The organism is Dickeya sp. NCPPB 3274, assembly GCF_000406205.1.
Taxonomy (GTDB): Bacteria; Pseudomonadota; Gammaproteobacteria; order Enterobacterales; family Enterobacteriaceae; genus Dickeya; species Dickeya fangzhongdai.
On the sequence record NZ_CM001979.1, the window covers coordinates 4,459,798 to 4,513,063 of the forward strand.

At 54.3% G+C, this 53,266-nt stretch carries 73 protein-coding genes (1 of these 73 cut by a window edge); 17 read left to right on the forward strand and 56 right to left on the reverse strand.

The annotated features are described in order from the left end of the window. Positions 1-566: 566 nt before the first annotated feature. Entirely contained in the window at positions 567-1,112 is a 546-nt protein-coding gene (locus DXX3274_RS19835; protein WP_042861301.1) for a gamma carbonic anhydrase family protein, read from the forward strand. Positions 1,113-1,130: 18 nt separating this feature from the next. Here DXX3274_RS19835 and DXX3274_RS19840 read toward each other — a convergent pair whose 3' ends face one another. From DXX3274_RS19840 to dprA, 6 genes are read right to left on the reverse strand one after another with little or no spacing between them, the layout of a single operon-like run. Further along, positions 1,131-1,400, reverse strand: coding sequence for a DUF1488 domain-containing protein (locus DXX3274_RS19840; protein ID WP_042861302.1), 270 nt, complete (start codon positions 1,398-1,400; stop codon positions 1,131-1,133). Beyond that, positions 1,397-2,224, reverse strand: coding sequence for a shikimate dehydrogenase (aroE, locus tag DXX3274_RS19845; RefSeq protein ID WP_042862239.1), 828 nt, complete (start codon positions 2,222-2,224; stop codon positions 1,397-1,399). The genes DXX3274_RS19840 and aroE overlap by 4 nt, the downstream gene beginning before the upstream one ends. Before the next feature lie 18 nt (positions 2,225-2,242). After that, positions 2,243-2,812, reverse strand: a complete 570-nt coding sequence (gene tsaC, locus DXX3274_RS19850; RefSeq protein WP_071603993.1) for an L-threonylcarbamoyladenylate synthase type 1 TsaC — start codon at positions 2,810-2,812, stop codon at positions 2,243-2,245. Continuing rightward, positions 2,805-3,365 carry a type I DNA topoisomerase gene (locus DXX3274_RS23130; protein WP_071603994.1) on the reverse strand — a complete coding sequence of 187 codons (561 nt, stop codon included), beginning with the start codon at positions 3,363-3,365 and terminating at the stop codon, positions 2,805-2,807. The genes tsaC and DXX3274_RS23130 overlap by 8 nt, the downstream gene beginning before the upstream one ends. A gap of 19 nt (positions 3,366-3,384) precedes the next feature. Beyond that, positions 3,385-3,858 carry a DUF494 family protein gene (locus tag DXX3274_RS19860; protein ID WP_033570841.1) on the reverse strand — a complete coding sequence of 158 codons (474 nt, stop codon included), beginning with the start codon at positions 3,856-3,858 and terminating at the stop codon, positions 3,385-3,387. After that, the gene (gene dprA, locus DXX3274_RS19865; protein ID WP_042862244.1) at positions 3,830-4,963 is read right to left on the reverse strand and encodes a DNA-protecting protein DprA; all 1,134 of its coding nucleotides are present in this window, start codon (positions 4,961-4,963) and stop codon (positions 3,830-3,832) included. The genes DXX3274_RS19860 and dprA overlap by 29 nt, the downstream gene beginning before the upstream one ends. A 112-nt stretch (positions 4,964-5,075) precedes the next feature. Here dprA and def point away from each other — a divergent pair, with 112 nt between their 5' ends. From def to mscL, 5 genes are all read left to right on the forward strand, one after another. After that, positions 5,076-5,585: a peptide deformylase gene (gene def, locus DXX3274_RS19870; RefSeq protein ID WP_042861303.1), complete on the forward strand. Its 510-nt coding sequence runs from the start codon at positions 5,076-5,078 to the stop codon at positions 5,583-5,585. A gap of 36 nt (positions 5,586-5,621) precedes the next feature. Then, on the forward strand, positions 5,622-6,563 hold the full coding sequence (fmt, locus tag DXX3274_RS19875; protein WP_042861304.1) for a methionyl-tRNA formyltransferase: 942 nt from the start codon (positions 5,622-5,624) through the stop codon (positions 6,561-6,563). Positions 6,564-6,623: 60 nt separating this feature from the next. After that, positions 6,624-7,919, forward strand: coding sequence for a 16S rRNA (cytosine(967)-C(5))-methyltransferase RsmB (gene rsmB / locus DXX3274_RS19880; RefSeq protein WP_042861305.1), 1,296 nt, complete (start codon positions 6,624-6,626; stop codon positions 7,917-7,919). A 50-nt stretch (positions 7,920-7,969) separates the two neighbouring features. After that, positions 7,970-9,346 carry a Trk system potassium transporter TrkA gene (gene trkA / locus DXX3274_RS19885; protein ID WP_038665103.1) on the forward strand — a complete coding sequence of 459 codons (1,377 nt, stop codon included), beginning with the start codon at positions 7,970-7,972 and terminating at the stop codon, positions 9,344-9,346. A 104-nt stretch (positions 9,347-9,450) separates the two neighbouring features. Next, positions 9,451-9,876, forward strand: coding sequence for a large-conductance mechanosensitive channel protein MscL (gene mscL / locus DXX3274_RS19890; protein ID WP_042861306.1), 426 nt, complete (start codon positions 9,451-9,453; stop codon positions 9,874-9,876). Here the strand turns inward: mscL and DXX3274_RS23135 are convergent. From DXX3274_RS23135 to DXX3274_RS20085, 40 genes are all read right to left on the reverse strand, one after another. Next, entirely contained in the window at positions 9,839-10,105 is a 267-nt protein-coding gene (locus tag DXX3274_RS23135; protein WP_071603995.1) for an alternative ribosome-rescue factor A, read from the reverse strand. The two genes, mscL and DXX3274_RS23135, sit on opposite strands and share 38 nt — an antisense overlap. 60 nt (positions 10,106-10,165) lie before the next feature. Next, positions 10,166-10,552, reverse strand: coding sequence for a DUF1992 domain-containing protein (locus DXX3274_RS19895; protein ID WP_042861307.1), 387 nt, complete (start codon positions 10,550-10,552; stop codon positions 10,166-10,168). A gap of 128 nt (positions 10,553-10,680) precedes the next feature. Next, a complete protein-coding gene (rplQ, locus tag DXX3274_RS19900) occupies positions 10,681-11,073 on the reverse strand; it encodes a 50S ribosomal protein L17 (protein WP_012768122.1) in 393 nt (130 codons plus the stop codon). A 40-nt stretch (positions 11,074-11,113) separates the two neighbouring features. Beyond that, entirely contained in the window at positions 11,114-12,103 is a 990-nt protein-coding gene (gene rpoA, locus DXX3274_RS19905) for a DNA-directed RNA polymerase subunit alpha (RefSeq protein WP_012768121.1), read from the reverse strand. Between the two features lie 25 nt (positions 12,104-12,128). After that, entirely contained in the window at positions 12,129-12,749 is a 621-nt protein-coding gene (rpsD, locus tag DXX3274_RS19910; RefSeq protein WP_013319692.1) for a 30S ribosomal protein S4, read from the reverse strand. A gap of 30 nt (positions 12,750-12,779) precedes the next feature. After that, on the reverse strand, positions 12,780-13,169 hold the full coding sequence (gene rpsK, locus DXX3274_RS19915) for a 30S ribosomal protein S11 (RefSeq protein ID WP_002919257.1): 390 nt from the start codon (positions 13,167-13,169) through the stop codon (positions 12,780-12,782). A gap of 16 nt (positions 13,170-13,185) precedes the next feature. Next, positions 13,186-13,542 carry a 30S ribosomal protein S13 gene (gene rpsM, locus DXX3274_RS19920; protein WP_022635102.1) on the reverse strand — a complete coding sequence of 119 codons (357 nt, stop codon included), beginning with the start codon at positions 13,540-13,542 and terminating at the stop codon, positions 13,186-13,188. 147 nt (positions 13,543-13,689) lie between these two features. Then, the gene (gene rpmJ, locus DXX3274_RS23140) at positions 13,690-13,806 is read right to left on the reverse strand and encodes a 50S ribosomal protein L36 (RefSeq protein WP_012768118.1); all 117 of its coding nucleotides are present in this window, start codon (positions 13,804-13,806) and stop codon (positions 13,690-13,692) included. A 34-nt stretch (positions 13,807-13,840) separates the two neighbouring features. Beyond that, positions 13,841-15,172, reverse strand: coding sequence for a preprotein translocase subunit SecY (gene secY, locus DXX3274_RS19930; protein WP_042861310.1), 1,332 nt, complete (start codon positions 15,170-15,172; stop codon positions 13,841-13,843). 7 nt (positions 15,173-15,179) lie between these two features. Beyond that, positions 15,180-15,614, reverse strand: coding sequence for a 50S ribosomal protein L15 (gene rplO / locus DXX3274_RS19935; protein ID WP_022635104.1), 435 nt, complete (start codon positions 15,612-15,614; stop codon positions 15,180-15,182). A gap of 3 nt (positions 15,615-15,617) precedes the next feature. Then, positions 15,618-15,797 (reverse strand): 50S ribosomal protein L30, encoded by a 180-nt coding sequence (gene rpmD, locus DXX3274_RS19940; RefSeq protein WP_004846568.1) that lies wholly within the window; start codon positions 15,795-15,797, stop codon positions 15,618-15,620. 6 nt (positions 15,798-15,803) lie between these two features. After that, positions 15,804-16,304: a 30S ribosomal protein S5 gene (gene rpsE / locus DXX3274_RS19945; RefSeq protein ID WP_042861311.1), complete on the reverse strand. Its 501-nt coding sequence runs from the start codon at positions 16,302-16,304 to the stop codon at positions 15,804-15,806. Between the two features lie 14 nt (positions 16,305-16,318). Beyond that, the gene (rplR, locus tag DXX3274_RS19950) at positions 16,319-16,672 is read right to left on the reverse strand and encodes a 50S ribosomal protein L18 (protein WP_012768114.1); all 354 of its coding nucleotides are present in this window, start codon (positions 16,670-16,672) and stop codon (positions 16,319-16,321) included. 9 nt (positions 16,673-16,681) lie between these two features. After that, positions 16,682-17,215 (reverse strand): 50S ribosomal protein L6, encoded by a 534-nt coding sequence (gene rplF / locus DXX3274_RS19955; protein ID WP_012886342.1) that lies wholly within the window; start codon positions 17,213-17,215, stop codon positions 16,682-16,684. Positions 17,216-17,228: 13 nt separating this feature from the next. Then, entirely contained in the window at positions 17,229-17,621 is a 393-nt protein-coding gene (gene rpsH, locus DXX3274_RS19960; RefSeq protein WP_012768112.1) for a 30S ribosomal protein S8, read from the reverse strand. Positions 17,622-17,654: 33 nt separating this feature from the next. Continuing rightward, on the reverse strand, positions 17,655-17,960 hold the full coding sequence (gene rpsN, locus DXX3274_RS19965) for a 30S ribosomal protein S14 (RefSeq protein ID WP_012768111.1): 306 nt from the start codon (positions 17,958-17,960) through the stop codon (positions 17,655-17,657). Between the two features lie 13 nt (positions 17,961-17,973). Continuing rightward, complete coding sequence (rplE, locus tag DXX3274_RS19970; RefSeq protein WP_042861312.1) at positions 17,974-18,513, reverse strand: 50S ribosomal protein L5; 540 nt, start codon at positions 18,511-18,513, stop codon at positions 17,974-17,976. Positions 18,514-18,527: 14 nt separating this feature from the next. Beyond that, positions 18,528-18,842, reverse strand: coding sequence for a 50S ribosomal protein L24 (gene rplX, locus DXX3274_RS19975; RefSeq protein ID WP_038665079.1), 315 nt, complete (start codon positions 18,840-18,842; stop codon positions 18,528-18,530). 10 nt (positions 18,843-18,852) lie between these two features. After that, positions 18,853-19,224, reverse strand: coding sequence for a 50S ribosomal protein L14 (gene rplN / locus DXX3274_RS19980; RefSeq protein ID WP_012768108.1), 372 nt, complete (start codon positions 19,222-19,224; stop codon positions 18,853-18,855). Positions 19,225-19,389: 165 nt separating this feature from the next. Beyond that, complete coding sequence (gene rpsQ, locus DXX3274_RS19985; RefSeq protein WP_012768107.1) at positions 19,390-19,644, reverse strand: 30S ribosomal protein S17; 255 nt, start codon at positions 19,642-19,644, stop codon at positions 19,390-19,392. After that, positions 19,644-19,835, reverse strand: a complete 192-nt coding sequence (gene rpmC / locus DXX3274_RS19990; protein ID WP_012764048.1) for a 50S ribosomal protein L29 — start codon at positions 19,833-19,835, stop codon at positions 19,644-19,646. The genes rpsQ and rpmC overlap by 1 nt, the downstream gene beginning before the upstream one ends. Beyond that, complete coding sequence (gene rplP / locus DXX3274_RS19995) at positions 19,835-20,245, reverse strand: 50S ribosomal protein L16 (protein ID WP_012768106.1); 411 nt, start codon at positions 20,243-20,245, stop codon at positions 19,835-19,837. The genes rpmC and rplP overlap by 1 nt, the downstream gene beginning before the upstream one ends. Positions 20,246-20,258: 13 nt before the next feature. Further along, positions 20,259-20,960 (reverse strand): 30S ribosomal protein S3, encoded by a 702-nt coding sequence (rpsC, locus tag DXX3274_RS20000; RefSeq protein ID WP_012768105.1) that lies wholly within the window; start codon positions 20,958-20,960, stop codon positions 20,259-20,261. A gap of 17 nt (positions 20,961-20,977) precedes the next feature. After that, the gene (gene rplV, locus DXX3274_RS20005) at positions 20,978-21,310 is read right to left on the reverse strand and encodes a 50S ribosomal protein L22 (protein WP_033570830.1); all 333 of its coding nucleotides are present in this window, start codon (positions 21,308-21,310) and stop codon (positions 20,978-20,980) included. Positions 21,311-21,324: 14 nt separating this feature from the next. Then, a complete protein-coding gene (gene rpsS / locus DXX3274_RS20010) occupies positions 21,325-21,603 on the reverse strand; it encodes a 30S ribosomal protein S19 (protein ID WP_012764044.1) in 279 nt (92 codons plus the stop codon). 16 nt (positions 21,604-21,619) lie between these two features. Beyond that, entirely contained in the window at positions 21,620-22,441 is an 822-nt protein-coding gene (gene rplB / locus DXX3274_RS20015) for a 50S ribosomal protein L2 (RefSeq protein WP_042861314.1), read from the reverse strand. A gap of 18 nt (positions 22,442-22,459) precedes the next feature. Next, entirely contained in the window at positions 22,460-22,762 is a 303-nt protein-coding gene (gene rplW, locus DXX3274_RS20020) for a 50S ribosomal protein L23 (protein ID WP_009111205.1), read from the reverse strand. Continuing rightward, positions 22,759-23,364 carry a 50S ribosomal protein L4 gene (gene rplD / locus DXX3274_RS20025; protein WP_013319702.1) on the reverse strand — a complete coding sequence of 202 codons (606 nt, stop codon included), beginning with the start codon at positions 23,362-23,364 and terminating at the stop codon, positions 22,759-22,761. The genes rplW and rplD overlap by 4 nt, the downstream gene beginning before the upstream one ends. 10 nt (positions 23,365-23,374) lie before the next feature. After that, entirely contained in the window at positions 23,375-24,004 is a 630-nt protein-coding gene (gene rplC / locus DXX3274_RS20030; RefSeq protein ID WP_042861316.1) for a 50S ribosomal protein L3, read from the reverse strand. A 32-nt stretch (positions 24,005-24,036) separates the two neighbouring features. Then, positions 24,037-24,348 (reverse strand): 30S ribosomal protein S10, encoded by a 312-nt coding sequence (gene rpsJ, locus DXX3274_RS20035; protein ID WP_001181005.1) that lies wholly within the window; start codon positions 24,346-24,348, stop codon positions 24,037-24,039. A gap of 290 nt (positions 24,349-24,638) precedes the next feature. Beyond that, positions 24,639-25,112 (reverse strand): bacterioferritin, encoded by a 474-nt coding sequence (gene bfr, locus DXX3274_RS20040; protein WP_042861317.1) that lies wholly within the window; start codon positions 25,110-25,112, stop codon positions 24,639-24,641. 74 nt (positions 25,113-25,186) lie between these two features. After that, positions 25,187-25,381, reverse strand: coding sequence for a bacterioferritin-associated ferredoxin (gene bfd / locus DXX3274_RS20045; protein ID WP_013319705.1), 195 nt, complete (start codon positions 25,379-25,381; stop codon positions 25,187-25,189). A gap of 128 nt (positions 25,382-25,509) precedes the next feature. Further along, a complete protein-coding gene (gene tuf / locus DXX3274_RS20050; RefSeq protein ID WP_012882957.1) occupies positions 25,510-26,694 on the reverse strand; it encodes an elongation factor Tu in 1,185 nt (394 codons plus the stop codon). 71 nt (positions 26,695-26,765) lie between these two features. Then, complete coding sequence (gene fusA, locus DXX3274_RS20055; RefSeq protein ID WP_042861318.1) at positions 26,766-28,880, reverse strand: elongation factor G; 2,115 nt, start codon at positions 28,878-28,880, stop codon at positions 26,766-26,768. Between the two features lie 92 nt (positions 28,881-28,972). Continuing rightward, complete coding sequence (gene rpsG, locus DXX3274_RS20060) at positions 28,973-29,443, reverse strand: 30S ribosomal protein S7 (RefSeq protein ID WP_013319707.1); 471 nt, start codon at positions 29,441-29,443, stop codon at positions 28,973-28,975. Between the two features lie 96 nt (positions 29,444-29,539). Beyond that, positions 29,540-29,914: a 30S ribosomal protein S12 gene (gene rpsL, locus DXX3274_RS20065; protein WP_012768095.1), complete on the reverse strand. Its 375-nt coding sequence runs from the start codon at positions 29,912-29,914 to the stop codon at positions 29,540-29,542. A gap of 132 nt (positions 29,915-30,046) precedes the next feature. Then, entirely contained in the window at positions 30,047-30,334 is a 288-nt protein-coding gene (gene tusB, locus DXX3274_RS20070; protein ID WP_038665050.1) for a sulfurtransferase complex subunit TusB, read from the reverse strand. A gap of 11 nt (positions 30,335-30,345) precedes the next feature. Beyond that, on the reverse strand, positions 30,346-30,705 hold the full coding sequence (gene tusC / locus DXX3274_RS20075; RefSeq protein WP_042861319.1) for a sulfurtransferase complex subunit TusC: 360 nt from the start codon (positions 30,703-30,705) through the stop codon (positions 30,346-30,348). 15 nt (positions 30,706-30,720) lie between these two features. Further along, positions 30,721-31,110, reverse strand: coding sequence for a sulfurtransferase complex subunit TusD (tusD, locus tag DXX3274_RS20080; protein ID WP_038665046.1), 390 nt, complete (start codon positions 31,108-31,110; stop codon positions 30,721-30,723). Further along, a complete protein-coding gene (locus DXX3274_RS20085; RefSeq protein WP_013319711.1) occupies positions 31,110-31,832 on the reverse strand; it encodes a transcriptional regulator in 723 nt (240 codons plus the stop codon). The genes tusD and DXX3274_RS20085 overlap by 1 nt, the downstream gene beginning before the upstream one ends. Before the next feature lie 182 nt (positions 31,833-32,014). Here DXX3274_RS20085 and eptA point away from each other — a divergent pair, with 182 nt between their 5' ends. From eptA to pmrB, 3 genes are read left to right on the forward strand one after another with little or no spacing between them, the layout of a single operon-like run. Next, positions 32,015-33,658: a phosphoethanolamine transferase EptA gene (gene eptA / locus DXX3274_RS20090; protein ID WP_042861320.1), complete on the forward strand. Its 1,644-nt coding sequence runs from the start codon at positions 32,015-32,017 to the stop codon at positions 33,656-33,658. Further along, entirely contained in the window at positions 33,655-34,323 is a 669-nt protein-coding gene (gene pmrA / locus DXX3274_RS20095) for a two-component system response regulator PmrA (protein WP_013319713.1), read from the forward strand. Before eptA ends, pmrA begins: the two co-directional genes overlap by 4 nt. Then, positions 34,320-35,447: a two-component system sensor histidine kinase PmrB gene (gene pmrB, locus DXX3274_RS20100; RefSeq protein ID WP_042861322.1), complete on the forward strand. Its 1,128-nt coding sequence runs from the start codon at positions 34,320-34,322 to the stop codon at positions 35,445-35,447. The genes pmrA and pmrB overlap by 4 nt, the downstream gene beginning before the upstream one ends. A gap of 160 nt (positions 35,448-35,607) precedes the next feature. Here pmrB and fkpA read toward each other — a convergent pair whose 3' ends face one another. After that, positions 35,608-36,468: an FKBP-type peptidyl-prolyl cis-trans isomerase gene (fkpA, locus tag DXX3274_RS20105; RefSeq protein ID WP_042861323.1), complete on the reverse strand. Its 861-nt coding sequence runs from the start codon at positions 36,466-36,468 to the stop codon at positions 35,608-35,610. 213 nt (positions 36,469-36,681) lie between these two features. Between fkpA and DXX3274_RS20110 the strand changes: the two genes are divergently transcribed. Further along, the gene (locus DXX3274_RS20110; protein WP_038665031.1) at positions 36,682-36,900 is read left to right on the forward strand and encodes a protein SlyX; all 219 of its coding nucleotides are present in this window, start codon (positions 36,682-36,684) and stop codon (positions 36,898-36,900) included. A gap of 82 nt (positions 36,901-36,982) precedes the next feature. On the opposite strand, the gene DXX3274_RS20115 is transcribed toward DXX3274_RS20110, so the two are convergent. Both DXX3274_RS20115 and DXX3274_RS20120 read right to left on the reverse strand, forming a co-directional pair. Further along, a complete protein-coding gene (locus tag DXX3274_RS20115) occupies positions 36,983-38,026 on the reverse strand; it encodes an AraC family transcriptional regulator (RefSeq protein WP_042861324.1) in 1,044 nt (347 codons plus the stop codon). Positions 38,027-38,178: 152 nt separating this feature from the next. After that, a complete protein-coding gene (locus DXX3274_RS20120) occupies positions 38,179-39,195 on the reverse strand; it encodes a phosphotransferase enzyme family protein (RefSeq protein WP_042861325.1) in 1,017 nt (338 codons plus the stop codon). A gap of 368 nt (positions 39,196-39,563) precedes the next feature. On the opposite strand from DXX3274_RS20120, the gene eat reads away from it, so the two are divergent. Both eat and DXX3274_RS20130 read left to right on the forward strand, forming a co-directional pair. Then, positions 39,564-40,931: an ethanolamine permease gene (eat, locus tag DXX3274_RS20125; RefSeq protein ID WP_039692912.1), complete on the forward strand. Its 1,368-nt coding sequence runs from the start codon at positions 39,564-39,566 to the stop codon at positions 40,929-40,931. A gap of 490 nt (positions 40,932-41,421) precedes the next feature. Beyond that, positions 41,422-42,639, forward strand: coding sequence for an oxalate decarboxylase family bicupin (locus tag DXX3274_RS20130; RefSeq protein ID WP_042861326.1), 1,218 nt, complete (start codon positions 41,422-41,424; stop codon positions 42,637-42,639). Positions 42,640-42,699: 60 nt separating this feature from the next. Here the strand turns inward: DXX3274_RS20130 and slyD are convergent, their stop codons facing one another. From slyD to kefG, 4 genes are all read right to left on the reverse strand, one after another. Next, positions 42,700-43,278 carry a peptidylprolyl isomerase gene (gene slyD, locus DXX3274_RS20135; protein WP_042861327.1) on the reverse strand — a complete coding sequence of 193 codons (579 nt, stop codon included), beginning with the start codon at positions 43,276-43,278 and terminating at the stop codon, positions 42,700-42,702. 143 nt (positions 43,279-43,421) lie between these two features. Next, the gene (locus DXX3274_RS20140) at positions 43,422-43,616 is read right to left on the reverse strand and encodes a YheV family putative zinc ribbon protein (RefSeq protein WP_038920410.1); all 195 of its coding nucleotides are present in this window, start codon (positions 43,614-43,616) and stop codon (positions 43,422-43,424) included. A 68-nt stretch (positions 43,617-43,684) separates the two neighbouring features. Next, on the reverse strand, positions 43,685-45,490 hold the full coding sequence (gene kefB, locus DXX3274_RS20145) for a glutathione-regulated potassium-efflux system protein KefB (protein ID WP_042861328.1): 1,806 nt from the start codon (positions 45,488-45,490) through the stop codon (positions 43,685-43,687). A 3-nt stretch (positions 45,491-45,493) separates the two neighbouring features. Then, positions 45,494-46,045 (reverse strand): glutathione-regulated potassium-efflux system ancillary protein KefG, encoded by a 552-nt coding sequence (gene kefG / locus DXX3274_RS20150; protein ID WP_038665004.1) that lies wholly within the window; start codon positions 46,043-46,045, stop codon positions 45,494-45,496. A 124-nt stretch (positions 46,046-46,169) separates the two neighbouring features. Between kefG and DXX3274_RS20155 the strand changes: the two genes are divergently transcribed. After that, a complete protein-coding gene (locus DXX3274_RS20155; protein WP_042862245.1) occupies positions 46,170-48,089 on the forward strand; it encodes an ABC transporter ATP-binding protein in 1,920 nt (639 codons plus the stop codon). A gap of 47 nt (positions 48,090-48,136) precedes the next feature. Here DXX3274_RS20155 and DXX3274_RS20160 read toward each other — a convergent pair whose 3' ends face one another. Next, positions 48,137-48,742, reverse strand: a complete 606-nt coding sequence (locus DXX3274_RS20160) for a LysE family translocator (RefSeq protein ID WP_042861329.1) — start codon at positions 48,740-48,742, stop codon at positions 48,137-48,139. Positions 48,743-48,876: 134 nt separating this feature from the next. On the opposite strand from DXX3274_RS20160, the gene DXX3274_RS20165 reads away from it, so the two are divergent. From DXX3274_RS20165 to DXX3274_RS20175, 3 genes are all read left to right on the forward strand, one after another. Continuing rightward, positions 48,877-49,875, forward strand: coding sequence for a hydrolase (locus tag DXX3274_RS20165; RefSeq protein ID WP_042861330.1), 999 nt, complete (start codon positions 48,877-48,879; stop codon positions 49,873-49,875). Beyond that, positions 49,872-50,108, forward strand: a complete 237-nt coding sequence (locus tag DXX3274_RS20170) for a YheU family protein (RefSeq protein WP_042861331.1) — start codon at positions 49,872-49,874, stop codon at positions 50,106-50,108. Before DXX3274_RS20165 ends, DXX3274_RS20170 begins: the two co-directional genes overlap by 4 nt. Before the next feature lie 108 nt (positions 50,109-50,216). Further along, positions 50,217-51,086: a phosphoribulokinase gene (locus DXX3274_RS20175; protein ID WP_042861332.1), complete on the forward strand. Its 870-nt coding sequence runs from the start codon at positions 50,217-50,219 to the stop codon at positions 51,084-51,086. A 43-nt stretch (positions 51,087-51,129) separates the two neighbouring features. Here DXX3274_RS20175 and DXX3274_RS20180 read toward each other — a convergent pair whose 3' ends face one another. Then, positions 51,130-51,537, reverse strand: a complete 408-nt coding sequence (locus DXX3274_RS20180) for an OsmC family protein (protein WP_038664988.1) — start codon at positions 51,535-51,537, stop codon at positions 51,130-51,132. A 450-nt stretch (positions 51,538-51,987) separates the two neighbouring features. On the opposite strand from DXX3274_RS20180, the gene crp reads away from it, so the two are divergent. Continuing rightward, positions 51,988-52,620 carry a cAMP-activated global transcriptional regulator CRP gene (crp, locus tag DXX3274_RS20185; protein ID WP_012768072.1) on the forward strand — a complete coding sequence of 211 codons (633 nt, stop codon included), beginning with the start codon at positions 51,988-51,990 and terminating at the stop codon, positions 52,618-52,620. Between the two features lie 88 nt (positions 52,621-52,708). Here crp and DXX3274_RS20190 read toward each other — a convergent pair whose 3' ends face one another. Next, positions 52,709-53,266, reverse strand: the end of a protein-coding gene (locus tag DXX3274_RS20190; protein ID WP_042861333.1) for an aspartate aminotransferase family protein. The gene runs 666 nt beyond the window's last position; the window shows 558 of its 1,224 coding nt (coding positions 667-1,224); the start codon falls outside the window, past its right edge — the gene reads right to left on this strand; the stop codon is at positions 52,709-52,711.

The following is a 53,266-nucleotide window of genomic DNA, read 5'->3' on the forward strand; positions in this document are numbered from 1 at the left end:
TCGCCGGCGGGAAGCAAGCTTCCCCCGCTGCCGCTCGACTTGCATGTGTTAGGCCTGCCGCCAGCGTTCAATCTGAGCCATGATCAAACTCTTCAATTTAAAGTTTGATGTGTTTTCCGAAGAAAACGGTGCTCAAAGAATTTACTGTTAGTTCGTATGAATTAACTGTTGTCACTCTTCAAGACTTTTCACAAATATTTTAGTGAAGCGTCCTGCGAGTGCCCACACAGATTGTCTGATTGATTGTTAAAGAGCAGTGCGACCGGCTTACAGCCTGCTGTCGCGAGGTGGCGTATACTACGCCTTCCTCATTCAGAGTCAACGACTTTTTTCTCGTTTTCTCCGCCTCACACCGCGCTGGCTCATCGCCGTTGCCGTGTCAGTGGATGCGCATTATAGGGATCCGAACGGGTTACACAACCACTTTCTCGATCTTTTTTTCCGTTCGCGCATTTTTCCACCCTTACGTTGAGTTATTGTGCAGGCAACGCTATTTTCTGAGCAATAAAGCCGGATCCAACCAAGGATCCGGGATCCGTAATATTAACTTTAGGAGACTGCGGCATATGTCCGAGGCATTACGCCCGTTTAAAGGAACGCTGCCGGTTATCGGTAAAAACGTCATGGTGGATCCTTCCAGTGTAGTTATCGGAGAGGTCACGCTGGCGGATGATGTGAGTATTTGGCCATTAGTGGTCATCCGGGGCGATGTCAACTTCATCCGGATTGGTTCGCGCACCAATATTCAGGATGGCAGCGTCTTGCACGTAACCCACCGTTCGGAAAGAAACGCGAATGGAAATCCATTAATTATCGGGGAAGACGTTACCGTCGGGCACAAGGCCATGCTGCATGGTTGCACGATCGGCAATCGTGTCCTGGTGGGCATGGGTTCAATTCTTCTTGATGGCGTCATCGTTGAAGATGACGTCATCATTGGTGCAGGTAGTCTGGTTTCGCCGGGAAAAACGCTGGAGAAAGGTTACCTTTATCTTGGTAGTCCAGCTAAAAAGGTTCGCCCACTGACAGAGCAGGAACTGGAAGGGCTGCTTTATTCATCCAATAACTATGTGTGCTGGAAAGACGAATATCTAAACCAATCACACCAGTGAAGCAATCGGCGCTTTCCATCAATGAATTTCATCACTAAATAGAAAGCGCCCCTGCTCGTCGTATTCATCATCACGGATCAAGCGTTCAAACTCCTCTTCCCAATCCCAGCGATGTTCACGGAACAGTGACAGCCACTGTTCCGGCTGCGCCTCACCATAACGTTCCAGCAAAACATATCGTCTAATCACACACTCGCGCTGGAACCCGCCTACCAGTACCGGAAAAATGATCGCCGCATCGTGATCACTCCACCTTTCCCGATCTGGAAACTGAATCGCCTGATTCATGTTCCCAGTTCCTGCTTCATTTTATGAATTACCGGCGCGGCATCCGGCATGACGCCATGCCACAAATTGAACGCATGCGCCGCCTGCCAGACCAGCATCCCCATTCCGTCAACATAGCGTTGTGCCCCCTGCTGGATGCACCACTTCAAAAAAGGAGTCGGTTCCGACTGATAAAACATGTCATAACAGCACACATCTGAAGAAATTAGAGAAGCCGGCAAATCAGGAACATCGCCCGCTACACCCGATGAGGTAGCATTGATAATCAAATCAAAATGATGACTGCCCACATTTTCCATCGGCAACGCGCTCACCTGACCATAGCGGCTGAAATGTTCAGCCAGTGCGTCAGCTCTGGCGAATGTGCGGTTAGCGATAATTAACTCGCACCCGTACGCCAGCAAAGGCTGAATAACACCGCGTGCTGCGCCACCCGCCCCCACCAGCAACACCCGATGATGAGGCTGGATAAATTCATGTTGCTGCAAATCGCTCAGCAGACCAATACCGTCAGTATTGTCGCCATAAAGCGAGCCATCGCCTTTCCTTTGGATCGTGTTGACGGCGCCAGCGGAACGAGCGCGCTCGCTCAACTCATCCATAGCCGCGCATGCGCGTTCCTTGAACGGAGCCGTCACATTGGCGCCGCATGCTCCATGTTGAAAAAACGCTTTCAGGCTGTCCTCAAAGCCATCCAACGGCGCCAGTATTCGCTCGTAGGTCAGCGAGATCCCTATCTGCTCGGCAAACAGCTCATGAATGCGCGGCGATTTGCTGTGCGCAATAGGGTGACCAAAAACCGCAAAAGATTGACTCACGGACACCTTGTTCTCCAATACTTGCTACCCCTGACGCAACATCTCTCCCGTCAAGGCATCACGAATTTCCGATGGATTCAGACGACCGCCAACCTCTCCATTCAGGACAGGAAAACTCTCGCCAAACTGCTCCACCACTTCCTTGACTGTACGGCACGGCGGCTGGCCGCTCAGATTAGCACTGGTAGAAACCAGCGGCTTTCCGAATGCCAGACACAGCCGTTTCACCAGCGGGTGATCGCTAACTCGCACCGCCAGTGAAGTGAACCGCCCGGTCAGCCAATCCGGCGTCACCGTTTTGGCCGGAAGCACCCAGGTAACCGGCCCAGGCCAGGAGGTAAAGATGGTCTGGCGCTGAATGTCCGACAAGGCCGACATGTCGACATAAGGTTCCAGTTGCTGAAAATCCGCTGCAATCAGGATCAGCCCTTTTTCGCGCGGGCGTTGTTTCAACGCCAACAAACGTTCTACCGCCGTTTCACTGTCGGGATCGCACCCAAGCCCAAATACAGCCTCCGTTGGGTAGGCGATCACATTTTCTTCCCGCAGTTGCTGTAACAACGGTGCTAAATCTTCAGAATTTACATTACTCATCACAATGACTTTCTTCAGCCGATACCGGCTTTCCACACAATTTACTGGCACAAAAGCGTTTTACGCCCTGCGCAGTTTTCTTCTCTATCAATAACGGGTAATGGCAATATTCGCATTCCCCCTCGATCGGCTTGTGATTCAGCGTGAATTGACAGGCAGGATAACGTTCGCAGGCGTGAAACGTCTTGCCATAACGAGATTTACGCTGAAGCAATCGGCCTTCATGGCACTGAGGACATGTCAGGGTCGTTTCATCCGGGCGATCGATGGCTTCCGTATGCTCGCATTCAGGATAGTTACTGCAACAGATGAACATGCCATAACGCCCCTGACGCAGCACCAGCGCCGACTGGCAACGAGGGCAATGTTGCCCATCCAGCACCTTCACCACATGCCCATCAGCATAGGCTTTAAGTGGTCGAATATAATGGCATTCAGGATAACGGGAACAACCAAGAAACGGGCCGTGCTGCCCGGAACGGATAACCAACACGGCCCCACATTCAGGACACACCTGCTGAGGCTTTTCAGCAATAAGTATGGTTTTGGCCATGATTTACTTTGATTCCCGACTACTGCAAATACCCTTCATTGGCTTCAAAGAGTAAATCTTCCATTTGCTGATAGGCATTTTCGCAACCTGGCACATTGAACAGCACCATCAGAATGACCCATTTTAGATCTTCCAGGTCAAAATCCTGCGTTTCAAGCGCCATCACCCGATCAATGACCATCTCACGGGTTTCGAGATTGAGCACTTTAATCTGCTCAAGAAACAGCAGAAAGCCGCGACAATCCACATCCAGACGTTGTTCCTCTTCAGCGGTGTAAATGCGCAACGCCAGAGAGTCGCTGGCCAACGCCAGTGGCGGGGTTTGCCCTTCCTGCAAGTCGGCCAGTTTTTCCAGCCAGTCCAACGCGCTGTAGATATCGTCACGATCAAATCCCGCGCGGGTGAGGTCATCAGTCAACGTATCTTGATCGACACGCATTTCGGTTTCATTGTGGATGTAAGTTTCAAACAAGTACATGAGTACGTCGAACATGGCCTGCCCTCCTTATACGGACATAGCCGCCGGGTACAGCTGCGATCCACCCTGCTAACTCCAGATCCAGTAACTTACTCACCACCTCTGGCACAGGTTGGCCGGCACGTTCAGCGACAACGTCAACAGGTGTAACCTCATCTCCTACGGTAGCCAACACATCAGCAAATGGCAATTCCAGTTCACCTTCCGTCGCACAAATAATTTCCGGAACGCCCTCACCAGGAATATCGGCAAACCAACGCAGTCCATTATGGAGTTGTTCAAAAATGTCCTGAGGCTGGGTAACCAGGCTGGCCCCTTGCTGTATTAGCCAGTGGTTACCTTCCGTCATCGGATTACCAATCGGACCGGGCAGAGCGAATACCTCGCGGTTTTGCTCCAATGCATAACGCGCCGTCACCAGCGAGCCACTACGCATCGACGCTTCCACCACCAGAACGCCCAAGCTTAATCCGCTGATGATGCGATTGCGACGTGGGAAATTCACCGGCAACGGCCGGGTATTCAGGGGAAACTCCGACACCAGAGCCCCACCCTGTTGCACGATTGCATCCGCCAGCGTCAGATGCCGGCGCGGATAAAGCTGGTTTAATCCGCTCCCCAATACCGCAATGGTTTTCCCGCCCGCCTGCAGAGCGGCCTGATGGGCAATACCATCGATCCCCACGGCAAGTCCGCTGGTTATGGTCAGATGATTCAGGCTAAGTTGCTGGCTGAAGACATGCCCCCACTGCTCGCCGTAAGCGCTATTGTTGCGACTGCCAATCACCGCGATCTGCGGAGATGACAGTACGCCAACATCGCCGGCGACATACAAACATACTGGGGGAGAAACGATGTTACTGAGCAAAGGGGGATAATCGGCGCTGTTGAATGTCACCAGGTGATGATCCGGCTTTTCCAGCCAGCGCACCGTGTTCTGGATATCCAGATCGCTCAGAGCGAGAAACTGCTCGGTCTGACTTTCCGTTAGTCCGAGCGATTTCAGATATCCCGCCGGATACAAGTTTTCGGCCTGCAATTGACCGAACAATCCCGCGCACCGTTTGGCACCAAGGCCCTTAACCGACGCCAGACGCAACCAGATTTCCATATCCGTCATATCCCACTCCGCATCCTGCTGTGCCATGGCCGTGATGCTGTCAATCACCCTCGGAAATGTCTACAATAAAGGCTGGAGCGTTCTAACCACCTGAATACAGATCTAAACATATATGTCAGTGTTGCAAGTATTACATTTCCCCGATGAGCGGCTTCGCATTAAGGCGCAGCCGGTAAAAGAAGTTAATGCAGAGATTCAGCGTATCGTGGACGATATGTTCGATACCATGTACGAGGAAGAAGGCATTGGCCTCGCGGCCACGCAAGTTGATATCCATCAGCGCATCATCGTGATCGATGTTTCAGAAGAACGGGATCAACGACTGGTCTTGATCAACCCGGAACTGCTGGAGAAATCCGGTGATACCGGAATTGAAGAAGGCTGTTTGTCCATTCCTGAAACTCGCGCGCTGGTTCCGCGGGCAGAACACGTCAACGTACGCGCGCTGGATCGCGAAGGTAACCCGTTTGAACTGGAAGCCGACGGCTTGCTGGCGATTTGCATTCAGCATGAAATGGATCACCTGGTCGGCAAACTGTTTATCGACTACCTGTCGCCGCTGAAGCGCCAACGCATTCGCCAGAAGCTGGAAAAATTGGCCAGACAAAACGGCAAGGCATAAATAGTCTCGTAAACCTATCTCCAGGCAGGAAACCACGTGTCATTACGCATTATTTTCGCAGGAACGCCTGATTTCGCCGCACAGCATCTTGCAGCGCTGCTATCGTCAGAGCATGAGGTTGTCGGCGTTTTCACCCAACCGGACCGCCCGGCAGGCCGCGGCAACAAGCTGACGCCCAGCCCGGTTAAAGTGCTGGCTGAACAGCATGGTATTCCGGTATTCCAACCCAAATCATTGCGCCCTGTTGAGAATCAACAACTGGTGGCGGAACTGGGCGCTGATGTAATGGTTGTGGTTGCCTATGGCCTCATCCTGCCGCAAGCCGTACTGGATATGCCCCGTCTGGGATGCATCAATGTGCATGGATCGCTGTTGCCGCGCTGGCGTGGAGCGGCGCCGATACAGCGCGCGCTCTGGGCTGGCGATAAACAGACGGGAGTGACGATCATGCAGATGGACGCCGGGCTGGATACGGGCGCCATGCTTCACAAAATCGCATGCCCGATTCTGCCGGACGACACCAGCGCCACACTGTATGACAAGCTGGCAAAGTTGGGTCCCCAGGGATTGATGGATACACTGGCGCAATTGTCCGCTTCTCAGGTGACCGCCGAAGCACAGGACGACAGCCTGGCAACCTATGCAGAAAAACTGAGCAAGGAAGAGGCACGTCTGGACTGGCAATTGTCGGCAAAACAGCTGGAACGCTGCATCCGTGCTTTCAATCCGTGGCCAGTCAGCTATTTTCTGATTGAGGAACAGCCGGTAAAAGTCTGGAAAGCCGAGGCGCTGGACGCTTCGCATCAGCAACAGCCGGGAACCATACTTGCTGCCGATAAAGACGGCATCCGGATTGCTACCGCTGACGGCGTATTAAATATTCAGATTCTGCAACCGTCGGGCAAAAAAGCCATGTCAGCGCAGGATTTGCTTAACTCTCGCCGCGAATGGTTCATCCCGGGCCACACACTGGCCTGATACCACGGTACCGACCTTATATGTCGGTACCACTGACATTCTCCTACCCGTTCTGAACCGATGAAAAGCACATATAATCTTCGTAGCATCGCCGCCACGGCTCTTGTTCAGGTTGTCGAACAAGGGCAATCACTCAGCCACCTGCTCCCTGCGCTCCAACGGGACATCAGTGAGAAGGATCGCGGCCTGCTGCAGGAGATCTGCTTTGGCGTATTACGCGTATTACCACAGCTGGAGTGGCATCTCCGCCAATTGATGGCCAAACCGCTTACCGGCAAGCAGAAGGTTCTGCATTATCTGTTGATGGTAGGTCTCTATCAGCTCATCCACACTCGCATTCCTCCCCATGCCGCATTAGCGGAAACGGTTAACGGCGCAGTTGCCCTAAAACGGCCTCAGTTGAAAGGGTTGATCAATGGCGTATTGCGCCAGTTCCAGCGTCAGCAGGACGAGTTGCAGCAACGGCTGCAGAACAATCCAGCGCGCTATGCGCACCCCGACTGGCTGCTGCAACGACTGAAAAAGGCCTACCCCGAGCAATGGGAGCGCATCGTCGAGGCGAACAATCAGCATCCGCCCATGTGGTTACGGGTCAACCGGCAGCATCATACCCGGGCAGCCTATCTGACATTACTGCAGGAAAAAGAGATAGAAGCTTATCCTCACCCTTTCTATGAGGATGCCATTCGACTGGGGACGCCCTGCGCCGTCAATCAGCTACCGGGATTCGAGCAGGGCTGGGTCACCGTACAGGACGCGTCGGCGCAAGGCTGTATCCACTGGCTGTCGCCGCAAGACCACGAAGATATTCTCGATCTGTGCGCGGCGCCTGGCGGAAAGGCAACCCACATACTTGAAGCCGCTCCCCATGCTCATGTACTCGCCGTCGACGTGGATGAACAACGGCTGAAGCGGGTCAGAGAGAATTTGCAACGCCTTGGTCAGCACGCCGAGGTCAAATGCGGAGATGGCCGAACACCAACAGAATGGTGTGGAGACAAGCTCTTTGATCGTATTTTGCTTGATGCGCCTTGCTCCGCGACCGGCGTCATTCGCCGTCACCCGGATATCAAATGGTTGCGCCGCGATAGCGACATTGCCGAACTGGCTGCTATGCAGCAGGCAATTCTGGAGGCTATCTGGCCACGGCTGAAAAGTGGCGGCACGCTGGTGTACGCCACCTGCTCTATACTACCGGAGGAAAACCAGCAGCAAGTGGCCGCATTTCTGCAACGCCATCCCGATGCCGCATTGGTTGATACCGGCAGCCCGGAGCACCCTGGGATTCAGAAATTACCCGCGGCGGAAGATGGCGATGGTTTCTTTTATGCGAAGCTGGTAAAAAACGGGCAATAGCTCTAACCGGTTGATAAGCCCCGACAGAAACAGACACGGCAGAAATCACGATGAAGATAATTATTCTTGGTGCAGGTCAGGTTGGCGGAACGCTGGCAGAAAATCTGTCAGGCGAAAACAATGACATTACCGTTGTGGACACCAATACGACCCGGCTACGCCAGCTTCAGGACAAATTCGATCTGCGCGTGGTGACCGGCTACGCCTCTCATCCGCGCGTATTGCGCGAAGCCGGCGCTGAAGATGCGGATATGTTGATCGCCGTAACCAATTCCGACGAAACCAACATGATCGCCTGTCAGGTCGCTTACTCCCTGTTCAATACTCCTAATCGCATCGCGCGTATCCGTTCATCGGAGTATATCCGTGAATCTGAGCAGTTATTTCAGGCGGAAGCCGTCCCGATTGATCACCTTATTTCGCCGGAACAACTGGTTATCGACAATATTTATAAATTGATCGAGTATCCGGGCGCATTGCAGGTAGTCAATTTTGCTGAAGGAAAAGTCAGTATTGCTGCGGTAAATGCGTACTATGGCGGGCCTTTGGTGGGTAATGCGATTGCAACGATGCGCGATCATATGCCTCATATAGAAACGCGGGTCGCAGCAATTTTCCGCCATGACCGGCCGATTCGCCCTCAAGGCTCAACCGTGATTGAAGCCGGCGATGAAGTGTTCTTTATCGCCGCCTCACAGCATATTCGGGCGGTAATGAGTGAGATGCAGCGGCTGGAGAAGCCCTATAAGCGCATCATGATTGTTGGGGGCGGAAATGTGGGGGCAGGTCTGGCCCTCAGGCTCGAAAAGGATTATAGCGTCAAGCTAATAGAGCGCGACGCGTTGCGGGCAGCAGAGTTAGCGGAGCGCCTGCAACACACTATCGTCTTTCACGGCGATGCTTCTGACCAGGAATTGCTGGCTCAGGAGCACGTTGAACAGATTGATGTATTCATCGCCATCACCAACGATGATGAAGCGAATATCATGTCAGCCATGCTGGCAAAACGGATGGGGGCCAAAAAAGCGATGGTCCTGATCCAGCGCCGGGCCTATGTCGATCTGGTGCAGGGTAGTGTCATTGATGTTGCCATTTCGCCACAGCAGGCCACTATTTCCGCATTGCTGGGACATGTGCGTAAAGCGGATATCGTCAGTGTATCGTCGCTGCGACGCGGTGTAGCAGAAGCGATTGAAGCAATTGCGCATGGTGATGAAGGCACATCGAAAGTAGTCGGCCGCATGATCGCCGATATCAAACTGCCGCCAGGAACAATTATCGGGGCGATTGTGCGCGGCGATGACGTCATCATTGCCAATAACAATTTGCAGATAGAACAGGGTGACCATGTCATCATGTTTTTGACTGACAAGAAATATGTGTCCGACGTCGAGCGTTTATTCCAGCCCAGCCCATTCTTCCTCTAACCTTTCCTCAGGGCGTTTTTATCCTGCACGCCCTGAGATATCCCTTTTTGGTAAATTTTCCATCGCTTGTTAAAATTAAAAAAGGTTTTATCGGGGAGAGTGTTATGAGCTTTATAAAAGAGTTTCGTGAATTCGCTATGCGCGGCAACGTGGTTGACCTGGCCGTCGGGGTCATTATCGGCGCCGCGTTCGGGAAAATCGTATCGTCGTTGGTATCGGACATTATCATGCCACCGCTGGGACTATTGATCGGCGGCGTCGATTTCAAACAGTTTCATTGGGTTCTGCGAGAGGCGCAAGGCAATATAGCCGCCGTCAGTATTAATTACGGCGTATTCATTCAGAATATTTTTGATTTTATCATCGTTGCATTTGCCATTTTTATGGCAATTAAGCTAATGAATAAATTACGCCGGACCCAACAGGAAGAACCCAATACGCCGCCCAAGATCAGCGCGGAGGAAAAATTACTGACAGAGATCCGTGATTTACTCAAACAACAGGCCGATAACCATTCCAAAAACGCATAATTGCTTTAACGACAGAACCAACATGCCAGAAGGCCAGTGGTAAAAGCATTGTTTTCTTACCACTGGCCTCCCAGTTCTTACTCTGTGCTTTTTGATGTTTCTCTTTCCGGCGATAGCTCCCTTTACCTTTCGCATTCTGCTCAACACGCTGGCGAAACAGAGGGTCATGGAGCAGCGCCTCAAGCGCGTTATCTTTTATCTGCCCTTTGCTATGGCGATAATGTGACATAAATCTACCTCATTTGATGGATATAACATTCAAAGCAAATTGCCTTTTATAGCAAGCGGTTCAGTCATCTTTAACGGAAATATTCTTCTCCAGCCTGCGGCCTAATGCATGCTGATAAGACCCTTTCAGAAAATCAGTATTCATTCCTGACAGTTGCAGGCGTAACTCAAGTACCTTGAGTCGCCGGGATAAATCAACATAGTCAGCTGATGCTGGGTCAGCCACGCGCAGTAAATTTACCAAGGTCAGCGCTTCTTTGCGATCGGACAGTTCCGGCGGCAAAAAACCGCCATTCTTCATCAGATGGTATGCGCTGCGTAGTTCAGCAGGAACAGCGCTATTGTCATCCAACTGAAGCGGCTTACCGCTTCCTGGCAAATGGTCTAACTCTCCACGCTTTTGCGCCTCGATGATATGACGCTCGGCCCATTCATCAATAGGAAACATAAAACGGCCTCCCGCACAATTTTTACCCACATGATAGTCAATTGAAGAGAGTTCGAACAGCGACAAGGCGAGGTTTAATGAGGGCGTAAAAAAACCGGGTTTCCCCGGCTTTTTTACGCTAGTGCAAATTACTCTGCAGCAGCAACTTCTTCTGTCTGAGAAACTGCGCGATCAACGAGCTCGATGTATGCCATCGGCGCATTGTCACCAGCACGGAAGCCACACTTCAGAATACGAGTGTAACCACCAGCACGGCTCGCGAAACGCGGGCCCAGTTCATTAAACAGTTTAGCCACGATCTCGTTATCACGAGTACGGGCGAATGCCAGACGACGATTAGCAACGCTGTCGGTCTTGGCAAGAGTAATCAGCGGTTCAACAACACGACGCAGCTCTTTCGCTTTCGGCAGGGTCGTCTTGATAATCTCATGACGAACCAAAGAACCAGCCATGTTGCGGAACATAGCCTGGCGATGGCTGCTGTTACGGTTCAGTTGACGACCACTCTTACGATGGCGCATGACCTTATCCTTCTCAGTAAAACCTTAACCTGTGATCCGGTTACTCATCAGCAATGCTTGCCGGCGGCCAGTTTTCCAGGCGCATGCCCAGAGACAGACCACGAGAAGCCAGCACGTCTTTAATCTCAGTAAGAGATTTCTTACCCAGGTTAGGCGTTTTAAGCAGTTCAACCTCGGTACGCTGTACCAGATCACCGATGTAGTGGATAGCTTCTGCCTTAAGGCAGTTAGCAGAGCGGACAGTCAATTCAAGATCGTCAACAGGGCGCAGCAGGATCGGATCGAATTCTGGTTTCTCTTCTTTCACTTCCGGCTGACGTACATCACGCAAGTCAACGAAAGCTTCCAATTGTTCAGCCAGAATGGTCGCCGCACGGCGGATCGCCTCTTCAGGATCGATCGTACCATTGGTTTCCATCTCGATAACCAGCTTGTCCAGGTCGGTACGCTGTTCAACACGAGCTGCTTCAACATTGTAAGCGATACGCTCAACAGGGCTGTAGCAAGCGTCGACTAACAGGCGACCGATCGGGCGCTCATCTTCTTCCGTATGAATACGGGCAGACGCCGGCACATAACCGCGACCACGCTGAACTTTGATACGCATATTGATAGATGCGTTCTCATCGGTCAGATGGCAGATCACATGCTGTGGCTTGACGATTTCGACATCACCGTCGTGGGTGATGTCGGCTGCAGTCACAGGGCCAATGCCAGATTTATTCAGGGTAAGAATAACTTCATCTTTGCCTTGAACTCTCACCGCCAGCCCTTTCAGGTTGAGCAGGATTTCCAGGATATCTTCCTGTACGCCTTCTTTGGTGCTGTACTCGTGCAGTACACCATCAATCTCAACCTCGGTCACCGCGCAACCAGGCATGGATGAAAGCAGAATACGGCGCAGTGCGTTACCAAGAGTATGGCCGAAGCCCCGCTCTAACGGCTCAAGGGTCACCTTGGCGTGCGTCGAACTGACTTGCTCGATATCTACCAGGCGCGGTTTTAGAAACTCTGTCACAGAACCCTGCATTGTGTCCTCTCTTTGGTACTAAGCTTTACTTGGAGTAAAGCTCGACGATCAGGTGTTCATTAATGTCCGCAGACAGATCGGTACGTTCAGGAATACGCTTGAACACACCTTCCATCTTGGCAGCATCAACTTCCAGCCAAGTTGGCTTTTCACGCTGTTCAGCCAGCTCCAGAGCGGCCTTAACACGAGACTGCTTTTTCGCTTTCTCGCGGATGCTGACTACGTCATTCGGAGATACCTGATAAGAAGCGATGTTAACAACGCGACCATTTACCATGACAGCCTTGTGACTTACCAGCTGGCGAGATTCTGCACGAGTAGCGCCGAAGCCCATACGGTAAACAACGTTGTCCAGACGACCTTCCAGCAACTGCAACAGGTTTGCACCTGTATTGCCTTTCAGGCGAGCGGCTTCTTTGTAGTAGTTACGGAACTGACGCTCCAGAACACCGTAGATACGGCGAACTTTCTGCTTTTCACGCAACTGCACACCATAGTCAGACAGACGCGGTTTACGTGCACCGTGCTGACCAGGAGCTTGTTCAATTTTACACTTGGAATCGATCGCGCGAACACCAGACTTTAGAAACAGGTCGGTGCCTTCACGACGGCTCAGCTTGAGCTTAGGACCCAAATATCTTGCCATTTTCTTTCTCCAGCAATCCTAAAAGCGGCGTTACACGCGACGCTTTTTCGGCGGACGACAACCGTTATGAGGGATCGGAGTCACATCAGTAATGTTAGTGATGCGGAAACCAGCCGCGTTCAGTGCGCGGATAGTAGACTCACGGCCCGGACCAGGTCCTTTAACCATAACTTCCAGATTCTTGATACCGTACTCTTTCACAGCTTCAGCGCAGCGCTCTGCTGCTACCTGAGCGGCGAACGGAGTGGATTTACGAGAACCACGGAAACCGGAACCACCGGCAGTTGCCCAACCCAACGCATTACCCTGACGATCGGTAATGGTAACGATGGTGTTGTTGAAAGAAGCATGGATATGAGCCACACCGTCAGAGACTTGCTTTCTTACACGCTTACGTGCACGAATAGGTGCCTTTGCCATTATTCAATCACCCCGATTATTTCTTGATCGGTTTGCGCGGACCCTTACGGGTACGGGCGTTAGTCTTGGTACGCTGACCGCGAACCGGCAGACCACGACGGTGACGCAAACCACGATAAGTACCAAGGTCCATCAGACGCTTGATGCTCAGGGTGATCTCACGACGCAGATCGCCTTCTACAACAAACTTGGCTACTTCGTCACGCAGCTTATCGATTTGCTCTTCAGACAGCTCACTGATCTTAACATCTTCAGCAATACCCGTTGCAGCACAGATGGATTTGGAACGGGTTTTACCGACGCCGTAAATAGCAGTTAATGCAATTACGGTATGTTTATGATCAGGAATGTTAATGCCTGCTATACGGGCCACTATGCACTCCTACAATTTTATAAAGCAATACCATACTGAAAAGCCCGTTTTCAGGATACTCAAATGGATATTGCAGTTACATACAAAAGATTGGCTGGCTAATCTAGCCAGCTCAATCCAACTTTGCAAGAAAAATATGCGAGATAATCAGCCTTGGCGCTGTTTATGCTTCGGTTCGGCGCTGCAGATGACGCGAACGATGCCGTTACGCTTAACGATCTTACAGTTACGACATAATTTCTTGACGGAAGCACGAACTTTCATTTTTACTCTCCGTAACTTCTCAAGCTAAACCCAATTAGCGGCTATAGCCTTTCAGGTTTGCCTTCTTCAATGCAGACTCGTACTGACTTGACATCAGCAAGGTTTGCACTTGAGCCATAAAGTCCATGATCACAACAACAACGATCAGTAATGACGTACCACCAAAGTAGAACGGCACTTTCATTGCGTCACGCATGAACTCCGGGATGAGGCAGATAAAAGTAATGTACATCGCACCGACCAGAGTCAGGCGAGTCATCACTTTATCAATATACTTCGCCGTTTGCTCTCCCGGACGAATTCCTGGCACGAATGCACCGGACTTCTTCAGGTTATCTGCTGTTTCACGCGGGTTGAACACCAACGCAGTATAGAAGAAACAGAAGAAGATGATTGCAGATGCATAGAGTAACACATAAAGCGGTTGCCCAGGCTGCAGGTACAGCGAAATAGTTGTCAGCCAGTTCCAACCAGTACCGCCCCCGAACCAAGATGCAATGGTTGCAGGGAACAGGATAATGCTGGAGGCAAAGATAGCCGGGATAACCCCTGCCATATTCACTTTCAGCGGTAAATGCGTACTCTGTGCTGCGTATACGCGACGTCCTTGCTGACGTTTAGCGTAGTTAACAACGATACGACGTTGACCACGCTCAATAAACACCACAAAAAACGTTACTGCGAATACCAGCACTGCAACCAACAGCAACAGGAGGAAGTGCAGATCGCCTTGCCGCGCTTGCTCGATAGTATGGCCAATGGCCGGCGGTAATCCCGCAACAATACCGGCAAAGATTATAATCGAGATACCGTTACCGATACCCCGTTCAGTAATCTGCTCGCCCAGCCACATCAGGAACATTGTCCCGGTAACCAGACTGACAACAGCGGTGAAATAAAACGCAAAGCCCGGAGTCATCACTAGACCTTGCATTCCAGGCATATTCGGCAAACCGGTAGCAATACCGATTGACTGAAATATTGCCAACACCAAGGTGCCGTAACGGGTGTACTGACTGATTTTACGTCGGCCAGCCTCCCCTTCCTTCTTAATTTCCGCCAGAGTCGGGTGAACCACCGTCAACAACTGAATGATGATGGATGCCGAAATATACGGCATGATCCCCAGAGCGAAAATTGAAGCACGGCTGAGAGCACCACCAGAGAACATGTTAAACATTTCAATGATGGTGCCACGCTGTTGTTCGAGCAATTTGGCAAGCACAGTGGCATCAATACCAGGGATCGGAATAAAAGAGCCAATACGGAAAACAATCAACGCACCGATAACAAACAATAGTCTGCGTTTCAGTTCGCCAACTCCGCCTTTAGCACTTTGAAAATCTAATCCTGGTTGTTTAGCCATCTGCTACTTATTCCTCAATTTTGCCGCCAGCAGCTTCGATAGCAGCACGAGCGCCTTTAGTGACGCGCAGACCACGAATCGTTACCGGACGTGCAACTTCGCCAGACAGAATCACTTTCGCGAATTCAATCTGAACGCCGATGACGTTAGCAGCTTTCAGCGTATTCAGATCAACAACATCGCCTTCCACGCGAGCCAGGTCAGACAGACGGATTTCCGCTGTTACCATAGCTTTGCGGGAAGTGAAGCCGAACTTCGGCAGACGACGGTACAAAGGCATTTGACCGCCTTCGAAACCACGACGTACACCACCGCCAGAACGAGAGTTCTGACCTTTGACGCCGCGACCACCAGTCTTACCTAGGCCGGAACCGATACCGCGACCTACGCGCTTCGGCGCGTGTTTGGCGCCTTCGGCCGGAGACAGAGTATTCAAACGCATCTGTTACTCCTCCACTTTAACCATATAGGAAACCGCGTTGACCATACCGCGAACTGCCGGCGTGTCTTCACGCTCAACGGTATGACCAATACGACGCAGACCCAGGCCAAGCAGCGTTGCCTTGTGTTTCGGCAGACGACCGATTGCACTACGGGTTTGAGTAATTTTAATAGTCTTTGCCATGGTCAATTACCCCAGAATGTCTTCAACGGATTTACCACGCTTGGCAGCGACCATTTCTGGGGACTTCATGTTGGCCAAGCCATCGATAGTTGCACGAACCACGTTGATCGGGTTAGTGGAACCATAGGCTTTAGCCAATACGTTGTGAACCCCAGCAACTTCCAGAACGGCGCGCATTGCACCACCGGCGATGATACCGGTACCTTCGGAAGCTGGCTGCATGAACACACGAGAACCCGTGTGAGCACCTTTTACCGGGTGCTGCAGAGTGCCGTTGTCCAGCGCGACATTCATCATATTGCGACGGGCTTTTTCCATCGCTTTCTGGATCGCTGCCGGAACTTCGCGAGCTTTACCGTAACCAAAACCTACGCGACCGTTACCATCACCTACCACAGTCAGTGCTGTGAAGGAGAAAATACGACCACCCTTAACGGTTTTAGATACGCGATTTACCGCGATCAGCTTTTCCTGCAGTTCGCCAGCTTGTTTTTCGATGTGAGCCATCTTACACCTCTACCTTAGAACTGAAGGCCAGCTTCACGGGCAGCATCTGCCAGTGCCTGGACTCGACCATGATATTGGAACCCGGAACGGTCAAAGGCCACACCCTTGATGCCTTTTTCCAGAGCGCGTTCAGCAACAGCTTTACCAACAGCTGCGGCCGCGTCTTTGTTACCGGTATACTTCAGTTGCTCAGCGATAGCTTTTTCTACAGTAGAAGCGGCTACCAGGACTTCAGAACCGTTCGGTGCGATAACCTGCGCATAAATATGGCGGGGGGTACGATGTACCACCAGACGAGTCGCACCCAATTCACGGATTTTGCGACGTGCGCGGGTTGCACGACGGATACGAGCTGATTTCTTATCCATAGTGTTACCTTACTTCTTCTTAGCCTCTTTGGTACGCACGACTTCATCGGCGTAACGGACACCTTTGCCTTTGTAAGGCTCAGGACGACGGTAAGCACGCAGGTCAGCCGCTACCTGACCGATCAGCTGTTTATCCGCACCTTTCAGTACGATTTCAGTCTGAGACGGACATTCAGCAGTAATGCCTGCAGGCAGTTCGTGATCGATCGGGTGAGAGAAGCCCAGGGCCAAATTCACCACATTACCTTTCACGGCTGCACGATAACCTACACCTACCAATTGCAGCTTTTTGGTGAAGCCTTCGGTAACACCGATAACCATGCTGTTCAACAGAGCGCGAGTAGTCCCGGCCTGAGCCCAGCCATCGGCAAAACCTTCGCGCGGGGCGAAAGTCAGCACGTTATCAGCTTGTTTAACTTCGACAGCGGCATTGATCTCACGAACCAACTCGCCGTTTTTACCCTTGATCGAAATATCCTGACCGTTGAGTTTTACCTCTACGCCGGCAGGAATGACGACGGGTGCTTTTGCAACACGAGACATTCTTCCCTCCCGATTAAGCTACGTAGCAGATAATCTCGCCACCAAGACCAGCCTGGCGAGCTGCACGATCAGTCATCACACCTTTAGAGGTAGAAACAACTGCGATACCTAAACCGGCCATAACTTTCGGCAGCTCATCTTTGCGTTTATAGATGCGCAGACCAGGACGGCTGATACGCTGAATGCTCTCTACCACTGCCTTACCCTGGAAATACTTAAGAGTCAGTTCCAGTTCAGGCTTGGTGTCGCCTTCAACTTTAAAATCTTCAATAAAACCTTCTTCCTTCAGCACGTTGGCAATTGCCACTTTCAGCTTGGAGGAAGGCATGGTGACCGCAACTTTGTTCGCGGCTTGACCGTTACGGATACGGGTCAGCATATCCGCGATCGGATCTTGCATGCTCATCTGTCTTTACTCCCGTGATTCAATTGGTGACAATTACCAGCTAGCCTTTTTCAGACCCGGAATTTCACCGCGCATGGCGGCTTCACGGACCTTGATACGGCTCAACCCGAACTTCCGCAGGAAAGCGTGCGGACGACCTGTCTGGCGGCAGCGGTTACGCTGACGGGACGGGCTGGAATCACGCGGCAGAGTCTGCAGCTTGAGAACAGCATCCCAACGATCTTCGTCGGATGAGTTCACATTGGAGATGATAGCTTTCAGCTCAACGCGCTTGGCGAAGAATTTATCAGCTAATTTCACGCGTTTAACTTCGCGTGCTTTCATGGATTGCTTAGCCATTAGTAACCCTACCTTACTTGCGGAACGGGAAGTTAAAGGCGGCCAACAGCGCACGGCCTTCATCATCGGTTTTCGCAGTGGTGGTAATGGTAATGTCCAAACCACGAACGCGATCGACCTTGTCATAGTCGATTTCCGGGAAGATGATCTGCTCACGCACACCCATGCTGTAGTTACCACGTCCATCGAATGATTTCGAAGACAGACCGCGGAAGTCGCGGATACGCGGTACAGCAATGGTAATCAGACGCTCAAAGAACTCCCACATGCGTTCGCCACGCAGAGTTACTTTACAGCCGATCGGATAGCCCTGGCGGATTTTGAAGCCTGCAACAGATTTGCGTGCTTTGGTGATCAACGGTTTTTGACCGGAGATAGCTGTCAGATCAGCTGCGGCGTTATCCAGCAGCTTCTTGTCAGCGATCGCTTCACCAACACCCATGTTCAGGGTGATCTTCTCGACCCGAGGGACTTGCATGACAGAATTGTAGCTGAACTGAGTCATCAGTTTGCTAACCACTTCGTCTTTGTAGTAATCATGCAGTTTCGCCATCGTACTACTCCAAATTACTTGATAATTTCGCTGTTAGACTTGAAGAAACGGACTTTTTTGCCGTCTTCGAATCTAAAGCCTACACGATCCGCCTTGCCGGTGGCCGCATTGAAGATTGCAACGTTAGAAACCTGGATAGCAGCTTCTTTTTCAACGATTCCGCCTGGTTGATTCAGCGCCGGAACCGGCTTCTGATGTTTTTTAACCAGGTTGATACCTTCAACAACGACCTTACCAGAAGTCAGGACGTTCTTAACTTTACCGCGCTTACCTTTATCTTTGCCGGTCAGCACGATAACTTCGTCATCACGACGGATTTTCGCTGCCATGATTCGCTCCTTAGAGTACTTCTGGTGCCAGAGAGATAATTTTCATGAACTTTTCAGTACGCAGTTCACGAGTTACCGGCCCAAAAATACGCGTACCGATAGGTTGCTCGCTGTTATTGTTCAGAATAACGCATGCATTACCATCGAAGCGAACGACAGAACCGTCAGGGCGACGAACACCCTTCTTGGTGCGCACCACTACCGCCTTCAGTACATCGCCTTTTTTCACCTTACCGCGGGGAATTGCTTCCTTAATGGTAATTTTGATGATGTCGCCGACGCCTGCGTAGCGACGGTGCGAGCCACCCAGAACCTTGATACACATTACGCGACGTGCACCGGAGTTATCGGCCACATTCAGCATAGTCTGTTCTTGGATCATGTTTAGTGCTCCGCTAATGTCAACTACTACTTTTCGAACCCTTGCGGGTCATTAATACCCCAGAATCGAGGGCGCAGCATTATAACACCACTTATCGACTGTGGGTAGAAAAAATAAACGGCCCTTTACAGAGCCGTTTATTATCAAGAGAAGAGCAATACTCTATTACAGAATCGCTTTCTCTACAACGCGAACCAAGGTCCAGGATTTGGTCTTGGACAGCGGACGGCATTCGCGGATTTCAACCACGTCGCCAATTCCACATTCGTTGTTCTCGTCATGCACGTGCAGCTTGGTCGTGCGTTTGATGAATTTACCGTAGATCGGGTGTTTCACGAAACGCTCAATAGCGACAACAGCAGATTTCTGCATTTTGTCACTAACGACACGACCTTGCAGAGTACGGATTTTATCGGTCATTACGCACCCGCCTTCTCAGTCAGTAAAGTCTTAACGCGTGCGACATTACGACGCACTTGCTTCAACAGGTGAGTTTGTTGCAGCTGACCGCTGGCAGCCTGCATGCGCAGATTGAACTGTTCACGCAGCAGTCCGAGCAGTTCGGTATTCAGCTCTTCAACGCTCTTTTCACGCAGCTCTTTTGCTTTCATTACATCACCGTCTTAGTTACAAAGGTGGTTTTGATCGGCAGTTTCGCTGCTGCCAGTTCGAATGCCTCACGGGCTAACTCTTCCGGCACCCCGTCCATTTCGTACAGGACTTTACCTGGCTGAATCAAGGCAACCCAATACTCCACGTTACCTTTACCTTTACCCATACGCACTTCAAGCGGTTTCTCGGTGATCGGTTTGTCCGGGAATACACGGATCCAGATCTTACCTTGACGCTTAACAGCACGAGTCATAGCACGACGAGCAGCTTCGATTTGACGAGCAGTCAGGCGACCGCGGCCAACAGCTTTCAGACCGAAAGTGCCGAAGCTCACATCCGTACCAGCAGCCAGACCACGGTTGCGGCCTTTGTGCACTTTACGGAATTTTGTACGCTTTGGTTGTAACATTCAGCGACTCTCCTTACTTGCGGCCTTTACGCTGCTGCTTTTTCGGTTGAGCAGCCGGTTTTTCCGGTTGTTCAACGGCAGCCATACCACCCAGGATCTCACCTTTGAAGATCCACACTTTCACACCGATGACACCGTAAGTGGTGTGCGCTTCGGAGGTGTTGTAGTCAATGTCAGCACGCAGCGTGTGCAGCGGAACACGACCTTCGCGGTACCATTCGGTACGTGCGATTTCAGCGCCGCCCAGACGACCGCTGACTTCAACTTTGATACCTTTAGCGCCCAGACGCATGGCGTTCTGAACAGCACGCTTCATCGCGCGGCGGAACATCACACGACGCTCCAGCTGAGAAGTGATGCTGTCGGCAACCAATTTTGCGTCCAGTTCAGGCTTACGAACTTCAGCGATGTTGATCTGCGCCGGTACGCCAGCGATATCCGCTACGCCCTTACGCAGTTTTTCAACGTCTTCACCTTTCTTGCCGATAACGATGCCCGGGCGAGCAGTGTGAATGGTCACACGAATGCTTTTAGCCGGACGCTCGATAACGATGCGAGAAACGGAGGCTTTCTCCAGTTCCTTGTTCAGGTACTGGCGAACTTTAAAATCGCTGTCCAGGTTGTCAGCGAATTCTTTGGTATTTGCATACCAGGTAGAGTTCCAAGTTTTGACAATACCCAGGCGAATACCATTAGGATGTACTTTCTGACCCATTGCTAGTCTCCAGAGTCTCAGCGATCGGACACAACCACAGTAATGTGGCTGGTACGCTTCAGGATGCGATCCGCACGACCTTTAGCACGCGGCATAATGCGTTTCATGCTCGGGCCTTCGTCTACGAAGATTTTCGCAACTTTCAGATCGTCAATGTCAGCGCCATCGTTGTGTTCTGCGTTAGCAATGGCAGACTCCAGTACTTTTTTGACCAGACCAGCAGCTTTCTTGTTGGTGTAGGTCAGAATATCCAGAGCTTGCGACACTTTCTTACCGCGAATCAGGTCAGCCACCAGGCGAACCTTTTGAGCAGAAGAACGAGCATGAAGATGTTTAGCGATAGTTTCCATCTCTTCCTCCTACCTTATTTCTTCTTGGCTTTTTTATCAGCCGCGTGGCCGCGGTAAGTACGAGTCGGCGCGAATTCACCCAGCTTGTGTCCGACCATCTCGTCAGAGATGAATACCGGAACGTGCTGACGACCATTATGGACAGCGATGGTCAAACCGATCATGTTTGGAAAGATCGTTGAGCGACGGGACCAGGTGCGCAGGGGCTTCTTGTCACCGCTTTCCACCGCTTTCTCTACCTTCTTCAGCAAGTGCAGGTCGATAAATGGACCTTTCTTGAGAGAACGTGGCATGGTTTATCCTCTAAAATTATTTAGTACGGCGGCGTACGATAAATTTATCAGTACGTTTGTTGCTGCGGGTCTTCTTACCTTTGGTCTGAATGCCCCACGGAGTAACCGGGTGCTTACCAAAGTTACGACCTTCACCACCACCGTGCGGGTGGTCAACCGGGTTCATCGCCGTACCGCGAACGGTCGGACGAACGCCACGCCAGCGAGCAGCACCAGCTTTACCCAGAACGCGCAGCATGTGCTCGGCGTTGCCGACTTCGCCCAGCGTTGCGCGGCAGTCGGATTCGACTTTACGCATTTCGCCGGAACGCAGACGCAGGGTAACGTAAGCACCTTCACGGGCAACGATCTGAACGTAGGCACCGGCGGAGCGAGCCAGCTGGCCGCCTTTACCCGGTTTCATTTCTACGTTGTGAACCGTTGAACCCACCGGGATGTTACGCATCGGCAGGGTGTTACCGGTTTTGATTGCAGCATCAACACCAGACTGAATCTGGTCACCTGCTTTCAGGCCTTTCGGCGCCAGGATATAACGGCGTTCGCCGTCTTTGTACAGAACCAGCGCGATGTTCGCGGAACGGTTCGGATCGTACTCCAGACGCTCGACCACAGCCGGAATACCGTCTTTGTTACGTTTGAAGTCAACAATACGGTACTGCTGTTTGTGACCACCACCGATGTGACGAGTGGTGATACGGCCATTGTTGTTACGGCCACCGCTTTTGCTGTTTTTTTCCAGCAACGGGGCATACGGTTTGCCCTTGTGCAGCTCAGGGTTAACCACTTTAACAACGTGGCGACGACCCGGAGATGTCGGTTTACACTTAACAACTGCCATTGTTTTTACTCCTCCGACTTACTCTGCGCCGCCGATGAAGTCCAGATTCTGGCCTTCTTTCAGGGTGACGTAAGCTTTTTTCCAGTCGCTACGACGACCGATACGCTGTCCGTGACGTTTTACTTTCCCTTTAACAACCAGGGTGCGGACGTCATTGACTTCGACTTCAAACAGTTTCTGTACTGCAGCTTTGATTTCTGCTTTAGTCGCGTCTTTAGCAACTTTGAGCACGATGGTGTTATTTTTTTCCATCGCAGTAGACGCTTTTTCAGAAACGTGCGGTGCACGCAGCACCTTCAGCAGACGTTCTTCACGAATCATGCCAGCATCTCCTCAACTTGCTTAACAGCATCAGCAGTCATAACCACTTTGTCGAAGGCGATCAGGCTTACCGGGTCGATGCCTGCCACGTCACGCACGTCAACCTTGAACAGGTTACGGGCGGCCAGGAACAGGTTCTCATCCAGTTCACCAGTGATGATCAGCACGTCATCCAGCGCCAGTTCTTTCAGTTTCTGAGCCAGCAGCTTGGTTTTCGGTGCTTCAACAGAGAACTTCTCGACAACGATCAGACGATCCTGACGTACCAGTTCGGACAGGATGCTTTTCAGCGCGCCGCGGTACATCTTTTTGTTTACTTTCTGGCTGTGATCCTGAGGCTTGGCCGCGAAGGTCACGCCACCGGAACGCCAGATCGGGCTCTTGATAGAACCAGAACGCGCACGGCCGGTGCCTTTCTGACGCCACGGTTTTTTACCGGAACCAGTTACTTCAGCACGGGTCTTCTGAGCGCGAGTACCTTGACGGGCACCTGCTGCATAAGCAACAACAACCTGGTGAACCAGCGCTTCGTTGAAATCACGACCGAAGGTAGTTTCGGAAACAGTCAGCGCGCTTTGCGCGTCTTTCAATACTAATTCCATTGCTATCTCCTCACGCCTTCACAGCCGGTTTAACGATCAGGTCGCTACCGGTTGCACCCGGGACCGCACCTTTAACCAGCAGCAGGTTGCGCTCAGCGTCAACACGTACTACGTCCAGGCTCTGAACGGTTACGCGCTCATTACCCAGCTGGCCTGCCATTTTCTTGCCTTTAAACACTTTGCCCGGAGTCTGGTTCTGACCGATAGAACCCGGAACACGGTGAGACAAGGAGTTACCGTGGGTAGCGTCCTGAGTGCGGAAGTTCCAGCGCTTAACGGTACCGGCGAAGCCTTTACCTTTAGAAGTACCGGTAACGTCTACTTTCTTAACGTCAGCGAAAATTTCAACGCTAATGTCCTGTCCTACAGCGAATTCTTCACCGTCAGCCAGACGGAATTCACGCAGAACGCGACCAGCTTCTACGCCAGCCTTAGCGAAGTGACCTGCTTCCGGTTTGGTTACACGGTTAGCTTTTTTAGCGCCGGTGGTGACCTGGACAGCACTGTATCCGTCGTTCTCCAGGTTTTTCACCTGAGTCACGCGGTTTGCTTCAATTTCGATTACGGTTACGGGGATAGAAACGCCGTCTTCAGTGAAGATGCGGGTCATTCCCACTTTTTTACCGACTAAACCAATCATTGTTTCAACCTCTCAATCGCTCAATGACCTGATTAACCCAGGCTGATCTGCACGTCTACACCGGCAGCCAGATCCAGACGCATCAGAGCATCAACGGTTTTCTCGGTTGGCTCAACGATGTCAACCAGACGCTTGTGAGTGCGGATTTCGTACTGATCGCGCGCGTCTTTGTTAACGTGCGGGGAGATCAGAACGGTAAAGCGCTCTTTGCGGGTCGGCAGCGGGATCGGACCACGGACCTGCGCACCAGTGCGCTTGGCAGTCTCGACGATTTCCGCGGTTGATTGATCGATCAGACGATGATCAAACGCTTTCAGGCGGATACGGATTCTTTGGTTCTGCATGAGACCAGAGCTCCAATTATTTTATAAACGGAAATAATTACTCCTCACACCCATTACGATTGATGGGGGAGTGTAATCGTCCAGTACATAACCCCCATATCGGGAGTATTGTTCGGCGGGTATCAGGTACCTGCCTCAGATTCATACGAATCGGGCTTACCATCTCAGGTAAGCCCGCGCATTATACGTAAATTTGCTCAGGAAGCAATCGAAAGTTCGAGGTGATGCTTTATTCACCAGCTAACGACTGGACAACGGTCGTATCGCAGCGAATGTCGGGTGGGGGAAAATCACTCTTCTTTCAATTGCGTTTGCAGGTAGTTTTGGATACCCAGACGCGCAATCAGCTCCAGTTCGGTTTCCAGCCAGTCAATGTGCTCTTCTTCATCAGCGAGCACCTCAATCATCAGATCACGACTGACATAATCCCTCACCGAGTCGGCATAGGAGATAGCCTCGCGTAAATCCCTTGCGCCTTCAAGTTCCAGCGCCAGGTCTGAACGCAGCATCTCTTCGATGTCTTCGCCGATATTGAGTTTGCCAAGATCCTGCAGATTAGGGACACCTTCCAGAAAAAGGATACGCTCGATATAACGATCCGCGTGTTTCATTTCGTCAATCGACTCATGATACTCATGATCGTTAAGACGTTTGAGTCCCCAGTTTTTGAACATGCGGGCATGAAGGAAATACTGGTTGATTGCAACCAGTTCGTTACCCAACAGTTTGTTCAGATGTGCAATGACTTTCTTATCGCCTTTCATGACTCTGCTCCTCCGCTCCAGTACTAAAAAGTGTAGAAGCGGCCAACACAGAGTCAAAAGAATGCCCTTATCACTTATGCGACTTTATACAATTCCGCATTTTTTGCTGTTTCTTCTTCCAGGATCAACCTGGCCTGACGGATGCATTTACCACACTCCGTCCCAACCGGCACAAATTGCTTCAATTGCTTCAGCGACTGGGGCTGATGCTGACGAACGACCTGTCGAATGACTTTGTCGGAAACGGCATTGCACAGACAGACATACATATGCGAATAACTCATTTTTTAACCAATTACACGCATTGTAAATAAGAATAGTTTGTATTTCAATTCTTCTCTAGAGAATAAAAAAAGGGTACCGAAGTACCCTTTTTCTTCATTTTAGCTATCGGCAATTAAGCGATAACTTTGGCAACCACGCCGGCGCCTACAGTACGGCCGCCTTCACGGATAGCGAAACGCAGACCGTCGTCCATCGCGATCGGCGCGATCAGGTTTACGACCATCTTGATGTTGTCGCCCGGCATTACCATTTCTACGCCTTCCGGCAGTTCGATGGTGCCTGTCACGTCAGTTGTACGGAAGTAGAACTGCGGACGGTAGCCTTTGAAGAACGGCGTGTGACGGCCACCTTCGTCTTTGCTCAGGATATACACTTCAGATTCGAACTGAGTGTGCGGCTTGATTGAGCCCGGTTTGGCCAGAACCTGACCACGCTCAACTTCATCACGCTTGGTACCACGCAGCAGAACACCCACGTTCTCGCCCGCACGGCCTTCGTCCAGCAGTTTGCGGAACATTTCAACACCAGTACAGGTGGTTTTCGTGGTGTCTTTGATACCCACGATTTCAACTTCTTCACCCACTTTGATGATGCCGCGCTCTACACGACCGGTTACTACGGTACCACGGCCGGAGATGGAGAATACGTCTTCGATCGGCAGCAGGAACGGCTTGTCAATCGCACGCTCCGGTTCCGGAATGTAGCTGTCCAGTGCTTCGGCCAGTTCGATGATTTTCGCTTCCCACTCGGCATCGCCTTCCAGCGCTTTCAGCGCGGAACCGCGGATAACCGGCGTGTCGTCGCCCGGGAAGTCGTACTGAGACAGCAGCTCGCGCACTTCCATCTCAACCAGTTCCAGCAGCTCTTCGTCATCAACCATGTCGCATTTGTTCAGGAACACGATGATGTACGGAACGCCTACCTGACGACCCAGCAGGATGTGCTCACGAGTCTGCGGCATCGGGCCGTCAGTCGCAGCAACTACCAGGATCGCGCCGTCCATCTGGGCAGCACCGGTGATCATGTTTTTCACGTAGTCGGCGTGTCCCGGGCAGTCAACGTGCGCGTAGTGACGAGTCGGGGTATCGTATTCAACGTGAGAGGTGTTGATGGTGATACCACGCGCTTTTTCTTCCGGCGCGTTATCGATCTGGTCGAATGCACGAGCCTGGCCACCGTAGGTTTTCGCCAGAACGGTAGTGATGGCAGCGGTCAGAGTGGTTTTACCATGGTCAACGTGGCCGATAGTACCGACGTTAACGTGCGGTTTTGTACGTTCAAATTTTTCTTTAGACACGGCTATATTCCTTACTCAAATGCTCTCCCCTGACGGAGAGAGCACGGGATCAATGTGTTGTTAAACCCGAATTACTTACCACGGGCTTCAATAACGGCCTGGGCAACATTGTTCGGCGCATCATCGTACTTCAGGAACTCCATAGAGTAAGAAGCACGACCTTTGGTCAGAGAACGCAGCTGGGTTGCGTATCCGAACATTTCAGACAGCGGAACTTCAGCGTGAATCACAACGCCAGTAACGTTGGATTCTTGACCACGCAGCATACCACGACGACGGCTCAGGTCACCGATGACGTCACCAGTGTTCTCTTCCGGCGTTTCTACTTCAACCTTCATGATCGGCTCAAGCAGAACAGGTTTCGCTTTACTGAACGCAGCCTTAAAGGCGATAGAAGCGGCCAGTTTAAACGCCAGCTCGGAGGAGTCAACGTCATGGTAAGAACCGAAGTGCAGACGCACGCCGAGATCAACTACCGGGAAGCCAGCCAGCGGACCGGCTTTCAGCTGTTCCTGGATGCCTTTATCAACGGCCGGGATGTATTCGCCAGGAATCACACCACCTTTGATATCGTTGACGAACTCGTAGCCTTTCGGATTCGAGCCCGGCTCCAGCGGGTACATGTCGATAACAACATGACCGTACTGACCACGACCACCAGACTGCTTGGCGTGTTTACCTTCAACATCGGTAACTTTAGCGCGAATCGCTTCGCGGTAAGCAACCTGCGGTTTACCAACATTCGCTTCCACGTTGAATTCACGCTTCATACGGTCAACGATGATGTCGAGGTGCAGTTCACCCATACCAGCGATGATGGTCTGGTTGGATTCTTCGTCAGTCCATACGCGGAAAGACGGGTCTTCCTTCGCCAGACGGCCCAGAGCCAGACCCATTTTTTCCTGGTCGGCTTTGGTTTTCGGTTCTACCGCGATGGAGATAACCGGTTCCGGGAATTCCATACGCTCCAGAATGATCGGGTTTTCCGGGTCACACAGGGTGTCACCGGTGATCACGTCTTTCAGACCGATCGCAGCTGCGATGTCGCCCGCGCGAACTTCTTTGATCTCTTCACGTTTGTTGGCGTGCATCTGAACGATACGACCAAAACGCTCACGCTCAGATTTTACTGAGTTCAGCACGGTGTCGCCGGAGTTAACCACACCGGAGTACACGCGGAAGAACGTCAGGTTACCCACAAACGGGTCGGTTGCGATTTTGAACGCCAGTGCAGAGAACGGCTCATCATCGCTAGCGTGACGCTCAGCCGGCGTATCTTTACCGTCGTCCAGCATACCGTTGATTGCCGGTACGTCAGTCGGAGCCGGCAGATAATCGATAACGGCATCCAGCATTGCCTGTACGCCCTTGTTCTTGAACGCGGAACCACAGGTAACCAGAATGATTTCGTTGTTCAGTACACGCTGACGCAATGCTTTCTTGATTTCTTCCTCGGTCAGCTCTTCGCCGCCCAGGTATTTTTCCATCAGCTCTTCAGACGCTTCTGCTGCAGACTCGATCAGGTTCTGATGCCATTCGTCAGCCAGATCCTGCATGTCGGCCGGAATATCTTCGTAAACGAAGGTAACGCCTTGGTCTGCTTCGTTCCAGTTGATGGCTTTCATTTTCACCAGGTCAACAACACCGGTGAAGTTTTCTTCTGCGCCGATAGCCAGCTGCAGCGGAACCGGGTTCGCACCCAGACGCGCTTTAATCTGGTCAACAACTTTCAGGAAGTTCGCGCCCATACGGTCCATTTTGTTAACGAACGCGATACGCGGAACTTTATATTTGTTTGCCTGACGCCATACGGTTTCAGACTGCGGCTGAACACCACCTACCGCACAGTAAACCATGACTGCGCCATCCAGAACACGCATGGAACGTTCTACTTCGATAGTGAAGTCAACGTGCCCCGGGGTGTCGATGATGTTGATACGGTGCGGTTCATACTGCTTAGCCATACCGGACCAGAAGGCAGTGGTCGCAGCGGAGGTAATAGTGATACCACGCTCCTGTTCCTGCTCCATCCAGTCCATGGTGGCGGCGCCATCATGAACTTCACCGATTTTGTGGTTCACACCGGTGTAGAACAGAATACGTTCAGTAGTAGTGGTCTTACCGGCGTCGATGTGTGCGCTGATACCGATGTTACGATAGCGCGCAATGGGTGTTGTACGAGCCATTTGTTTCCTCTATTCCTAGGGCGTTCAAAGTAGTAAACCCGGGCAGGTCAGCCTTTGAAGCGCCCGCCGGGTTATTAACGTCTACGCAGGGATTACCAGCGGTAGTGAGCGAACGCCTTGTTGGCTTCAGCCATACGGTGAACGTCTTCACGTTTCTTCACAGCAGTACCTTTGTTGTCTGCTGCATCAGAAAGTTCGTTCGCCAGGCGCAAAGCCATGGATTTATCACCGCGTTTACGAGCAGCTTCAACGATCCAACGCATAGCCAGAGCATTGCGACGAACCGGACGAACTTCAACTGGAACCTGATAAGTAGAACCACCAACACGGCGCGACTTAACTTCGACAGTCGGGCGCACGTTGTCCAGTGCTGCTTCAAAGGCTTCCAGATGGTCTTTACCAGAACGCTGAGCCAGGGTCTCCAGCGCGGTATAGACGATTGCTTCTGCAGTAGATTTTTTACCATCTACCATCAGGATATTGACAAATTTAGCCAGCAGTTCTGATCCGAACTTCGGATCCGGCAGAATTTTACGCTGACCAATGACGCGACGACGTGGCATGGAAATACTCCGTTGTTAATTCAGGATTGTCCAAAACTCTACGAGTTTAGTTTGACATTAAAGTTAAAACGTTTGGCCTTACTTAACGGAGAACCATTAAGCCTTGGGCTTCTTCACGCCGTATTTGGAACGGGATTGCTTACGGTCTTTAACACCAGAGCAGTCCAGCGCGCCGCGTACGGTGTGGTAACGCACACCTGGCAGGTCTTTAACACGACCGCCACGGATCAGGATCACGGAGTGTTCCTGCAGGTTATGACCTTCACCACCGATATAGGAGGTAACTTCAAAACCGTTAGTTAAACGAACACGACATACTTTACGCAGTGCGGAGTTCGGTTTTTTCGGGGTGGTGGTATATACACGAGTACATACGCCACGTTTCTGCGGGCAGGCTTCCAGCGCCGGAACGTTGCTTTTAGCAACCTTCAGGGAGCGCGGTTTGCGTACCAGCTGGTTAATTGTTGCCATTCAAAAAGCTCCTGGTTTTTGCTTCGTAAACACGTAATAAATCACCCCATACCAACACAGAGGCAAAGTATGAGGACGCAGAATTTTAGGGCTGGCCGGGTAAGGAGTCAAGAAATATACAAAAAGGCGAAATTACCAGGCCAGTTGCCGGGAATGCAGGGCAGTTAATTGCACAAATTCAGTATAGTCAATCAACACAATTGTGGTGGAAATTTGCGCAATCAACCCCCGAGCCTCAACATCCTCTTTCAGGGCATGCACTGTCGCGCCGGAGGATAACAGACGTTCGCCGCCGGGCGCGCCAGCCAGCGCGGCAATCACGCCGTCCTGCAGCAGCAGAATGGCGTCGCCATCGCCGACGTTGCGCAGCAGCGCATCCAGGTCGGTATGGTAAGGTGAGTGGGCCAGAGTATGCAGCATGGGGTCACCGATCAAAAGGTCAGGACGGTATCGTAAGTGTTCAGCGCAGCGCGTAGCGCATCGGCCGCCAGCGGCTCCACATCCAGCACCCAGCAGGTTTCCGCCGGGAGCCCGCGCTGACGCAGCGATGCCTCGCAGACATAGCAGCGTTCAACGTCATACAACGGCAGTACTCCGAAGGTGGCGATATAGTTACGCATCAGGATCAGATCCGGCCGCTGGTTTGGGAGAAGCTGGAACACGCCGTCAGCGATAAAGAAAACCCCGATATCCTCGGTCAGCGCCGACATCGCCAGCAAGGCGTCCAGCCCTTCCCGACCAGCAGACGAACCATGAGGCGCCTGGGTAAATACGAAAGCAACTCGCTTCATCTTATTTCCCTTCGGCTAAAACTGAACGACGCGATCGCAGCGCAGTACCGACTGCGACAGTTCGCCTAATCCGCTCAGGGTAAACCCCGGCTGGAGATTCGCCCCCGCCAGTTGCAACTGTTCCGCCTGCTGCGCGTCAGTCACGCCGCGACGCAGCGCCGCCGCCACGCACACATTGAGCTCCACCTGATGGGTCTGCGCCAGTTGCCGCCAGGCCCGGACCAGATCAAACTCGTCGCTGGCCGGCGCGGTAAGCTGGTTGGCGTTCAACACCCCTTCACGATAGAAGAAAACGCTCTGCAGCCGATACCCTTGCGCCAGCAAAGCCTGCGCGAACTGAAACGCGCTGCTGGCTTGCTGCGTGCCGTAGGCGGGCCCGGTCACCAGCAGGCAGTAACTCAGCATTAACGATCGTGCCCGCTGAAGTCGCCGCTCTTGAACTGACGGATATAGAGGTAGACGGTGTGCTTGGAAATATTCAGCCGGTCGGCTACCTGATTGATGGCGTCCTTGATATCAAAGATGCCTTTCTCATAGAGATTGAGCACAATCTGGCGGTTCTTGGCATTGTTGGAGACGTTGCGATCGGCGTTCACCTCTTCGATGGTGAACTCCAGCGTCTGCGCCACCAGCTCATCCACCGAAGACGCAAAGTTGACGGAAGATGCCACTTCCTTGATTTCAGGCGGCATGAAGGTTTGCATGATCTGCGAGAAGGGGACGTCGAGATTCATATTGATGCACAAAAGCCCGATCACGCGCTGTTCGCGGTTGCGGATAGCGATGGTTACCGACTTCATCAATACGCCGCTTTTGGCGCGGGTGAAATACGCTCGGGAAACGCTGCTGTCTTCACCTGCCATATCGTGCAGCATACGCAACGCCAGATCGGTAATGGGTGAGCCGATTTTCCGTCCGGTGTGCTCGCCATTGGCGATACGGACCGCCGAGCACTTCAGGTCGTCCAGCGAGTGCAGCACGATCTCGCAATGATCGCCGATCAGCATTGCCAGACCGTCGACCACAGCTTCATACGATTTCAGGATTTCATAATCCGTCTGCGTGAACGGACGCTGGTCCAGCAAATCAAGGTCATTGGATTCGCCAGTAACAAGCGAAGTAGACATGGCAGGCACCACCCTCAACGTCATTTATCATCGTATTGACAGGATTATCAGTCTATCAAATAACCCTTGCGTCGTCCTTTGTATTTCATGGACGGACCAGCGACACCTGTCTTAAGGTTGATTTAATTTACGCGGTTTAGAGTGCGACACATCATATTTCCCCGCATGGATGGCTATCCGCAATGTTTAAAATGTCTCGCCTCTCCCGCCCCGTCTGGAGCAGCTTTACCTATAATCTGGTGTTCGCGGCCTTCATTACCCTGATACAGAATATCGCCTACTACCGCCAGGTTTCGCATCTGGTCGCTATCAATACCTGGCGGGATGGATTATTCCTGGCCACCATGCCCGTCGTCATTTTCGCGGTACTGAATATCCTGTTCACCCTGCTGGCGATTTCCTGGCTGCGTCAGGGCGTGATCGCCCTGCTGCTGGTGGGCGGTGCGGCGGTACAATATTTCATGATCAACTACGGCATCATCATCGACCGCACCATGATGCAGAACGTGTTCGAAACCAACATGGCGGAATCGATGGCGCTGGTGACGCCGCAGTACCTGCTCTGGTTGACGCTGCTGGGCCTTGTTCCCGCGCTGGGCGCGCTGTGGGTTAAAATCAAACCGACGCCGTTAAGCTGGATAGCGATTGGCTCCCGCTGCTTCAGCATCCTGATGTCGATTGTCGCTATTCTGCTGGTCGCCACCTTTTTCTATAAGGATTACGCCTCGCTGATGCGAAATAATAAGGAGCTGGTGAAATCGCTGACCCCCAGCAATATTATTTTCGCCAACATCTCTTATTACCGTCATCACGCGCAAGCCAATTTACCGCTGGTGCAAATTGGGCTGGATGCGCATAAAAAGCCGCTGCCGAATGGCGATGCCAAAAAGAATCTGGTGATTCTGGTGGTGGGGGAAACCTCCCGTGCCGAGAACTTTTCACTCGGCGGCTACAGCAAACCCACCAACCCGCGGCTGGCCAACGATAATGTGGTCTACTTCAGTCAGACGGCGTCCTGCGGCACCTCCACCGGGGTTTCCGTTCCCTGTATGTTCTCCAACATGCCGCGCGCCGGCTACGATGAACAACTGGCCGCCCATCAGGAAGGATTGCTGGATGTGCTGCAGCACGCCGGCGTCAACGTTCGCTGGCAGGAGAACGACGGCGGCTGCAAAGGCGCCTGCGATCGCGTGCCGAGCACGGATATCACCGCGCTGAATCTGCCCGGTCAGTGCATTGATGGGGAATGCCATGACGAGGCATTGTTCAGCGGCGTCGAAGATTACATCAATCAGTTGAACAACGACGGCATCATTGTACTGCATACGATGGGCAGCCACGGGCCAGCCTATTACCAGCGCTATCCCGACGCCTTTCGAAAATTCACCCCAACCTGCGATACCAATCAGATCCAGACATGCTCGCGAGAATCATTAATCAATACTTACGATAATACGATTCTCTACGTAGACTATATTGTTGATAAGGCAATTAATGTCTTGAAAGAGCATCAGGATAAATTTAACACCGCTTTGGTTTATCTTTCCGACCACGGTGAGTCACTGGGCGAAGACGGGATTTACCTGCACAGCATGCCGTACGCGGTCGCGCCCACACAACAAACTCATATCCCGATGCTGATGTGGCTTTCCGGCGGCTATCAGCAACAGTTTTCCATCGACGACAGTTGCATGCGCAAGCAGGCCGGTCAGCAACGTTTTTCCCAGGACAATCTGTTCCATACCGTTCTGGGTATGTTTAACATTGCGACAGCGGAATATCAGGCGCCGCTTGATATTCTTCAACCGTGTCGGGGCACTTCATGAAACTTTTGATTGTTGAAGATGATACGTTGTTACAGGAAGGATTATTGCAGGCGATGCGCAACGAAGGGTATGTCTGCGATTGCGCTTCCACCGCCAAAGAAGCGGATGCCCTGATCACCAGCGCCCACTACAGCCTGGTGGTGCTGGATTTGGGGTTGCCGGATGAAGACGGCCTTACCCTGCTAAACCGCTGGCGGCGGAACCGCTACCAGCAACCAGTGTTAATCCTGACCGCCCGCGACACCGTGGACGATCGCGTTACCGGGCTGGACGTCGGCGCAGACGATTACATGATAAAACCCTTTGCGCTGAGCGAATTTCAGGCGCGGGTCCGCGCGCTGATCCGCCGCCATCAGGGATCCAGCGACAGCTGGATCCGGGTAGACAACATCACGCTCGATCTCAACAATCAACAGGTCATGCTGGACGATAAACCCATCGTCCTGACCCCCAAAGAGTTCGCCATTCTGTCCCGGCTGATCCTCAAGGCCGGTTCACAGGTACACCGCGAAGTGCTGCACCAGGACCTTTACAGCTGGGACGACGACCCCTCCTCCAATTCGCTGGAAGTGCATATCCACAACCTGCGGCAGAAGATCGGCAAAAATCGGATTAAGACCCTGCGCGGTTTCGGCTATCTGCTGACCAAAGGGGACCAGACATGAGGCTCATCCCCCGAAACCTTGCGGATCGCACCACCAGCATCAGGAAACAGCTGGTTCTGACACTCGGTTGCATCCTGTTAATTTGCCAGCTTATCAGCGTGTTTTGGTTATGGTTCGAGAGCAAAGAACAAATTCAGCTGCTGGTTAATCAGGCGCTGACCGCACAATCACACGAAGATGATATCCAGTTCGAGATTTATGAGGCGATAGCCGCGCTCAGTCTGCCGGGTCTGGTCATGGTTACCGCCACCTTATTAATATGCGCACAGGCCATCAGTCGTCTTACTCGCCCACTTACCGAGCTACAGCAGGAGTTGCAAAATCGGAGCGCCGAAAATCTGGAGCCGCTCCAGCAACAAAGCAATCTCACCGAAGTCGCGGCCGTCATCGCCAGCATGAACCAGCTGTTTACGCGTTTTAGCGAATCGCTGCGCCGCGACCGGCTCTTCGCCTCGAATGTCGCGCATGAGTTGCGCACCCCGCTGGCCGGCATCCGGCTAAGCCTGGAATTGCACGAGCAAGTGCACCATATCGACTGCCAGCCATTAATCAAACGCGTCGACCATCTGACTAAAACCATCGAACAGTTGCTGTTGCTGGCTCGGGTCGGGAACGAACTCGCCGCCGGCCACTACGAGTCAGTGTCTCTGGTTGACGATGTGATTACCCCAAAACAGGAAGAGCTGGAAGAAATGGCGACCCTACGTCACCAGCAGCTCGACTGGCAGTCGGACGCGCAAACCGGAACCGTACCGGGCAATGCTACGCTACTGCAGTTGCTGCTGCGCAATCTGGTGGAAAACGCCTACCGATACAGCCCGGAAAACAGCACCATTACCGTCAGGATCACCGACTATTCCAACGGCGGCTGTGAACTGGTCGTCGCGGACGAGGGACCGGGAATCAACGAGTCCCAGGTGGGAGAACTGACCAAAGCGTTTGTACGCATGGATACCCGCTACGGCGGTATCGGGCTCGGGTTGAGCATCGTGACCCGCATCGTGCAGTTGCACCACGGCGAGTTCTTTCTGGAAAACCGGCGTGACCGCACCGGGACGCAGGCCCGCGTCGTGTTCAAGCGCCACAGCAATGGCATCATCTGCTACGAGGACGGCGCCGGCTGACCGGTTCGTTCCTGTTCGCCCGTAGTTCGCCCGCAACATGCAGTTGCCGGGCATACGCAATACCATCGCCACCGCCTTCAGGGCAAAAAAATACCGCCGGCTCTGATGAGCAGGCGGTATCACCATCGCGCTGACGCCACCACCGGCGGCGGTCAGTCGATTACTGAGCGGCTTTCTTAGCCTTGTCGTCAGCCGGTTTTTCCGCTTTCGGCGCAGCGCCTTTAGCGTCGGCATCTGATTTGATGTCCAGCAGTTCGACTTCGAATACCAGCGTGGAGTTAGCCGGGATCCCCGGAACGCCCGCTTCGCCGTAAGCCAGTGCCGGCGGGATGACCAGCTTGATCTTGCCGCCTTTCTTCACATGCTTGAGGCCTTCGGTCCAACCCGGAATTACGCCGTCCAGACGGAAAGACAGCGGTTCGCCGCGTTTGTAGGAGTTGTCGAACTCGGAACCGTCAACCAGCGAACCTTTGTAGTTCACTACTACGGTATCGCTGTCTTTCGGCGCCGCGCCGGTCCCTTCCTTCTCTACCTGATAGAGCAGGCCGGACTCAGTTTTCTTCACGCCTTTTTCTTTGACGAAGGCATCACGGAATTTGGTGCCTTTATCCGCGTTGTCTTTGGCGTCCTGCTGCATTTTGGCCTGAGCGGCTTCTTTCACCCGGCCTTCAAACGACTGCAGGGTTTTCTCGATCTCTTCGTCAGACAACTTGCTCTTGTCGGCAAACGCGTCCTGCACACCCTGAATCAGCTGTTGCTTGTCCAGTTTGATGCCCAGTTTTTCCTGCTCTTTCAGGGAGTTGTCCATGTAGCGACCCAGCGACGCACCCAGTGCGTATGCTGCGGCTTCTTCATCGCTCTTGAATTTGCCCGCCGCCGCTTTCGCTGCGTCCGCTGCCGCTGGGGCAGAGGTTGCCGCCGCGGCATCAGTGGTCTTGGCCGCGTCCGCCGCCATAACACCCGTACTCAGCGCCAGTCCCATGGCTGCCGTCAGCAGTGTGACTTTAAACAGTGATTTCATCCATCTCTCCAACATTCGGAGCACCATGCCCCGGCAACATTAACATTTCGCCAGCTACTATAACGTTGCGCGCAAAGACAATACAACGACGCGCCGCACCGGATAGCGAAAAATTCTGAATGCCAGGATTTACGCCCGACGGCGCATGGTTTTGCTACCAGAACTTTCCGCTTTCTGACACACTCTGCGCACACTGCACGGGAGGAAATAAAGATGTCACTGTCAGCACTGGAACAACGGCTCGAATTACTGGAAAGTCGTCTGGCTTTTCAGGAGGTCACCATTGAGGAATTGAACCAGACCGTCGTGCAGCACGAACTGGAAATGGTCAGGCTGCGCGAACAGCTGCGGCTAATGACCGAAAAACTGCGGGCGACATCGCCATCGATGATTGCATCGCAGTCGGAAGAAACGCCGCCGCCGCATTATTAACCCAGTCGTCTAACCCAGTCGTCGCCTGACCGAACCCAGTCATCGCGTACCCCGGCCATCGTGACCCGCCGATCGCGACAAACTATGCCTTGCGCCACTGCCGCGGGCTGATGCCGAACCAGCGACGGAACGCGCGGGAAAAAGCACTGACCTCAGAGTAACCCAGCAGGAACGCCATCTCGGAAATCGACAGCTGGCGCTGCTGCAGATAGTGGGTCGCCATCTCGCACCGCACCTTCTCCACCAACTGGGTGAAAGTAATGCCTTCGTCTTTCAGCCGCCGCTGCAACGACCAGCTCGATAGACCGATATTTTCCGCTACCTCTTCCAGCGACGGCTCGCCCTGCGGCAACACCTGACGCAACCGGGCGCGCGCCATATCCACCACGCTCTGCTGGGGAACGTCGCTGTTCAGTCGGCGCAGGGAATCCTGCACCACCAGCAGCAACAGCGGATCATGATCCGGCATGGCTCGCATCAGGTCACGTTTGGGGATCAGCAGGGAATTGAACGGTTGATCGAAGTAAACCGGCGCGTCGAACGCCTTGCAGTGCTCATGCCACTGTTCAGGGCGAGGATGCTCAAAGTGCACTTCCCGCGGCGCCCAGTTTTTGCCCGCCGCATGACGAATCAGGTTCAACATCATCCCCAGCGTCAGTTCCGCATCCTGACGGCAGTGCAGGATGGCGCCATGACGCACCTGATAGTCGAAGCGCCAGCAATCGCCCTTGTCCACCAGCCGGATCAACGTATCGTGCTGATGAAAGGGGAAGGCATTGACTACGTTATGCAATGCCTGCTCCAGAGTGGCACTGCATAACCCAACATAGCCTATCAACCCCAGCGACTGCGGCTTGAACTGCCGGCCGTAATGCAACCCGAAATTATCGCAATCCGAATAGCGGGCGGCCTCCTCCAGCACCCGGCAGTAATTCACCAGCCCGACACTGAGCGTCGGGCACGCCAGCAGTTCAGGGTTGATGCCGCTGATGCCCAGAATGCGGTCCGCATCACCGCCTTTTTCACCGATAAAATCGGTCAGGCCCGATGCGGCGGCGGCCAGAACGCCCCGGTGCCCGATAGGCAACCCGGCGACCGGCGGCAGCCGAAAAGACGTGGTTTCCATGATTCCTGCCTCACACACAACCGACGAAATATCATAGACCTGCAATTTCCATACCATTCACAAGCCACTGATTTAGCTGGTGTCGTAAGACAGAGCGGCACCACGGCGATCCCACGGTGCGCTGTTGTGGTGCAGTTGCCGCGACGATCGGCTCAGGCGCCGACCGGCAGCGCTTCGTTGTCCAGATAGCGACGACACAACCGCACGGTGTGATCGCTCCAGTCCGCTCCCAGGCCGATCGCCTGCTCGGTTTGGCTATGGGAGCCCGCCCAAGCCATCAACTGGATACGGCGCTGGATCAACAGCGACGGGATCACCGCCCGATCCGCCTCACTAAGCGGGCATACGCGCTGATAGCCGCTAAGCCAGCCTTCTACCCACGCGGGCGCGCTGGGGTGATGCTCCACGAAACTGATCGCCGCCGCTAAATCGTGCAGATACCAGCTGAAGCCGCAATCGTCAAAATCGATCACCCGGGTTTCGCCGTTCAGCAACAGCAGGTTGGTCAGGCGCAAATCCGCGTGAATCAGGCCATAACGCTGGCTGTCTTTGCCGTAGTGCGTTAACGCGTCGCGCACCTGCGCCAACGTTTCCTCGATGATGCCGTGATCTTCCACTTTCAGGTTGGGCGCGTCCTGCCAACGCCCCCAGTGACCGTGCGCCCCCACCATGGTGTCGTGGTCCCAGACCAGACGACGAAAGCCGGTCGGGCGCGACCAGCGGCGACTATGCTGATGCAACCGGGCAGTGATCACGCCCAGTTGTTCAAAGGCGGCGGCATCAACTGCCGTGGTCGGCATCTCGCCTTCAATCCAGTGAAACAGCACGACATTGCGCACCGTGCCATCCGCCATCGTCACCGTTTGCACCGTTTCGCCATCCAGCCCGGTCAGCGCCTGCGGCACCGTGATCCCTTCTTCCCGCAACGCATCCAGCCAGGCCAGTTCGCCGGCAATATCCTCGCGCTGATGATAGCCAGGCCGATGAATGCGCATCGCGTAACGTTTACCGCCCGCGACCAGCCGATAGGTGGCGTTTTCCGAACGGCACAGCAGGGTGAGCTGCCCCTGCAATGCAAGCGGGTAACGTGTCATGGCCAGCGCGGCCAGTTGGTCCAGGGTGGTGTTATCAAGGGTATCGTACTGTTCTGCCATGTCCTGTTCTGCCATACGTGTTATCTCATCCAAAGAGGGCCAGACCGGGTGATGTCCGAGCGATAGGGCGTCGCCCGGCTCTCAGGATGTGATCACTCCCGTTACGATGCTTGACGTCGCAATGCCGCAAATTGACCGTACGCGACACCGCCCGGTCGAATTCCCCCGGTTTGACCGCAGAGCGCAAAAATCTCCGTGCGGATGTCAAGTCGCCGGCTGACCGTCAGCGGCATTATCGAAACATGCGGACCTAGCGGGCGTGCCCGTCGCAGACAAGAGCAAAGGTTGTTACAACCCGATGGTTTTTATAACTAACTGATTCTTATAAATAGGGGTGATGAAAACCGGCTGTTTTCATCCCGCGTCTTGTAGGGGAGAGCGTCATGACAATGCAGTTAAAACCCACCCTGGGTACGCTTCATCTGTGGGGTATTGCCGTCGGCCTGGTGATTTCCGGCGAGTACTTTGGCTGGAGCTACGGCTGGGGCGTGGCGGGAACGCTGGGCTTTCTCGTCACCACCCTGATTATCGCCGCCATGTATACCTGCTTTATTTTCAGTTTTACCGAGCTGACCACCGCCATTCCTCACGCCGGCGGCCCGTTCGCTTACAGCCGTCGCGCCTTTGGCGAAACCGGCGGCCTGATTGCCGGCATGGCGACCCTGATCGAGTTCGTCTTCGCCCCGCCGTCGATCGCGATGGCTATCGGCGCTTACCTCAACGTGCAGTATCCGTCGCTGGATCCGCGCTACGCGGCCACCGGGGCTTATCTAATCTTCATGACGCTGAATATTCTGGGCGTGAAACTGGCGGCGATGTTCGAACTGTTCGTCACCGTGTTGGCGGTCATTGAGCTACTGGTGTTCATGGGCGTGGTGGCGCCGGGTTTCAGCATCAGCCACTTTGTCGCCAACGGCTGGGCCGGCAGCGATAATTTCGGCAGCCCGGCTATCTCCGGCATCTTCGCCGCCATTCCTTTCGCTATCTGGTTCTTTCTGGCGATTGAAGGCGCCGCCATGGCCGCCGAGGAAGCCAAAGACCCGCAGCGCACCATCCCCAAAGCCTACATCAGCGGCATCATCACGCTGGTGGTGCTGGCGCTCGGGGTCATGATTATGGCTGGCGGCGTGGGCGACTGGCGCACCCTGTCCAACATCAACGACCCATTGCCGCAGGCGATGAAAGCCGTGGTGGGTGAAAACTCCGGCTGGATGCACATGCTGGTGTGGATCGGGCTGTTCGGGCTAATCGCCAGTTTCCACGGCATCATCCTCGGCTATTCCCGCCAGTTCTTCGCGCTGGCCCGCGCCGGTTACCTGCCCGCCGGTCTGGCGAAGCTGTCCCGTTTTCAGACGCCGCACCGCGCCATTCTGACCGGCGGCGTGATTGGCATCGCCACTATCTTTAGCGACAGCTGGATCAACCTGCAGGGGATGAGCCTGACCGCCGCGATGATCACCATGGCGGTGTTCGGCGCCAACGTGATGTACATGATGAGTATGCTGAGTCTGTTCCGCCTGCGTCGTACCGAACCGGGCCTGCATCGGACTTTCCATGCGCCGGGCTATCCAATCATCCCGGCAATCGCGCTGGCGCTGTCCGTGGTGTGCCTGATAGCCATGCTGTGGTTTAACCCGGTGATTGGCGGCTTGTTCATCGTGCTGATGCTGACGGGCTACAGCTATTTCCTGATGACGCGCGCCCAGCGCGACAATGCCCCGCAGGATGCGATGCTGATGGGAAAAGAGTGACCGGCTTCGCTGACTGATACCGTTTCAACGCCTCCCGACCGGGGGGCGTTTGGTTTTCACGATGATTTGGTTTTCATGATTATTTAGTTTTTATGATGGACTGCTTTGCCCTGACGGGTACACAACGTGTAAACGAGTATGACTGAACCGCACCGGCCTGATTTATCCGCCCAACCCACCTACCCAGGCTGTTTTTATCAGAACGTGCTCTTCGCAAAACAAAAAAGACACATTAATTAAACAAAAAATCAACCAGCCTGTTTTTTCACCATTACTCACCGCAAACACATAAATTATATTTATATTTATTGCCAACACATCCTTACAACTCGCCTTCCAAAAAGGGATGCAACGACATCCCTCCACCACAAGAATAAATAACACTTAACTGTAACCGACTGTGGGTAGCGATGTGCCCACACGGAAAAACACATTCGGATGATGCTCACATCAATCATGACACCACCATCACTCAGCAAGGGAGTCGCTAATGAATGCATTAACTCGTCGAAACTTTATGGCGTTTACTGTCGGTGGAACCGTCGCGCTGGCCGCCGGTAAGCTACATGCGCAAGACAACGCCATTCCGTGGACCGGCAACGGCCAGGGCGGCAATGACCCCGGCCCGCAAAACCCGCTGCGGCAAGCGCAGAACCCGGACCTGGTCAACCCGCCGTTGACCGACAACGGTACCCTGCCTAACCTGCGTTTTTCTTTTAGCGACGCACACATACGCAAAGGCAGCGGCGGCTGGACGCGCCAGGTGACGCAGCGAGAACTGGGAATCTCCACCACCATCGCCGGCGTTGATATGCGCCTCAACGCCGGCGGCATCCGTGAACTGCACTGGCACAAAGAAGGCGAATGGGCTTATATGCTGTACGGCAACGCCCGCATCACCGCCATCGACGCCGAGGGACGCTGGTTTGTCGACGATCTGGGCGTCGGCGACTTATGGTACTTCCCGCCGGGCGTACCGCACTCGATTCAGGGGCTGGGTCCGGACGGCTGTGAATTTCTGCTGGCGTTTGACAGCGGTAACTTCGACGAAGACAGTACCTTTTTACTTAGCGACTGGTTCAAACATGTACCGCCGGAGGTGCTGGCAAAAAACTTCGGCGTACCGGTAGACACCTTCAGCCATCTGCCCAGCCCGTCCGAAGAGTATATTTTTGCCGCGCCGGTGCCGGGGTCGATCGACAAAGGCGCATTTGGCGGCGCCAGTCAGGTTGCCACCCCATTCAGTCACCGCATGCTGGCGCAAACCCCCATCAAGATGAAGGGTGGCACGGTACGCATCACCGACTCTTCGGTGTTCAAGGTGTCCAAAACCATCGCCGCCGCACTGGTGGAGCTGGAGCCCGGCGCGATGCGGGAGCTGCACTGGCACCCCAACAATGACGAATGGCAATACTATCTCGAAGGGGAAGGACGGATGGGGGTATTTGCCTCGTCCGGGCAGGCACGAACGTTCGATTTTCGGGCCGGCGACGTCGGTTATGTGCCGTTCGCTATGGGGCACTATGTGGAGAACACCGGCACCACGCCACTACGCTTTCTGGAACTGTTCAAGAGCGACCACTACGCGGACATTTCCCTGAATCAATGGCTGGCGCTCACGCCGCCCACACTGGTGGAGCAGCACCTGCATCTGAACGACACGTTCATGCGTTCGCTGCAAAAAACCAAAGCGCCGATCGTGCCCTGATAACCCCCTGTCACACAAAAGAAAAAGGCCGCAAACGCGGCCTTTTCGGGGAAGGGCAAATCAGTGGTGGCAACCGCAGCCGCCGTTACCGCCGCAACCGCCTTTACCGTGGTCATGATCGTGGTCGTGATCATGGCCGCCGCAGCAACCGTCGTGATCGTGGTCATGATCGTGCGCGCCGTGTACATGGCCGTGCGCCAGTTCTTCTTCCGTCGCTTCGCGGATAGCGACCACTTCCACGTTGAACTTCAGGTTCTGACCCGCCAGCATGTGGTTGCCGTCAACCACGACGTGATCGTCCTGCACTTCGGTGATTTCTACCGGCACCGGCCCCTGATCGGTATCGGCCAGGAAACGCATGCCGACCTGCAGCTCGTCCACGCCGACAAACACGTCTTTCGGCACGCGCTGAACCAGATTGTCATCATATTCGCCGTAGGCATCGTTAGCGCCGACGCTGACGTCAAAACGCTCGCCCACATCGCGGCCTTCCAGCGCTTTTTCCAGACCGGAAATCAGCGAGCCGTGACCATGCAGATAGTCCAGCGGTGCGCTCACCGGAGACTCATCAACCAATACACCATCTTCCGTACGTACCTGATAGGCCAGGCTGACCACCAGGTCTTTTGCTACTTTCATGATATCTCCTAGCGTTGGAAATCGATTTTGCGCAAATTGTAGCGGAAAAACGTCCCCATGTACTGTCCGGGATAAAAAAACTGTCCGCGATAAACTATCCCGGCAACGCTGGCCGGCAGCAATGACGTCAGGCTTCTGTCGCCCTATTCCGGGCGAAACATACCGATGATTTCGCCGGCAGGCGGGGTGGCGGCTTTGGGCGGCGTTTCCGACTGGCTCTGCTGATAACCGCAGTGCACGCACACCACCACCTCATCGTCGCCCTCGCGCCCCACCGCCAGCGTATCCTGCGAGTGGCACTTCGGGCACACCGCCCCGGCAATAAAACGTTTCCGCATGGTTGCCCTCCGGCTCCCTCTCTTGATGGTCTGCATTCGCGGCATACCGCGGTACGCCGCAAACGCGCCTAGTGTTCGTCCCAGTCGTCCGGTCGACGTCGCTCACGCAGCATTTCGCGCTCGAAGATATCCTCCAGCTCGCGGCGGGCTTCCTTGACGCGGGAAATCTGCGCCACATCGCCTTTGCGCTGCGGCATCAGCTCACGCAGCATGCGCATATCGAGCCGCCGGAAATGCTGTTGCGCCCGGTAAGCCTGATGGGGATGCATCCCTAATGAGATCAGCGTCTTGCGGCCCAGTTCCAGCGCACTGGAGAAGGTTTCGCGCGAGAACTGCGTCACGCCGACCTGCAAAAACTCGTGCGCCTCCACACGGCCGCGCGCACGGGCCAGAATCTCCAGTTGAGGGAAATGCTGCTGGCACAGATGCACGATGGTCATCGCGTCTTCCGGCTCATTACACGTAATCACGATGGACTGAGCCTGTGCCGCGCCGGCGGCTCGCAGCAACTCCAGCTCGGTGGCGTCGCCGTAATAGACCTTGTAGCCGTAGCTGCGCATCAGGCTGACGGCGCTGATATCGCGCTCCAGCACGGTGATGCGCATTTTGTTGGCCATCAGCAAACGGGCAATCACCTGCCCGAAACGACCGAATCCCACCACGATCACCTGCGGTTCATCGTTTTCCACGTACGGCGTTTCGTCCGGCTCTTCCTGCGCATTGAAACGGCGCACCAGAATACGGTCGATCAACTGCATCAGGATCGGCGTCACCATCATCGACAGGGTCACCGTCACCAGCAGCAGCGGCAACTGCGCCCCCTTCAGCACTTTGTGGGTGGCGGCGGAGGAAAACAGCACAAAGGCGAACTCCCCGCCCTGACTCAACACCCCGGCGAACTGCAGGCGCTCGGAGGAACGCAGCCCGTACAACCGCGCCAGCAGGTACAGGATCAAGCCTTTCGCCACCACCAGAATCGCCACGCCCGCCAACACCATCAGGATATTGGCGTACAACACGCCGAGATTGAGCGACATCCCTACCGAAATGAAGAACAGCCCCAGCAACAGCCCCTTGAATGGCTCAATGGAGATTTCCAACTCATGGCGGTATTCGCTTTCCGCCAGCAAGACGCCGGCAATAAAGGTACCGAGCGCCATCGACAGCCCCAGCGCGTCCATGAACAGCGCGGAGCCCAGCACCAGCAACAGCGCGGCGGCGGTAAACACTTCCCGCACGCCCGAGGCGGCGATAAAGCGGAACAGCGGACGCACCAGATAACGGCCGCCAATCAGCATGCCGCCGAACGCCACCACCTTCAGCACGACCTGACGCCAGTCATCCAGCTCTCCCTGCACGCCCGCCATCACCGGAATCAGCGCCAACGCCGGGATCACCGCCAGGTCCTGAAACAGCAGCACAGAGAAACCGAGCTGGCCGGACTCGTTGCGGTTCATGCCTTTTTCGCGCATCAGTTGCAACGCGATGGCGGTGGAAGACATCGCCAGTCCAATACCGCCAATCAGCGCCGCCTGCCAGGAAAACTGGCTCAGATACAGCACGCCGCCCAGCAGCGCGGCGCTCAACAGCACCTGCGCCGCGCCGGTGCCGAAAATAGAGCGCCGCAGCCGCCACAGCTTGGCCGGGTCCAGTTCCAGGCCGATGATAAACATCAGGAACACCACGCCCAGCTCGGAAAAATGCAGGATGGCTTCCACATCACGAATGAAGCCCAGCCCCCACGGACCGATGGCGATACCGGCCAGCAAATACCCCAGCACCGCGCCGATTCCCAAACGGGCGGCAATCGGCACCATCAGCACGGCAACAAACAGAAACAGCACGCCGGCATTCAGCAAAGAAGAGGTTTCCATGTGCTAGGATTCTCCACGCGGAAATGGCGACGCCAGCCAATCGCCGTAGGCTCTGGCATGTTCTTGCAATACATCCGGCGGCAGGCGCCGGGCCCAGTAAATCACCAGCGGCGACAGCCAGTGCATGTGGCACATGGTCGCCGTCATTTCAAACGGTCTCAATACGTCATCCATCGTGTAACGATTCACACCCGAAGACCGGTAAGCGTCTTGCTGCTCGCCGGTCGTCACCACCGATCGCCAGTATTTTCCGGCCAGCGCATTACCGCCGACCCCGTTGGCAAAGCCGCGGGTCAGCACCCGATCCAGCCACTCTTTCAACAAAGCCGGGCAACTGTAGGTATAAAGCGGATGCTGAAACACGATCAGCTGATGCTCACGCAGCAACTGCTGCTCATGATGAATATCGATAAAAAAATCAGGATAGTGCGCGTAAAGATCGTGCACAGTGACATGCCCGAGCTGGCGGGCTGATTGTAATAACAGCTTATTCGCGACCGAATCCTGGGATTCCGGATGGGCAAACAGCAGCAAAATTTTTGGTGGCTGCGACATCATTCCCCTCCAAAGCGTCGTCATTGCAGGTATTTTCGGCTACCATGCTGCGCAGCAATACAACAGGACACGGCAGTCCTGATACCCGATCGGTAATTTAACATATTTGAACATTTGGCGCGTTATGATTGTTTTCTCCTCCTTGCAAATTCGACGCGGTACCCGGGTACTGCTGGACAACGCCACCGCTACCGTCAATCCCGGCCAAAAAGTCGGCCTGGTCGGTAAAAACGGCTGTGGCAAATCAACCCTGTTGTCATTGCTGAAAGGGGAAATCAGCGCCGACGGCGGCAGCGTAACCTTTCCGCAAAACTGGGCGCTAGCGTGGGTCAATCAGGAAACCCCGGCGCTGGCACGATCGGCGATTGATTACGTGATCGACGGCGACCGCGAGTTCCGCGAGTTGGAAGCCGAGCTGGACGCGGCGAATGCCCGCAACGACGGCAACGCCATCGCCACCCTGCACGGCAAGCTGGACGCCGTTCAGGCCTGGTCGATTCAGGCCCGCGCCGCCAGCCTGCTCAACGGGCTCGGCTTTCAGCAGGAACAGTTGCAACAGCCCGTCAGCGACTTCTCCGGCGGCTGGCGTATGCGCCTGAATCTGGCGCAGGCGCTGATTTGTCGTTCCGATCTCCTGTTACTCGACGAACCGACTAACCATCTGGATCTGGACGCGGTGATCTGGCTGGAGAAGTGGCTGAAGAACTATCCCGGCACGCTGGTGCTGATCTCCCACGATCGGGATTTTCTCGACCCGATAGCCAACCGGATTCTGCATATCGAGCAGGAAACCCTGTTTGAATACACCGGCAACTACACCTCGTTCGAGCAGCAGCGCGCTACCCGCCTGTCTCAGCAGCAGGCGATGTACCAGCATCAGCAGGAGCGGGTCGCCCACCTGCAGCATTACATCGACCGTTTCCGTGCCCAAGCCACCAAGGCCAAGCAGGCGCAAAGCCGTATCAAGATGCTGGAACGCATGGAGCTGATCGCCCCGGCCCACGTCGACAACCCATTTCGTTTCAGTTTCCGGGCACCGGAAGCGCTGCCTAACCCGCTGCTGCGAATGGAAAAAGTCAGCGCGGGCTACGGCGACCGTTTGATTCTGGACTCCATCAAACTCAATCTGGTGCCCGGTTCGCGCATCGGGTTGCTCGGCCACAACGGCGCCGGGAAATCGACGCTCATCAAGCTGCTGGCCGGCGAGATTCAGCCGTTCAGCGGCGACATCGGCCTGGCCAAAGGCGTGCGTCTCGGCTATTTCGCCCAGCATCAGCTGGAGTTCCTGCGTCCCGACGAGTCGCCGTTGCAGCACCTTGTCCGGCTGGCGGAACGGGAAACCGAGCAGCAGTTGCGCGACTACCTCGGTGGTTTTGATTTCCGGGGCGACAAGGTGACCGAGCCTACCGAGCGCTTTTCCGGCGGCGAGAAAGCGCGGCTGGTGCTGGCGCTGATCGTCTGGCAGCGGCCCAACCTGCTGCTGCTCGACGAACCGACCAACCACCTGGATCTCGACATGCGTCAGGCGCTGACCGAAGCGTTGATCGACTTCGAAGGCGCGCTGGTGGTGGTGTCTCACGATCGTCACCTGATCCGATCCACCACTGACGATCTCTATCTGGTGCACGACCGCAAGGTCGAACCGTTTGACGGCGACCTGGAGGATTACCAGCAATGGCTGCTGGATGCGCAGAAGCAGGATAACGCAACGGAATCCGCATCCAGAGACAACGCCGCCAACAGCGCTCAGTCGAGAAAGGATCAGAAACGGCGCGACGCCGAGCTACGCACGCTGACCCAACCGCTGCGTAAGCAGATTACCCAACTGGAACAGCAGATGGAGAAACTGCAAACCGCGCTGACCGCGGTGGAGGAACGCCTGGCCGACAGCGAACTCTATGACGTCAGCCGTAAAAGCGAACTGACCGAGTGCCTGCAAAAACAAAGCGCGACGAAAGCGGATCTGGAAAACGCCGAAATGGCCTGGCTGGATGCGCAGGAGCAACTGGAACAGTTGCTGCGCGACGCGGAAAGCCAGGGGTAAAGCTTCACGTCCAAACGGCGGGCAACGTGCGGCCCGCCGTTATCCCATCAATGCCAGATCATCAGCACGCAGGTCGCCGTCAGCAACCCCATAGCAAGATTGAAAATCTTCCAGGCGCGCGGGCTGCGCAACAAGCGGCCGATCATCGCGCCGAATCCCAGCCAGAGAACCCCGGCCACAAAATTGACGCACACCATCGCAATGCTGATAGCCAGCACCGACCCGACATAACCTTCCCCGGCCAGACTAAACCCGGCCACCGCGCCCAGCGCCATCAGCCAGGCCTTCGGATTGAGGAATTGCAGCAGCCCGCCCTGATACAGCGGTATCGGCGCCGACGGCGCAGCGTCGGTATCCAGCTTTTCATACGCCGCGGTGGCGATCTTCCACGACAACCACAGCAGATAGACACTGCCCAGCACCTTCAACGCCAGATGCAACGACGGATAGAGCAGGATCAAACTCCCCAGCCCCAGCGCCACCAGTAGCAACATGCTTTGCATGCCGACCATGATGCCCAGCATCAGCGGTATGGAGCGCAATACGCCAAAATTGGCGGCGGAGGCGGTAAGTAGCATATTATTGGGGCCGGGCGTAATGGCTGCGACCCACAAGAAACCGAGCATTGAAAGAAACAGACTGAAGTGCTCCATGAAACGACAATCCTGTAACGGAAAAGACGTCACAAGCTAGCAGCGTGGTGTGATGCAGACAAGCTTTTCACTATGCCGCTACAGGCATCGCCGCCGCGGGCATCACGACACCTTTTCATCATGGCTTTCTGGTTATGAATAATTCTTCTCACCGTAGCGAGTGTTTTCAGCCCTTGCCGGGCGTGCGCAATCCCCACCTGCAGACTCTGCTGCCGCGCCTGCTTCGGCGCCATCCGGACCTGAAACCGGTCTGGCAGACATTGACTATGCCGGACGGGGATTTTGTCGATCTCGCCTGGAGCGAAACGCCGGCTCAGGCAAAACACAAACCTCGCGTGGTGCTGTTTCATGGGCTGGAGGGCAGTTTCCACAGTCCTTACGCCCACGGGCTGATGACCGCCTGCCAGCGACGCGGCTGGCTGGCGGTGGTGATGCACTTTCGCGGTTGCGGCGGGCAGCCCAACCGTCTGCCGCGCGCCTATCACGCCGGCGAAACCGAAGACGCCCGCTATTTTCTGCACTGGCTGAACCAAACGCTGGGCGCCGCGCCCACGGCGGCGGTCGGAGTATCCCTGGGCGGCAACATGCTGGCCTGCCTGCTGAGCGGTCAGGACGCGCCCGGCACGCTGAACGCCGCGGCGATCGTCTCCGCGCCGTTGATGCTGGAGCCGTGCAGCCACCGTCTGGAGCACGGCTTTTCCCGGCTGTACCAATCGTATCTGCTTAATCTGTTGCGCCGCAGCGCCTTGCGCAAGCTTTCCGCCTACCCCGGTAGCCTGCCGATTTCCGCCGAACGGCTACGTCAGGTACATCGCCTGCGGGAGTTTGACGACCTGGTGACGTCACAGCTGCATGGGTTTGCCGGCGCGACGGACTACTACCGGCGCAGCAGCGCGCTGCCGCGGTTATCGCACATCCGCCAGCCGTTGTTGATCATTCAGGCCAAAGACGACCCGTTCATGACGCCGGCCGTGATCCCCGATACAACGCAATTGCCGACCAACATCGACTATCAACTGACGGAATGCGGCGGCCATGTCGGCTTTGTCGGCGGGTCGTGGCGCAGACCCGAACTGTGGCTGGAACACCGTATTCCCGACTGGTTTACCCCTTATCTGGAGCAGAAGGCATGATCATCCCCTGGCAAGAGCTGGCGCAGGAAACGCTGCAAAATCTGATTGAATCGTTCGTCCTGCGCGAAGGGACCGACTACGGCGAGCAGGAGCGAACGCTGGACGAAAAAGTGGCCGATGTACGCCAGCAACTGGCGCAGGGCGACGTGGTGCTGGTGTGGTCTGAACTGCATGAAACCGTCAATATCATGCCCCGCAACCAGCTCAGCAGCGGTGAACGGTATCAGCCCTGAATCAATCGCTTAAAAACGTAAATTGGCGTGTCACCGCGGTATAAACATGCTAACAATTATCAGATATCTCTGACCGGAGTTGGCACCATTCACCGGAGGTTGCACACCATGTCGCACCAGCATCCGATTATCGCGGTCACCGGCTCCAGCGGTGCGGGGACCACCACCACCAGTCTGGCGTTTCGCAAGATTTTCCAGCAACTGAATCTTCGCGCCGCGCTGGTGGATGGCGACAGCTATCACCGTTACACCCGGCCGGAAATGGATATGGCGATCCGCAAGGCGCGGGATTTGGGCCGCCACATCAGCTATTTCGGGCCGGAAGCGAACGACTTCTGCCAGTTGGAACACACCTTTATCGAATACGGCCATAGCGGCACCGGCCAGACCCGTAAATACCTGCACACTTACGACGAGGCGATTCCCTACAATCAGGTGCCGGGCACCTTCACCCCCTGGGAGCCGATGCCGGAACCGACCGACCTGTTGTTCTACGAGGGGCTGCACGGCGGCGTAGTCACCGACCAGCACGATGTGGCGCAGCATGTCGACCTGCTGGTCGGCGTAGTGCCGATCGTCAACCTGGAGTGGATTCAAAAGCTGGTGCGCGATATCAACGAGCGCGGTCACTCCCGCGAGGCGGTCATGGATTCCGTCGTGCGTTCGATGGAGGATTACATTACCCACATCACTCCGCAGTTTTCCCGCACTCATATCAACTTTCAGCGCGTGCCGACGGTGGACACCTCTAACCCGTTTGCCGCCAAAGCCATTCCGTCGATGGACGAAAGTTTTGTGGTCATCCACTTTCAGGGGCTGGACCACATTGATTATCCCTACCTGCTGGCGATGCTGCAGGGCTCGTTCATTTCCCACATCAACACGCTGGTGGTGCCGGGCGGCAAAATGGGGCTGGCGATGGAGTTGATCATGATGCCGCTGGTGCAGCGGTTAGTCGAAGGCAAGCATATTGATTAAGCGACGCGGCGGGCGGTGAAGTTAACCGCCGCGTGCAGGCAATTCAGTCGAGCGCGATCACTTCATGGCTGTGGGTGATCGTCACCGCCTTTTCCAGCATCAGCGCCACGGAGCAGTATTTCTCCGCCGACAACGACACCGCGCGCTCCACGGCCTTGTCGTTCAACCCTTTGCCGGTAACGATAAAGTGCAGGTTGATGGCGGTGAACAGGCGCGGCGCTTCCGCACGACGTTCAGAAGTCAGACGTACTTCGCAGTCCGCCACATCATGGCGGCCTTTCTGCAGGATAGACACCACATCAATGGCGCTGCACCCGCCTGCCGCCATCAGCACCATTTCCATCGGGCTGGGGGCTTTATCGCCGGCGTTACCGTCCATCAGCAACTGATGCCCGGACGCGGATTCGCCAAGAAACGTTAACCCTTCAACCCATTTCACCCGAGCCTGCATAAGTTTGCCCTCAATCAATTATTTTTGAAATTTTACACCGCTTATGTACAAAAAAGCCTGATAATCAGAGCTTAATCATGCTGAAGCGAGACAACACAAGACACTACACTCAACCTGTGTTACAAACGAAGAAGTAAACCGGTATGTGTTGAGCCTTTTCCTAACCAGCCGCCGGCTTACTGGCGTCATCCGATATACCCTAAATAATTCGAGTTGCGAGAAGGCGGCGACGCAGCGAATCCCAGGGAGCCTACTCAAGTAAGTGACCGGGGTGAGCGAGGAAAGCCAACGCACCTGCAACTTGAAGTATGACGAGTATAGACAGCCTCAGTATATTCCCTGACGTCATTCCGCCAGGACGGAATTGAATTATAACTATGTTATCACGCCGTACAGGGAACTCTGAGCCCTGTGATTTGCGCAGTGAATTACAACAGAGGATAACAGCGAATGGTTCTCGGCAAACCGCAAACAGACCCGACTCTCGAATGGTTCCTTTCTCATTGCCACATTCACAAGTACCCATCGAAGAGCACTCTGATTCATCAGGGTGAAAAAGCAGAGACGCTTTACTACATCGTGAAAGGCTCGGTTGCCGTGCTGATCAAGGATGAAGAAGGCAAGGAAATGATTCTTTCTTATCTGAATCAGGGCGATTTTATTGGCGAACTTGGCTTGTTCGAAGATGGGCAGGAACGCAGTGCGTGGGTCCGGGCGAAAACTGCCTGCGAAGTCGCTGAGATTTCCTATAAAAAATTCCGCCAGCTAATTCAGGTCAACCCGGATATTCTGATGCGGTTGTCCTCGCAGATGGCGCGCCGCCTGCAGGTGACTTCGCAGAAAGTCGGCAACCTGGCGTTCCTCGACGTTACCGGCCGTATCGCGCAAACCCTGCTCAACCTGGCCAAGCAGCCGGACGCCATGACCCACCCGGACGGCATGCAAATCAAGATCACCCGACAGGAGATCGGCCAGATTGTCGGCTGTTCCCGCGAAACCGTCGGCCGTATCCTGAAGATGCTGGAAGATCAGAACCTGATTTCCGCCCACGGTAAAACCATCGTGGTGTACGGCACCCGCTGATTATCATCAACCGGATCAACATCAGCCGGATCAAAAAGAGCGTGTCCAGGCACGCTCTTGTCGTTTTCGTGGAGAGAAAAACCGCGGCTTACGCGCCTTTCACCACCTGCTCCACCGCTTTTCCGAACAGCGCCATGCCTTGATCGATCTCTTCCGGGGTAATCACCAGCGACGGTACGAAACGAATCACGTCCGGCCCCGCCACCAGAATCATCAACCCCAGATCCGCCGATGCCGCCAGGAAATCCCGGGCGCGGCCATGCCAGGCTGGTTTCAGCTGCGCACCCAGCAGCAGCCCCATGCCGCGGATTTCGTCGAAAATATCGTACTGCGCGTTGATACTCTCCAGCGCGGACACAAAGCGCGCATGGCGATCCACCACTCCGGACAACACTTCCGGCGTATTGATCACATCCAGCGCCGCTTCCGCCACTGCGCAAGCCAATGGATTGCCGCCGTAAGTCGTGCCGTGGGTGCCGACCGCCATTACCGACGCAATCTCTTCCGTGGTCAGCATCGCGCTAATCGGGAAACCGCCGCCCAGCGCTTTGGCGGTGGTCAGAATGTCCGGCGTGATGCCGTAATGCATATAGGAGAACAGTTTGCCGCTGCGGCCCATGCCGCACTGCACTTCATCGAACACCAG

Coding starts and splice junctions, on each gene's coding strand:
- DXX3274_RS20140 (WP_038920410.1), bottom strand. CDS start 43,616: ATGCGGAAACGTTTTATTGCCGGGGCGGTGTGCCCGAAGTGCCACTCG.
- pmrA (WP_013319713.1), top strand. CDS start 33,655: ATGAAACTTTTGATTGTTGAAGATGATACGTTGTTACAGGAAGGATTA.
- rplC (WP_042861316.1), bottom strand. CDS start 24,004: ATGATTGGTTTAGTCGGTAAAAAAGTGGGAATGACCCGCATCTTCACT.
- DXX3274_RS20180 (WP_038664988.1), bottom strand. CDS start 51,537: ATGCAGGCTCGGGTGAAATGGGTTGAAGGGTTAACGTTTCTTGGCGAA.
- kefG (WP_038665004.1), bottom strand. CDS start 46,045: ATGTCGCAGCCACCAAAAATTTTGCTGCTGTTTGCCCATCCGGAATCC.
- def (WP_042861303.1), top strand. CDS start 5,076: ATGTCAGTGTTGCAAGTATTACATTTCCCCGATGAGCGGCTTCGCATT.
- fusA (WP_042861318.1), bottom strand. CDS start 28,880: ATGGCTCGTACAACACCCATTGCGCGCTATCGTAACATCGGTATCAGC.
- rplN (WP_012768108.1), bottom strand. CDS start 19,224: ATGATCCAAGAACAGACTATGCTGAATGTGGCCGATAACTCCGGTGCA.
- DXX3274_RS20120 (WP_042861325.1), bottom strand. CDS start 39,195: ATGGCAGAACAGGACATGGCAGAACAGTACGATACCCTTGATAACACC.
- rpsG (WP_013319707.1), bottom strand. CDS start 29,443: ATGCCACGTCGTCGCGTCATTGGTCAGCGTAAAATTCTGCCGGATCCG.
- rpsS (WP_012764044.1), bottom strand. CDS start 21,603: ATGCCACGTTCTCTCAAGAAAGGTCCATTTATCGACCTGCACTTGCTG.
- fkpA (WP_042861323.1), bottom strand. CDS start 36,468: ATGAAATCACTGTTTAAAGTCACACTGCTGACGGCAGCCATGGGACTG.
- rpsQ (WP_012768107.1), bottom strand. CDS start 19,644: ATGACCGATAAAATCCGTACTCTGCAAGGTCGTGTCGTTAGTGACAAA.
- tusB (WP_038665050.1), bottom strand. CDS start 30,334: ATGCTGCATACTCTGGCCCACTCACCTTACCATACCGACCTGGATGCG.
- DXX3274_RS20110 (WP_038665031.1), top strand. CDS start 36,682: ATGTCACTGTCAGCACTGGAACAACGGCTCGAATTACTGGAAAGTCGT.
- rplQ (WP_012768122.1), bottom strand. CDS start 11,073: ATGCGCCATCGTAAGAGTGGTCGTCAACTGAACCGTAACAGCAGCCAT.
- rplD (WP_013319702.1), bottom strand. CDS start 23,364: ATGGAATTAGTATTGAAAGACGCGCAAAGCGCGCTGACTGTTTCCGAA.
- tusD (WP_038665046.1), bottom strand. CDS start 31,110: ATGCTGAGTTACTGCCTGCTGGTGACCGGGCCCGCCTACGGCACGCAG.
- dprA (WP_042862244.1), bottom strand. CDS start 4,963: ATGACGGATATGGAAATCTGGTTGCGTCTGGCGTCGGTTAAGGGCCTT.
- rplP (WP_012768106.1), bottom strand. CDS start 20,245: ATGTTACAACCAAAGCGTACAAAATTCCGTAAAGTGCACAAAGGCCGC.
- rpoA (WP_012768121.1), bottom strand. CDS start 12,103: ATGCAGGGTTCTGTGACAGAGTTTCTAAAACCGCGCCTGGTAGATATC.
- rpsH (WP_012768112.1), bottom strand. CDS start 17,621: ATGAGCATGCAAGATCCGATCGCGGATATGCTGACCCGTATCCGTAAC.
- pmrB (WP_042861322.1), top strand. CDS start 34,320: ATGAGGCTCATCCCCCGAAACCTTGCGGATCGCACCACCAGCATCAGG.
- DXX3274_RS20130 (WP_042861326.1), top strand. CDS start 41,422: ATGAATGCATTAACTCGTCGAAACTTTATGGCGTTTACTGTCGGTGGA.
- trkA (WP_038665103.1), top strand. CDS start 7,970: ATGAAGATAATTATTCTTGGTGCAGGTCAGGTTGGCGGAACGCTGGCA.
- bfd (WP_013319705.1), bottom strand. CDS start 25,381: ATGTATGTCTGTCTGTGCAATGCCGTTTCCGACAAAGTCATTCGACAG.
- kefB (WP_042861328.1), bottom strand. CDS start 45,490: ATGGAAACCTCTTCTTTGCTGAATGCCGGCGTGCTGTTTCTGTTTGTT.
- DXX3274_RS19840 (WP_042861302.1), bottom strand. CDS start 1,400: ATGAATCAGGCGATTCAGTTTCCAGATCGGGAAAGGTGGAGTGATCAC.
- slyD (WP_042861327.1), bottom strand. CDS start 43,278: ATGAAAGTAGCAAAAGACCTGGTGGTCAGCCTGGCCTATCAGGTACGT.
- eptA (WP_042861320.1), top strand. CDS start 32,015: ATGTTTAAAATGTCTCGCCTCTCCCGCCCCGTCTGGAGCAGCTTTACC.
- rplE (WP_042861312.1), bottom strand. CDS start 18,513: ATGGCGAAACTGCATGATTACTACAAAGACGAAGTGGTTAGCAAACTG.
- rpmD (WP_004846568.1), bottom strand. CDS start 15,797: ATGGCAAAGACTATTAAAATTACTCAAACCCGTAGTGCAATCGGTCGT.
- rplR (WP_012768114.1), bottom strand. CDS start 16,672: ATGGATAAGAAATCAGCTCGTATCCGTCGTGCAACCCGCGCACGTCGC.
- rpsJ (WP_001181005.1), bottom strand. CDS start 24,348: ATGCAGAACCAAAGAATCCGTATCCGCCTGAAAGCGTTTGATCATCGT.
- rpsC (WP_012768105.1), bottom strand. CDS start 20,960: ATGGGTCAGAAAGTACATCCTAATGGTATTCGCCTGGGTATTGTCAAA.
- DXX3274_RS20155 (WP_042862245.1), top strand. CDS start 46,170: ATGATTGTTTTCTCCTCCTTGCAAATTCGACGCGGTACCCGGGTACTG.
- rplB (WP_042861314.1), bottom strand. CDS start 22,441: ATGGCAGTTGTTAAGTGTAAACCGACATCTCCGGGTCGTCGCCACGTT.
- rpsD (WP_013319692.1), bottom strand. CDS start 12,749: ATGGCAAGATATTTGGGTCCTAAGCTCAAGCTGAGCCGTCGTGAAGGC.
- rpsN (WP_012768111.1), bottom strand. CDS start 17,960: ATGGCTAAGCAATCCATGAAAGCACGCGAAGTTAAACGCGTGAAATTA.
- rsmB (WP_042861305.1), top strand. CDS start 6,624: ATGAAAAGCACATATAATCTTCGTAGCATCGCCGCCACGGCTCTTGTT.
- rpsK (WP_002919257.1), bottom strand. CDS start 13,169: ATGGCAAAGGCACCTATTCGTGCACGTAAGCGTGTAAGAAAGCAAGTC.
- rpsE (WP_042861311.1), bottom strand. CDS start 16,304: ATGGCTCACATCGAAAAACAAGCTGGCGAACTGCAGGAAAAGCTGATC.
- secY (WP_042861310.1), bottom strand. CDS start 15,172: ATGGCTAAACAACCAGGATTAGATTTTCAAAGTGCTAAAGGCGGAGTT.
- rpsL (WP_012768095.1), bottom strand. CDS start 29,914: ATGGCAACAATTAACCAGCTGGTACGCAAACCGCGCTCCCTGAAGGTT.
- rpmC (WP_012764048.1), bottom strand. CDS start 19,835: ATGAAAGCAAAAGAGCTGCGTGAAAAGAGCGTTGAAGAGCTGAATACC.
- DXX3274_RS19835 (WP_042861301.1), top strand. CDS start 567: ATGTCCGAGGCATTACGCCCGTTTAAAGGAACGCTGCCGGTTATCGGT.
- DXX3274_RS23135 (WP_071603995.1), bottom strand. CDS start 10,105: ATGTCACATTATCGCCATAGCAAAGGGCAGATAAAAGATAACGCGCTT.
- mscL (WP_042861306.1), top strand. CDS start 9,451: ATGAGCTTTATAAAAGAGTTTCGTGAATTCGCTATGCGCGGCAACGTG.
- tusC (WP_042861319.1), bottom strand. CDS start 30,705: ATGAAGCGAGTTGCTTTCGTATTTACCCAGGCGCCTCATGGTTCGTCT.
- DXX3274_RS19860 (WP_033570841.1), bottom strand. CDS start 3,858: ATGTTCGACGTACTCATGTACTTGTTTGAAACTTACATCCACAATGAA.
- DXX3274_RS23130 (WP_071603994.1), bottom strand. CDS start 3,365: ATGGCCAAAACCATACTTATTGCTGAAAAGCCTCAGCAGGTGTGTCCT.
- rplW (WP_009111205.1), bottom strand. CDS start 22,762: ATGATTCGTGAAGAACGTCTGCTGAAGGTGCTGCGTGCACCGCACGTT.
- bfr (WP_042861317.1), bottom strand. CDS start 25,112: ATGAAAGGCGATAAGAAAGTCATTGCACATCTGAACAAACTGTTGGGT.
- DXX3274_RS20085 (WP_013319711.1), bottom strand. CDS start 31,832: ATGTCTACTTCGCTTGTTACTGGCGAATCCAATGACCTTGATTTGCTG.
- tsaC (WP_071603993.1), bottom strand. CDS start 2,812: ATGAGTAATGTAAATTCTGAAGATTTAGCACCGTTGTTACAGCAACTG.
- DXX3274_RS19895 (WP_042861307.1), bottom strand. CDS start 10,552: ATGTTTCCTATTGATGAATGGGCCGAGCGTCATATCATCGAGGCGCAA.
- rplX (WP_038665079.1), bottom strand. CDS start 18,842: ATGGCAGCGAAAATCCGTCGTGATGACGAAGTTATCGTGCTGACCGGC.
- rpmJ (WP_012768118.1), bottom strand. CDS start 13,806: ATGAAAGTTCGTGCTTCCGTCAAGAAATTATGTCGTAACTGTAAGATC.
- DXX3274_RS20165 (WP_042861330.1), top strand. CDS start 48,877: ATGAATAATTCTTCTCACCGTAGCGAGTGTTTTCAGCCCTTGCCGGGC.
- rplF (WP_012886342.1), bottom strand. CDS start 17,215: ATGTCTCGTGTTGCAAAAGCACCCGTCGTCATTCCTGCCGGCGTAGAG.
- eat (WP_039692912.1), top strand. CDS start 39,564: ATGACAATGCAGTTAAAACCCACCCTGGGTACGCTTCATCTGTGGGGT.
- DXX3274_RS20170 (WP_042861331.1), top strand. CDS start 49,872: ATGATCATCCCCTGGCAAGAGCTGGCGCAGGAAACGCTGCAAAATCTG.
- crp (WP_012768072.1), top strand. CDS start 51,988: ATGGTTCTCGGCAAACCGCAAACAGACCCGACTCTCGAATGGTTCCTT.
- DXX3274_RS20175 (WP_042861332.1), top strand. CDS start 50,217: ATGTCGCACCAGCATCCGATTATCGCGGTCACCGGCTCCAGCGGTGCG.
- DXX3274_RS20160 (WP_042861329.1), bottom strand. CDS start 48,742: ATGGAGCACTTCAGTCTGTTTCTTTCAATGCTCGGTTTCTTGTGGGTC.
- DXX3274_RS20115 (WP_042861324.1), bottom strand. CDS start 38,026: ATGGAAACCACGTCTTTTCGGCTGCCGCCGGTCGCCGGGTTGCCTATC.
- rplV (WP_033570830.1), bottom strand. CDS start 21,310: ATGGAAACTATCGCTAAACATCTTCATGCTCGTTCTTCTGCTCAAAAG.
- rplO (WP_022635104.1), bottom strand. CDS start 15,614: ATGCGTTTGAATACTCTGTCTCCGGCCGAAGGCGCCAAACACGCGCCG.